Below are 45,152 nucleotides of genomic sequence, written 5' to 3'. Positions count from 1 at the left end.
CACGACGTGCACACATCCCGCAAGACGCAGCCAGCGAAACAGCGAGCGAAGAAGTCGACTACCCCACGGCCCCGCCGCACAGGTTAAAGATCAAGATAGGGGATGTTGGGGAAGTCGGAGCCGAGCAGGATGCGGTCGCCGAGCCCGGCCAGCCGGGGCAGGGCCCGGCGGGGGAACGGCATGAACGCTTCGGTGAAGTCGGTGAACGCCATCGTCGTGTCCAGCCGCACCTCCCCGTAGCGCTCGGCGAGGCCGAGGAACTCCAGGGGCGACGCCGAAACCGATGACGGCGTGCGAGGTGCGCTCGGTGTCGCAACCGCACTCCCCTCCGGACCCGGCACGTGCCGGTTGCCGGACCCGGAGCCGAACCGCCGGGGCGTCACCGAGCCCTTCCCGGCTCATCCGGGACCTTCTCGGCGAACCGGACGTTGTGGCGAGTGGTTGTAGTTGAAGTTTGCGAACGTGGAAGCGCCCGCGGAGTTCTGACAGCGGGCGTTTCGTCGTTTCGGGGTTTTCTTCGACGGCTGGCGACCAACAGCCCGGGACCGCATGATCGCGCGCATTCCGAACTACTCGCCGTCTCGAAGGAGACATCACATGGCTCAAGGAACCGTGAAGTGGTTCAACGCGGAGAAGGGTTTCGGCTCCATCGCCCCTGATGAGGACGGTGCCGACATCTTCGTCCACCACGCGGCGATCGACACCGACGGCACCACCAGATCGCCGCCTCCAAGCGCGTCAACAACCTGCTCGGCCGCGTGCACGCCGACCTGCTGATCGGCCTCAGCTACGGCTGGTGGATCGCCAAGCACAACCGGCACCACTCCCACCCCAACCACGTCGACCGCGATCCCGACATCGCCGACGGCGCGATCGCCTTCACCCGGGACCACGCCCGCGTCCGTCGCGGACCGTACGCATGGCTGGCCCGGCACCAGGCCTGGCTGTTCTTCCCGATGCTGCTCCTGGAAGGACTCGCCCTGCACGTCGCCGGCATACGGGCCCTGCTCGACCGCACCGGCGCCACGACCTCGCGGGCGACCAAACTGGCCGAGGCGGGACTGTTGACGGCGCATCTCGGCGGCTACCTCGCCGCTCTGTTCCTGGTCCTGTCCCCCGTCCAGGCCGTGTGCTTCCTTCTCGTGCACCAGGGGCTGTTCGGGCTCTACATGGGGTGCTCGTTCGCCCCGAACCACAAGGGCATGCCCATCTTCGCCAACGATGACAAGATCGATTTTCTGCGCCGGCAGGTACTGACCTCACGCAACATCCGTGGCCAACGGTTCATCGACTTCGCACTCGGCGGGCTCAACTACCAGATCGAACACCACCTGTTCCCCTCCATGCCGCGGCCCAGCCTGCGCCATTCCCAGGAACTCGTGCGCGCGTACTGTGCCCGGCACGGCATCGCGTACTACGAGACCGGGCTCTTCAACTCCTACGCCGAGGTACTGCGGCACCTCCACGCGGTCGGCGGCCCGCTGCGCCCAGAGCTGGAGTACTGATCACTTCGTCGTCCGTGCCCTTCATCTCTGGGCCGACTGCGGCTTCTCGCGCGGTTCCCGCCACACCGGATGGATCAGGTCACGTCGGCTGGAGTGGTGTATTGACGGCCACTCCTTTCGTCCCAGCTGCGTCCTGACACCGCCTCCGGGCGGCCAGGGAACACCGGGCTGTCAGCGATCACGCCGCCGCGGAGGTGGTTTCGAACCCACTCACGTCGGGTCAGACCTTGAACTCCCGGATCACCGTGTTCCGGAACACCGCCTGCCCGTCGATCGTGAACAGCGCCAGTCCCGTGTCGGACGGGTCGGGGAAGGCCTCGGTCGAGTGCACGTAGCGGCCGTCGCCTACGAACATCTCGACGGACGTGCGGTCGACGAGGATCCGCAGGCGGACCGTCCGGGCGGACAGGTCGAAGGGCGTCCGGCTCTCCTGCCGGCGGCCGGACGTGTCGGGGCTGACGGTGTAACCGCGGTTGACGAAGGCGTAGTCGCTGTAGATCCCCGCGTCGATGTGCCGCCCACCGTCCGACGACCGCCGCAGCTGAAGCCCAGCGCCGACCAGTTGGTCCCAGGTGATGTCACAGGTCAGCTCGTACGCGGTACCCGTGTAGTCGAGCAGTCGCGTGCCGTCGACCGTGATGTCGCCGAGGTTCACCGTGCGTGCCACATGGTCGTCCAGGGCCGCCGCCGGCTGGGACGCCAGGTAGTACGTACCGGACGAAGCGATCTTCAGCCGCACCTCGCGGACGATCGAGTCGGTGCCGTTGAAGCCGTCGCACCGGATCGTGGGCGTGGTGTTCGCGTAGTCCCAGTTGTTCATCCATCCGATCGCGTACCGTGCGGCCGGGTCCAGGGCCCCGTTCGCGTCACGTTTCTCGAAGGTGACCGCCGCGTACCAGTCCCAGCCGTGGTCCAGCCACTGGGGATCGGCCCCGTCCGCGGTGAAGGTCGTGCCGTCGAAGGAACCCGTCCAGTAGGCGAACGTGTTCGGCAGCCCGGAGCCCGTGCCGTTGGCACTGACGCCCAGTACCCACTTCCAGGTCCCGTCCTCCGCCTTGATGCGGAACAGGTCGGGGCACTCCAGGACGCCGATGCCGCCCTTGATGAAGCCGCCGACGTACGTCCACGCCTTGAGGTCGGCGGAGTGGTAGAAGCCGACTTTGTCGTTCTCGGCGAGCGCCATCACCCACCGCCCGCGCTCCTCGTCGCGGATCACCTTGGGGTCGCGGAAGTCCCGTACGCCGGGGTTGGGGAGGACCGGGGCGGTGCCGTGGTTCGTGAAGGTGCGGCCGCCGTCCGTCGAGTAGTACAGGTACTGGGCCTGGGTGACGTCGTCGGGCGCCATGGTGGCGAGGACGATCACCGCGCCCGCGCCGAAGCCCGCCGTGTCGTCCGTGTCGACCACCGCCGAGCCGGACCAGACATCCCCGTTGGGGGTCGTGTCCTTCGGCACGGCGATGCCCCGGTCGGTGAAGGAGACGAGGTCGGTGCTGGTGGCCAGGCGCCAGGTGGTGCCGGCCGCCGTGCCGCCCGTCGAGTAGTCGGGGTTGTAGAGGTAGTAGTAGTGGTACTCGCCGTCGATCCAGATCGGGCGCTGCGGGTCGTTCATCCACTGGTCGGGGACCGTGAAGTGGTACTCGGCGCGGTAGCTGCCCGTGCACGCGGCCGCCGCCTCGCGGGGCACCGCCACCGCCGGTCTCACGAGGTCCGGCAGCAGAACACCGGCGGCGCCGACGGCCGAGGCCGTCAGCAGCGACCGCCTGGACAGGGTCTCCCCCGGGCCGAGCGAACTCCTCTTCATGCCACGCATCGTGCGGCTCCCTTCCCCGACGTCGTTGTCGGGACACGGCTCATGTGGCCGGAACCGTACACCTAACTCGTTAAAGGTCAAGCCTTCGCGCGTCGTCCGTTCACGTAACTTCGCACCCGCCCACATCCCTTGACAGAGCCGCAACGGGTTCTCATCATCGTGAAATCACCCTTCGGCTAACACGAGTTAGGCTCGCCGATGACCGACTCGCTCCTCTCCCGACGGGCCCTGATGCGCTACGGCGCGTACGGCGCCGGAGCCGCCGCTCTCGCCGGTGTCGCGGCCGGCTGGGACCGCCTCACCGGCGCCGACATCCCCGGCCGGGACGACGGCTCGCTCGTCATCGCCACCCTGGGCTCCGCCTTCAACCCCGAGGCGCAGCGCGCCCTGCGCGACGGATTCCGCGAGGTCCACCCCGACATCAGGATCCGCATCAACCCCGTACAGGCCTACGACTGGTCGGACTTCTTCTCCAAGATCCTCACCCAGATCGCCGCGGGCACGGCACCCGACCTCGTGTACGTCGCCACCGAGGGCGTGCAGCTCTTCGCCCAGCGGCTCGGCGTACCGCTGGACAGGTGGGCGAAGCGGGACGCGGCCGAACTGCGCGAGTACTTCGCCGACGTCCACCCCTCGCTGGTCGAGTCGATGATGTACGAGGGGAGCCTCTACCAGCTGCCGGTCGAGTTCAACGCGGCCGACATGTACCTCAACAACCGGGTCCTCGAACGCGCGGGTGCCGACCTCCCCGACGACGACTGGACCCACGACGACTTCACCACGCTGCTGCGAGCGATGAAACGCAGCAACGGCGACCGGTTCACCCCGTACTTCTGGACCAACCGGCTGTGGGGCGGAGTGGTCCCCTGGCTCTTCGCCAACGACACCAACCTCCTCACCGAGTCCAAGGCCCCCGGCGGCGACTGGCTCTGGAACTCCTTCTATCCCGAGGCACAGCGGCGCGGCCGGGGCGGCGGCTACCGGTGGACGACACCCCTGGCCGACTCCGACCGCGTCGCGGAGGTCTACGACTACCTCTCCTCCCTCATTCAGGAGGACCTGTGCACCCGGCCGGAGGGCGGCGACGGCCGCAACCTCGTCGGCGTCTTCTCCACCGGCCGCGTCGGTGTCACGCCCGCGGGCGGCTTCTGGGCGGGCGGCCTGCATCAGGCGGGCATGAAACCGGCCGACTACGACGTGCGGTACTTCCCGCGCCGGCGTACCCGGCGTCACCAGTTCGGCGCCGCCGGGTACGCGATGCTGCGCACGTCGAAGATGCGGGACGAGGCCTGGGAGTTCATCAAGTACACCGCCCGCAAGGACGTGATGACCCAGCTCTTCGCGGCCAACCAGACCACTCCGGCCCGCCGCTCCATGGTCGACGAGGCCCGCTACCGGGAGACCGGCCCGGCCCACTGGCAGGTCTTCTACGACACCCTCGACAAGATCCCCACCACCGGCCCGATCCCGGCCCCGCCGCAGGTCAACGAGGTCGAGCAGCTGCTGATCAAGCACACGGGAACCGCCCTTGCGAGCCCCGGCGCGGTGCGCCCCGCGCTGCGCCGGCTGCAGGGGGACCTGGAGAAGGCCATGGAGCGTGAAGTGTGACGAACACCGAGATCAGGCCCGTAGGGCCGGAGTCCGCCCGCACCCGCAAGAGCCGCGGGAACCGCAGGACCGGTCAGACCCGTAAGGCATCCGAGTCCACGGCCGCCACCACCATCCGCACCCGGGGCACCCGCCTCCTCGCCGTACTGTTCCTCGCGCCCACCGTCGTCGGCATCGTCGTCTTCACGGTCGTACCGATCGTCGGCTCGGTCGTCCTCAGCCTCTTCCAGTGGGACGTGATCGAGGACCCGCGCTGGGCCGGAGCGGCCAACTACCGAGAAATCCTTACCGATTCGACGGTCCTCGTCTCCTTCCGCAACACGCTCGTCTTCATGGTGCTCGCGGTCGCACTCCAGTTGCTGATCGCGCTCGTGCTGGCGATCACGGTGAACGGCCGGATGCCCAAGTGGCTGCGGTCCGTGTTCCGTTCGGCGTTCTTCTTCCCGCTGGTGCTGTCCGCCGCGTCCATCTCGGTGGTGATGAAGTACCTGTTCAACCAGGACTTCGGCCCCGTGAACTGGCTCCTCGGCACCGTCGGTATCCCCTCGGTCCCGTGGCTGACCTCGGAGAACGGGGCGATGGCGGCCGTGGTCCTGGCGTACGTCTGGCAGCAGTTCGGCTTCTCGTTCCTGCTGTTCGTCGGCGGCCTGAACAACATCCCGAAGGAGGTGCACGAGGCGGCTTCGCTGGACGGCGCGAGCGGGGTACGCAAACACCTCGCCATCACCCTGCCGCTGCTGTCGCCCACGCTGCTGGTGGCGTCCGTGGTCGGCATCATCAACGCCCTCCAGGTCTTCGAGCAGCCGTACGTTCTCACGGCCGGTGGTCCTGGCGACTCCACACGCACGGTCGTGATGGTCATCTACGAGACGGCCTTCGAGCAGCTCCGCTTCGGCGAGGCGTCCGCCGTGGGCGTCCTGCTCTTCGTCCTGATCATGGCTGTCACCGCTCTCCAGTTCCGGCTCAGCCGGCGTTACGTCCACTACCAGTGAGCCGGGTGAGTCAGATGAGTACGAGTTCCCTCTCGGGTTCGGTATCGGATTCGGTATCGGGTTCGATGCCGGGTCCCCGCACGAGCCCCACCGCGTCACGCGTACGGCACGGCCTGGCGCCCTGGGGCCGGATCGCAGGCCTGGCGCTGTGCGCCCTGTTGACGCTCGGCCCGGTCATCTGGACGGTGTCGACGTCCCTGCGCACGCCGGCGGAGTCCTTCGACCTGCCGCCGAAGATCATCCCCACGGACCCCACCGTCGACGCCTACCGCGGGGTCTTCGACCAGATCGACGTCTGGCTGTACGCACTGAACTCCACCCTGGTGACCGCGCTGATCGCGGCCGGCCAGATGATCACCGCGGGCCTGGCGGGCTATGCCTTCGCCCGCCTCGAATTCCGCTTCAAGAAGCCGCTGTTCGCGCTGGTCCTGGCCACGATGATGGTGCCGTTGCAGGTCACGATGGTCCCGGTCTTCCTGGAACTGAAGACGATGGGTCTGACCGACACCCTGCTCGGCCTCATCGTCCCGGCCTTCCCGACGGCCTTCGGCACCTTCCTGATGCGCCAGTACTTCCTGGGCATGCCGAAGGACCTGGGCGAGGCGGCGATGATCGACGGCGCGGGTCCGTGGCGCGTCTTCCGGTCGGTGTACGCCCCCTTGGCGGCGCCCGGTCTCGCCATCGTCGGCGTGCTGGCCTTCAACTACCACTGGAACGAGTTCTTCCGGCCGCTGATCCTCGAAACCTCCACCGAGAACCTCACGCTGCCCCTGGGCCTGGTCTCCCTCCAGGGCAACCTCGGCACCGGCTCGATCTCCGTCGTCCTCGCCGGAGTCGTCCTCTCCATGCTCCCCGCCGTCGTCGTGTTCGTCGTCGGCCAGCGCCCTCTGCGCGAGGGCATCACATCCGCAGGAGTCAATCGTTGAGTTCCGTGAGCCGGTCGACCGACGACAACAGCCCGCGTTTCAGGGTCCGCCCGTCGGCCAACTGGATGAACGACCCGAATGGCCCGTTCCGCTGGGGCGATCGATACCACCTCTTCTACCAGCACAACCCCGACGCCCCCGTGCACACGAACGTTCACTGGGGCCACGCCTCCAGCCCCGACCTCGCCCACTGGGACGACCACGGGATCGCCCTGCGCCCCACGCCCGACGGCCCGGACGAGGCGGGCTGCTGGTCCGGCTGCGTGGTGGACGACGGTGGTGTACCGACAGCGGTGTACTCCGGGATCGACCACGACCACCAGGGCCTGAGCGCGATCTGTCTCGCCGTGACCGAGGACGACGGCCTCAAGAAGTGGAAGCAACTCCCGGTGCCGGTGGTCGCCGGCCCACCACCCGGCCTGGACGTGACGATGTTCCGGGACCCTTTCGTCTTCCGCTTCGCCGGACGCCGCTGGGCGCTGGTGGGCGCCGGCCACGCCGACGGCACCCCGTCCGTCCTGGTGTACGACTGTGAGGACCTGTACGACTGGCGGTTCGCCGGGGTCCTGCTGGACGGCCGGGACCCGGCGGCGGCCCGCGCCTTCGGTACGCGGGCGATCGGCTGGGAGTGCCCGCAGTTGTGGGCGACCCCCGGGGGCGACTGGGTGCTGGCGGTGGCCCTGTGGGACGGCGACCCGCTGAGCACCGCGTACGTCACGGGCCGTCTGGTGGAGCAGGCGGACGGTGGACCGAGGTTCGCGGCCGGTACGGGCGGCGGCCCCCTCGACCTCGGCCGTGACTTCTACGCCCCCTCCGTCCTCCAGGACACGGAGTCCGGCCGCGCCCTGCTCTGGGGCTGGTCCTGGGAGTCCCGCCCTCGCGAGGAGGTGGACCGCGCGGGCTGGTCCGGCGTCCTCACGGCACCCCGGGTGATGGACACCCACGAGGACGGCACGCTACGGGTCGTACCGGCTCCGGAGCTCGAACTACTGCGAGCGGCCGTCCCGTTCACGGCCGCACCAGGACCGCACCGGCCACTCCCCCTCGCGTACGACCTGCTGGTGACTGCCCGTTCAGCGGCGACCGTGAGTCTGCTGCGGGCCACGTCCGGGGCCGAACTGACCGTGCGACTCGATCCGGCGTCCGGCACGGTGACCCTGGACCGCACGGCCTGGCCACGCTCCCGCCCGGACGGCACGGCCCCCCTGGTCCTGCCGACCCCGCCGGGCGAGACCCTCACCGTACGGATCCTCGTGGACGGCTCCCTGCTGGAACTGTTCGCGGGTGACCGGGCGACGGCCACGGAACGGGTGTACCGACGCGGCGACGACGTCGCGGAGCTGGCTGTGTCGGGGACGGCCGTCGAGGTCACGGGCTGGGAGCTGGTCCCACCGAGCCCCGCATGACGACCCGGCACTCCAGCCGCCGGGTCGTGACGGGCGGCGCGGTCCCGCTGTCGATGGCGTCCAGGAGCAGGCGGGCGGCCGTCTCTCCCATCGCGCGGTGGGGCAGAGCGACCGTGGTGAGGGGCGGGCTGAGGAAAGCCGCCATGTGTTCCTGGTCGTCATAGCCGACGACGGACAGCTCGGCGGGCACGTCGAGGCCCAGGCGCGCGGCGGCGTGGAGGACGCCCGCGGCGACCCGGTCGTTGTAACAGACGATCCCCGTGGGCCGCCGGTCGGAGGGAACACCGTCCAGCAGCCGCAGCGCTCCCTCGTACCCGGCGGAGATCTCCCCTCCCGTCCGCAGGAGCCAGTCCTTCTCGGCGGTCAGCCCCACCGCCCGCAGCGCGTCACGGAAGCCGCGCAGCCGTTCCGCGGTCGCGATGTCGTCCAGGCCACCCACCAGGGCGACACGGCGGTGGCCCGCGTCGAGGAGGACGCGCGCGGCGCTGCGGCCACCGGCCCGCTCGGCGGGGATGACGGCGGGGAGGGAGCCGTCCTCGGGGAGGCAGTTGGCGAGCACGGCGAACGTGCGGTGCAGCCCTTCCGGGACTCGGGCGCGGCGCAGCGACAGCGCGGCGTAGATGATCCCGTCGACCCTCCGGTCGAGCAGTTCGGCGACGGCCGCGTCCTCGGTGACCGGGTCCTGCCCGGAGTCGACGGTGAGCACCAGATGCTCACTGTTCCACGCCGTGTCCATGGCCCCGCGCAGCAGCCGCCCGGCGAACGGCGAGGTGGCGATCTCGTCCGTGACCAGACCGATCACGGCGGTACGACGCCGGCGCAGGCCACGGGCGACCGCGTTCGGCCGGTAGCCGAGCTGTACGGCTGCCTTGCGGATCTTCTCCTGCGTCTCGGCGGAGAGGTTGCCCTGGGCACGCCCGTTGAAGACGAAGGACACGGCCGTGTGCGACACCCCGGCAAGCCGGGCGACATCCCGCGAGGTCGCCCGCTCAGCCCCGCCACCTCGCGTCTTCTCGACCCCGCCCATGCCTCGTCCCCGCCGACTTTGCCTGATCAGGCAAAGCCTACCCGCGGGAGATGTTGCGGAGCCCGCCGCAGACCGAATGGGACACCCATCTGCGCAGGTCGGAGCGATTCGAACTAAGGCCGACGGAAACGGACTTGGACTCACGAGCAGCGGATTCAGCCCCGTGGCTCGAAGTCCTGAATCCGCACGCCCGCTGAGACGTTTCCGCAGGTAACGGACCTGCATGGTGGGGCGGGTGGGAGTCCGTACACCACTTCTCAGGACGCAACCGCCAGGTCTCCCCAGGAGACGGCCTGCGGGTCCTTGAGGTGATCAGTCATCGTGCCCCGTCCTCTCCATCGATTCGCTTCAGATGCTCCGCGTACGCCTGCTCTGCCGACGACGCGCTGCCCCCATTCCTTGCCGAGGAGCCGTTCAGGCGCTCGGCCACATGCTCCGCGAGAAGGGCGACCCGAGTTCCGTCAGCTACCGAAGGGCGAACCCTGGTGGCCTGTGAGGTCGTCGCGCAAGCACAGGAAGCGGGCGGGTGGCGGTACTGACCCTGGATGACTGCTCATCGGCAGGGAACTCCGCAACCAGGTCGGGCCGTACGGGGGCGTCAGGACTCCCGCCCGGAACAGGCGAAGACCGAGCTGTTGGCGCGGCTGGAGGAGAGGGACGCGGAGCTGGAGGCTGCCCGGGCGGCCAACCGCGAGCCGACCCGGGCCCGAACCAGAAGGAAGCCGCGCACCGCTAGGGGCTGGCCGGCCCGGTCGTCCAGCTTCCAGTCGACGTAGCCCTTGGCTGCGGAAGGCGCGCTCCGGCGGAGCGCCTCCCGCTTCGACCACCACCCCGAGGAGACCGATGCGACCGCGGTCGATCTTGCGCAGCCCGAGCGACAGCAAATACTTGGCTAGCCACATGTTTGCTGTTACGTTGATTATGTGTCCAGCCACCTAAATGGGTGGCGACATGAGAGGAGCCATCATGAAAGCCATCCTGTTCGACCGTTTCGGCGACACTGAAGTGCTGCACGAGGCGGACATCGATGTCCCGCAGCCCGGCCCCGGGCAGATTCGCGTCCGCGTCAAGGCGGCCGGGCTGAACGCGCTGGACGGCAAGATCCGCTCTGGGGCACTGGAGGCCGCGTTCCCCACGCCGCTCCCCTCCGTCCCCGGTCACGAGCTCGCCGGCGTGGTGGACGCCCTCGGCGAGGGCGTGCAGGACGTGCAGGTCGGCGATGAGGTGCTGGGCTGGTCGGACACCGGCTCGTACGCCCAGTACGCGCTGGCCACCACCGTGGCCGCCAAGCCCGCCGGCCTCGACTGGCAGCACGCGGTCGCGCTGCCGGTGGCCGCCGAGACGGCCGAGCGGGTCCTGGACCTGCTCGGCGTCACCGCCGGGGAGACCGTGCTGATGCACGGCGCGGCCGGAGCGGTCGGCACCCTGGCGGTCCAGCTCGCCACGGCCCGCGGAGCACGCGTCATCGCCACCGCCGGCCCCGCCAACCAGGACTACCTCACCTCGCTCGGCGCCACCGCGACCCTCTACGGCGAGGGCCTGGTCGAACGGGTCCGGACGCTCGCCCCCGACGGCGTGGACGCGGTGTTCGACCTGGCCGGCAAGGGAGCCCTCGAGGACTCCATCACCCTGCGCGGCGGCACCGAGCGCATCGTCACCATCGCCGACTTCCGCGCGCACCAGCTCGGCATCACCTTCTCCAGCGGTGGCCAGGAACGCTCGGCCGCCCGCCTGGCCGCGCTGGCGCAGGACGCCGCGACCGGCAAGCTCGTCACCACCGTCACCGCCTACCCGCTCGATCAGGCCGCCACGGCCCAGCAGATCAGCGACGCCGGGCATGTCCGGGGCAAGCTCGTCCTCACCCTCGACTGATCACGCCCGCCATTCCCTCTTGTTCCGATCACCACCTGGCCATCACCGCACCGAAGGACCACTCATGCTGAACGCCCTCTGGACGCCGACCACCGTCGGCGACATCTCCCTCCCGCACCGCCTGGTCATGGCCCCCATGACCCGTGACCGCTCCACGCCTGAAGGCATACCGACCGAGCTCAACGCCGAGTACTACGCCCAGCGGGCCTCGCACGCGCTCATCATCACCGAGGGGACCCAGCCCTCCACCGATGGCCAGGGCTACCTCCTCACCCCCGGCATCCACAATGACGATCAGATCGCCGGGTGGCGCAAGGTCACCGACGCCGTGCACGCGGCCGGCGGCCGGATCGTCATCCAGCTGATGCACACCGGACGCATCTCCCACCCTGACAACACCCCTCACGGCCGTCAGCCGGTCGCCCCATCGGCGATCCAGCCGCAGGGCGCGATGTTCACCGCGTCCGGGCCCCAGGAGATGCCGGCGCCCCGTGCGCTGTCGACGCAGGAGGTCGTGGCGACCGTCGACGACTTCCGCCGCGCCGCAGCGGCCGCCGTCGCGGCAGGCGCCGACGGCGTGGAGATCCACGGCGCCAACGGCTACCTCGTGCACCAGTTCCTCGCCGACAACACCAACCAGCGCACCGACCGCTACGGCGGCTCCATCGACAACCGCATCCGCTTCGCCGTCGAGGTCGCCGCTGCCGTGGCCGACGAGATCGGCGCCGACCGCACCGGCCTGCGCATCTCCCCCGGCAACCCCTACAACGACATCGCCGAGTCCGACACCGCCGAGCTGTATCCGGCGCTCCTGCGCGCCCTCAGCCCGCTCGGCCTCGCCTACCTCCACATCCTCCACGCGGGCGACGAGGAGCTGCTGGGCACCCTGCGCGCGCTGTGGCCGACCACGCTGATCCTCAACCGGGCCGGCACCGACCTGCCCACCCGCGCCAAGGACGTCGACAACGGCACGGCCGACCTTGTCTCCGTCGGTGCCCTCGCGCTCGCCAACCCGGACCTGGTCGAGCGGCTACGCTCTGACGCGCCGCTGAACACCCCCGACCCGGCGACCTTCTACGGCGGCGGAGTGGCCGGCTACACCGACTACCCCACCCACACCGTCTGAGGAACCGATGCCCGCCCCCACACACCGCACCCCCTCCACGGCCGGCGAGGGGCCGATGAGCTACGCGATCTTCCAGCTCGCCCGCGCTCACCGCGCCCGCGCCGCCGCCATGCTCCGCGAGATGGACCTGCATCCCGGACAGGAACTGCTGCTGATGCAACTTCTCGACCGGGACGGCCAGACCCAGTCCGAACTGCTCGAAAGCGTCGGCCTGGACCACTCCACCGTCTCCAAGTCCCTGCGCCGCATGCAGGACGCCGGCCTGCTCGTGCGCGAGCCGGCCGAACACGACCGGCGCGTCATGGTCGTCCACCTCACCGACAGGGGCCGTGCCTTGCGCGAGCCCATCGCTGCCATGTGGCGGGCCCTGGAGGAGACCTCCGCGCGGGACCTGTCGGCGCAGCAGGCAGAGTCCTTCGTCCGTATCGCCTACGCCATCACCGACGCGATCAACAGCCGTGACGTTGCGGCGGGAGAGTCCGAGTAACTCCCCTCGGCCTGCACCCCGGTTCCGGCCTGGGGGGCGAATCGTTTCCGGCGCTCCCGCGAAGGCGACAGTGCCGCAGCGCACTCGACCCATGAAGGCCCATGCTGAACGGAGCCAGGCTCCCCGACTGTCGGAAGAAGACCCGGCGAGCCGAGCCGGCGGATGTGGCGGAACCCGCCCGTTCACTCCCGTACCTCGGGGAGAACCGGGGTGAACGGGCCTCAGTGTGAGGGGCAAGCGCGAGCTGTCCCGGTGGAGGCAGGACGGAACTCATTCGGGGCCAGGGCGACACCCGCGGGGCCTGCGAGCCCTTCCCCGTCGCCGTCCGGCCCGCATGAAGGTTGGCCGCATCACCCGCGTCCGGGCCGCCTTCGACCCCCGCGAGCTCCTGCAGGCCGCCGGTGACCCGCGCCGCGGATCCGCCCACCACAGGCCAACCCCCCTGAGCGACCCGGGCCGACGGCGCCCGCCTCCCGCGACCACCATTACCCCGCCCACCAGTCCGCGCCCTGGTCCGGCCGACCACCGACGCGAGCAGGCTCGAAAACCGGGGTGTCGAGATCGCCCGCGGCGACATGCTCGACCTCGACTCGCTCGTCGCCGCCATGAACGGCGCCGATGCCGTCATCACCACCGCTGCCGGCTACACCCGCGGCGGCAAGAACGCGCACGACATCCCGAGGTATGGGTCCCGCGTATGCGGGGATAACTCAGTCGGGCTGTACCGGGTGGCGGCACCCGTTAGTCGGCCCCGGGCACGCAGGGTGATCAGACTCGTGCGTCTCGCTGCTGAACTTCCTTGAGGACTCCGGCCACTGTCGCGAAGTCATTATCCACGTGGAGAACAGTGTGCCCATGGTGCACAGCAGTCGCGCACACCAACAGGTCGATCGCTCCAGCCGCCCGATGCTGGCCCCGCTGGGTCAGCTTGTACTGGGCGGTGTCGACCCAACGCCAGGCGTTCTTCGGAACCGGAGAGAGCAGGCAGAGCGCGTCCAGTTCTTCTGCCAGCTCGTCTCGGTGAGACGGGCTGGTTGCCGAGTAGAGGAATTCGGTCCGCGTCGGCTCGCAGAGGTGGAACACCCCGGCGGCGATGTGTCCCTCCCAGGGGCGCAGCGCACCCGGGGTGCGGAACAGGTGCCACAGAGCCGAGGTGTCCACCAGGTACGTGATCACTCGAAGGCCTCGCGTCGCGCACGCTTCTCGGCGTCATGCGCCGCTGCGGCCTGCTCGAACTCGCCACGCGCACCTCGCGCGGTCAGCTTCTCCGCGGCCTCCAGCCTCTTGATCCGTGCCACGTAGTCCCGAAGAGCCGCGTTCACCGTCTCCTTCTTCGTCGTGGCACCCATGAGCCGCATAGCCTCGGCCAGGGCCTCGTCGTCGAGATCAATCTGCGTGACGGACACCGGACACCTCCAACATCCACGATGTATGCAATCACGATACATCGCCGACATTGAATACAGCCACCGATCACAGACAGGCCATTCAAGGGGGTGTGCAGGTTGTGGAGGCATTTCCATCCGAACCGTTTCCCGGTCCAGGGCGGTCAGCAGGGGCGCCTCACCTCATGCGAATCACTCCATGGACCCCATGTCCGACTTGACCGGAATCGGCGTCCCGAATCTGTCCTGCCGATCATGAAGCGCGCCTTAAAACGCGCCGTCAGCATCCCTCGACTCACTTGCCAGCCAGAAAAGTTGCTGGTCAGAAGGTTTCTGCCCGCGTAGCGAGTGGTGGGGCGGGTGGGACTCGAACCCACGGCCGACGGATCATGAGTCCATTGAGGATCATGGCGATCCTTGCCGATCAGTGCCGATTCACACCGTTCTTGCAGGCCAGGCGTGCTGATCTATGTCAGCCCTGTGCAGTGCTTGTCGGTCTGTTCCTGTCCTTGTGGCCCCTCAATGGCCCCTAGGGGTCGATGAGTTGGACACTTGCCCCAGCAGCAGCCGCGTCCGCCCTGTTCAGCCGAGGGGCTGGAACCCTTCGCGCAGCGGAGTCCCTTACCGACGCGATGATGCTCCATTCCAGGCCACCGGGGTGGAGCATCATCCCTGACGTCACGAGGCGATCCCGCCCACCGGACTGTCCATCGACCTGGGTAGCGGCGCGTCGATCGGGTCAGCCCAGTACGTAGCTCTCATCACCGAAGTCAGCGACGATCTTCAACTTGCCGCCGAGCGCCTTGACGTAAGCAGCGAGGGTGCTGCAGGAATCGTCCCCGACATTTGGCCGGGCAGTGCTGGAGTCCGACGCGAGGGCCCTCGCGGAGAGCTTGTCAGCGCAGGAGCCGAGGCACAGGCTGAACCGGGACCGGCTACGTCGGGTGCCGACGCAGCGACGTATCGGGGTCCTGGCAGCGTGAACTGGTGATCCGGGGTTCAGGATCCGGTGCGATAGCGGGTGAGCATGAGGGCGACGGCTTCGTCCACGATCGTGGTGTCGGTGGGGTCGGGCGGGACGAAGTCGGTCCGTACGAGTTGAGGCCACAGGAGCTGGCCGCAGATCATGCCGAGGAACTGTTCGGCCACTGCGGATGCCGGCTGGGTCTGTCCGTCGGCCGAACGGAAGTCGAGCGTGCCGGCCTGCGCTTCGGCGTCCAGGTAGTCGCGGAGCCGGTCGAAGAAGGGTCCGCGGTCGATGGCGAAGCCGGTGCCGACGATGTCGGCGAGTTCCGGCATCTGGGGAAGTTCGGTGATGATGAGGCGGCACAGCGCCGCCGTGCCGGGCCGCGAGACCAGGCAGGCGTAGTCGCGGCCGATGTGGTCCAGACCGTACCGGGGATCACCGGGCGGGGGCGGTTCGGCGTACTGCACATCCAGCTGCCACTGCTCGGAGGTAACGGCCGCGAACAGCGCGGCCTTGGAGGGGTACCGCTTGAAGAGGGTGCCGGTGGAGACGCGGGCCTCCCTGGCGATCTGGGCCAGGGAAGTCTTGTCGTATCCCCGGGCGAGGAAGAGGTCGCGGGCGGCGCGGATGATGCGCGCGCGGTTCTCCGCTTTGATCTGCGCGTGATACCCGGCCTGACACGTATCGCCACCGGTTTCCGCTCGGTCACGGTCCGCCACCGACATACCCACGCCCCTCGCCCGTCTCCCAGCCGCATCCTCGCTGTCAGAGAACGGTCTGGCCACCGTCCAGGATAAGGTCCTGGCCCACAGCGAAGGCGGAGACATCGGAGGCCAGGTACACGACGGCTTCCGCGACCTCCTCGGGCAGACCCATGCGCCCCAGGGGAATGCCGGAGCTGATCGCCTCCAGAACCGCCGACTGCTGCGCGGGATCCTCGATCCCGAGCTTCGAATACAGCGGAGTGTCCACCGGGCCGGGACTGACCGCGTTGAACCGGATGCCGTGCGACCTGAGAAGGTCCGCGTTCCACGACCGCATCAGGGAGCCGACAGCCGCCTTCGTCGCGGCGTAGGCGTTCGACTGCCCGTAGCCGCCGTGCGCGCTGTTGGACGCGTTGAGGATGACCGAGGACGGGTTGGCCAGCACGGGCACCAGGGCCTGCGTGAGAAAGAAGACGCTCTTGACGTTGATGTCGAAGAGCCGGTCGAAACTGTCCTCCGTGTGGTCCTCGAACGGCCTCCAGTCCGAGACGCCGGCGTTCAGGAACGCCACGTCCAGCTCCCCGAAATGCTCACGCACCCGCTCCGCCAGGCCGCGCTGCGCATCGAGATCGCGCGCATCGGCCTGCACCACCGGCACCTTGTCCCCGAGGATCCGCCGCGCCTTGTCGATGCTGGCCGGGGTGACCCCCGTGACCAGCACATCGGCCCCCTCCGCGATAAAACGCTGCGCGGTCTCCAGACCGATCCCACTCGTGCCGCCGGTGATGAGGGCGCGCTTGCCCGCAAGACGATTCATGTCGATTGTTCCTTGCCGAGTCGAAGGTAAGTCGATGGACTCACCACCTGAAGGTAGCTCCCGCACCATCATTTAGGCAAGTCGGTCCACTTACCATCGATGGTCTGGAGTGGTTCGGCCACGCCGGAGAGGGTGGCCGGCACCGGCTCGAAGGCCATTTCGCTGCCGTCCCCGAGGAGCCGGGCGAGGGTGGTCTTCCCGACCGCCGGGGGCCCCGCAGGATGGTGGAGCTGAGGCGCTGCTGGCGACCGTGCGGGCCTGGCAGCAGCGTCTACGGCCAGGAGGTGGTCCTGCCCGACGATGCCTTCCAGCTTTGTGGGTCGCAGGCGGGCGTGTGCGGACGGCGAGCCCTTTCACGGGACGCTGACGAGCGAGGGCTCAGTCGTTCGCGGGGAAGCTCGCGGCGCTCATCGGGCACCGGGGCGGCCGCGTCGCGGCAGCCGCTCGGCGACCAGGTCGTAGGAATCCTCGACCGCGCCGGTGACCAGCCGCTCGGTGATGCCGGGTCCAGGACCGAGCGAGATCCAGTGGCGTTTGTCGAGAAAGCGGCCCGGTGTGATCGAGGCGTAGCGGCGTACGTGTGCGCGGGCGTGTTCGGGTTCGCACTTGACCGTGATGATTTGATCGTCCGGGTCGTCGGTGACGATCAGGAACACCTTGCCCGCGACCTTGTACACGTCGAGTCCCGGGGTGAAGGGGTAGCCGTGGCTGACGTCAGGGAGGGCCAGTGCCGCCTGGCGGGCGGTGTCCTGGAGCCGGTCACCGGCCGCGCTCACCGGGCCGCCCTCGTGCTGGTGCCGTAGGTGTGCGGGTCTACAGGCCGCTCGGCCCTGGGCAGATGGGCGACGACGAGCCGGTAGGAGTCCGTGACGAGCTCCTCGACCAGCTTCTTGTCGACGCCTTCTCCGCTCTCCAGGGTGATCCAGTGCTTCTTGTTCATGTGGTAGCCGGGGGTGATGTGGCTGTACTGCTCCCGCAGGGCGTGGGCCTCGCCGGGGTCCGCCTTGAGGATCACGACGGGACGCCCCGGGACTTCGGTCATCAGCATGAACACCTTGCCGCGTACCTTGTAGACCTCCCAGTCGGGGCCGAAGGGATGCTCCAGCTGGGCTCCGGGGTGTTCCTCCGCGCAGTCGGCGGCGGTCTTGTGCAGGGCCGATCCGTTCATGGGTGGTGAGCCTTCTCAGGTGGTGACGGACTGTGGCATCGAAGGAGGCGGAGGGCGCGCCGCGCGGGCGCGGTGGCACGTCCCATCCTTCCGCCGAAGCCGACTGGAAGGGCGGTAGGCTGCGGACACGTGATGGTCGACAAGCGACACTCGGGGCCGAGCAGGCAGGCCGGACCAGCTGCGGTTCCGCTGTACGGTTTCCAGCCCCCGGTCGGTACTCCGTACGGCCTTGAGGTGAGTACCGTCGAGGATTTCTTCGCCCAGCACGACGACTGGCCGTGGAGCCCGCCCCGTCCGGGCCGCGCCACCTTCCACTACCTGATCCTGGTCACCGAGGGTGAGTTGCGGCACGACGTCGACCACGTCACGCGGACCGTCGCCCCCGGCCAGTGGCTGTGGGTGCGTCCCGGGCACGCGCAGTGCTGGCATCCGCCCGGCGCGGCCCGCGGCCCGTTCATCCTGTTCGAACCGGACGTGCTGCGGCCCGACCTCGCCCGTCTCCTGGCCCCGCTCACCGCGCACGAGGCCCCTGCCGTGCTCAGCCCGCACCCCGACGACACTGCCTGGCTCCAGCAGACGGCACTCCAGCTCCTGGACGAACACCGCGCACTGGGGCGCCGCCCCCTCGACATCCACCACGCCCTGCGGCGCAGCCTGCTCGAATCGCTGCTGCTGCGCCTGGCCAACTCCCCGGGCATCGCCCCCATCGGCACGGCCACGGCCGGCACCGGCCGTGGCGACAGGTACGGACGCTTCCTGGACGCCTTGGAGCTGCACTTCCGCGAACTGCACCAAGCCGCGGATTACGCCGAGTTGCTCGGCTGTTCGGTCCGCACCCTGAGCCGTGCCGCCCGGGACGCCACCGGCAAAGGGGTACGTGAACTCGTCGACGAGCGGCGCCTCCTGGAAGCCCGGCGCCTGCTCGAAGGTGCCCGGTGGGATGCCCGGACTGTGGCCGTCCACCTCGGCTTCACCGACCCCGCGAACTTCGGCCGCTTCTTCCGCGACCGCACCGGTCTCACCCCGGCCGCCTTCGCGGCCGGCGAGGCCACGACCGTCCCCCCTCCTCTCCTTGGTTGACGATCTCGGTGGTTTCCGGCTGGGTCTCAGTCGACGGCCTCGATGGTGACGTCGACCGTGCCGTCGTACTTCTTGAAGGCATCGGCCCCCGAGTCGATTTCGCCCAGGATGATGATGCCGGGGTCGGGGATGGACTGGCCGTCGTGGTCATAGAAGATGGCGATGTCGGGACCGGGTGACCAGTAGGCGATGTTGCCGATCTCGTAGCTGGACCGCGGCTCGCCTCCTGCGATGAGAGACCGGGGCAGGTGACCGTACTTCTCGCGCTTGAGCAGGTCGTTCATCTGCAGCGTCAGCGGAAGCAGTGCGGCAAAGTCGCGTGCCGTCGCGTTGTCGTCGAGGGTTGCGTTGAGGACGGTTTCTCCGGCGGTCAGTCGGATTCTCATATGGGTTCTGCCCTCTGGGGTGTTGTTGGAGTGATCGTCGGCGGCCGACACGTACGCCATGTTCATCGGGGCTGGAGCTGGTCGGCCATTTGCCCGGCACGGCCACGGCCGTCCCCTATCAGTTCCTCTGCCAGTTCCTCTTACGGATGCTGTGGCCGACCGTTGTCGACCGTCGCGCATCGGGGGTGGTTGGTTGTCGTCTCTCGGTTGCCCAGGTCTCAGCCCTCCAGGACGACGACGTGCTTGCCCGGCGTGGTGCCGGACTCGACGTCGGCCTGGGCGTCACGGACCTGTTCCAGGCCGTGGTAGACCTTCGCGACCGGGACTTTGAGGCGTCCTTCGGCGATGGCCTGGAGCTGGCGGGCGAAGACGTCGGCCGGGAGGTCGGCGGCCTGACCGCCGTAGGACGTCAGCCGCACCCCGCCCGGGATCATGAACGGGGTGAAATCGGGGATCGTCCACTGGCCCGCCAGGGCTCCGGTGAAGCAGACCGTGCCGTGCCGGCGGACGGTGCGGAAGGTGTCGGCGAGGACCGAGCAGCCCACCAACTCCAGTGCGGCGTCGACACCGTCCGGCATCAGTTCGCGCACCTGGTCGGCGATGGTGCCGCTGTCGACGAGGGGATGGTCGACGCCCGCGGCCAACAGTCCCCCGGCCCTCTCCGGGCTGCGGGTGGTGGACAGCACGGTGGCTCCGAGGTCCTTCGCGATCGTGGCCGTGCTCAGCCCGACCGTGGAGGTGCCGCCGCGGATCAGCAGCGTCTGCCCGGCCTTGAGGTCCAGGCCGATGGTCAGCGATCCGTAGGCGGTCTGGAACATCTCTGGCAGCGCACCGACGACCTCCCACGGCAGGCCGGTCTCAAACGGGATGACCTGCGCCGCGGGGACGGTCACGTACTGGGCGTACGCGCCGTCGTACGAGCGGCCCATGCCGCCCATCATCGTGGCCACCTGCTGTCCCGGCCGCAGCCCGCTGTCCTCGTCGGCCTCACTGACCACGCCGACGCCCTCGATGCCGGGCACACGCGGGTAGGTGACCACCGCGTCCGACTCGCCCTTGCGGGTGGTGACCTCGGACTCGTTGACGCCGAACGCCTTCACCCTGATCCGCACCCAGCCGGGCTTGCGTACGGGCACCGGCACATCCTTGATCTCCAGTGCGTCGAGGCCGCCGGGCCGGGTGACGACGACGGCCCGCATCGTCGCCGGTGCGGCGTCGCCGACTGCTGTCGGTTGGCTCATGTCGAGCTCCTAACTCTGTTCACCCCCTGGTGCGCTGTTCCGGATCGCCCGGTGACCGTCAGGGGCGGGCGATGTTCTCGAACAGGTCGAGGACCGCCTGGTAGTGGGCGCTGGGCTCGTAGGGAGGGTTGCCGACACTTCCCGAGGTGGGCCGGTCCGTGACGGCGGGCCACAGGCGGGTCTGCCCGCCGGTGACGAAGTCGAGGACGATGTCGCGGATACGCGTGTCACGGTCGGCCTGTTCAGGGCTGCGGCCCGGCTGTTCCTGGCCGACCAGGGCGTACATCTCGGTGCCGTGCACGGCGGGCGCACCCTCGGCGGGCCCGATCATGAGGAGATGGGCGTTGCCGCCCGCGGCGGCGTGGGCCAGAGCACCGCGGGCGGCGGGGAGCGTGAAAATGTAGTCCGTCAGGGACGCGGCGCGGACCTCGGCAGGGGTGCGGCCGCCCTTGTCGTAGGTGTCGACGATCCTCTTGGCGCGGGAGCGGGGAATGCGCCACCCCGCGAATTCGTCGGTGACGCGGTCGACGGCATGCGGGTCGAACCGGTCGAGGTCGTTCGCCACCCACCAGCCCATCTCGTCACTGGCCGTGCTCAGGAGGACGTCGATGTCCCGGTGCGAGCCCGAGGCCAGGACTTCCAGGGGGTGGGCGTGCAGCACCCCGCCGGGCTGTTCGGCGTCCAGGACGACGCCGAGGCTCTGGTTGTCCATCCCGCCACGGACTCCGAGATCCGTCGGACAGACCTTGCGCAGGGCGGCCACCAGGGAGGCCGCGTCGAGATCGATCAGCTTGTCGGGGTTGCCCGCGACACCGAGTTCCGTGACGAACCGCTCCGCGAGTTCCTCGGCCCACCAGGCCGGGACGAGACGCGAGGGCGCGCCGGAGAACCCGGCCAGCCGCCGGTACAGACCATCCGCGGAGGAGGCCCCGAGCAGCCCGAGGGTGGAGTAGGCGCCGGCGCTGTGGCCGAAGACGGTGACGTCGTCGGGGTCGCCACCGAAGTGGGCGATGTTCTGCTTGATCCAGGTGAGGGAGGCGATGACGTCCTGCAGGCCCAGGTTGCTGGCCTCGGCGAGCCGCCCGCCGTACTGCGAGAGCGAGAGGGCGCCCAGCGCGCCGAGCCGGTAGTTGACCGACACGCTCACCACGCGTCCCGTCGCGGCGAGACCGGCGGCGTTCGAAGTGGTCTGCGTGTTCGCGCCGAACTCGAATCCGCCGCCATGGATGTACACGGCCACCGGCAGCGTCTTCCCGGCCGGCTGCTCGGGGGCCCACACGTTCAGGTTCAGGCAGTCCTCGCCCGTCCCGCTGTCCGCTTCGAGCCAGTCACCGCTGTCGGGCTGGACGGAGACGACGCCCTTGCGGTCATAGGGGCGGTCCGGATCGAAATCCGCGACCACGGGGCGGCGGTACCGCTCGGCGGTGGCGTACGGGATTCCCCACCAGGACCGCACCCCTGGTGCAGTCGGAGCCTTGGGCGCGGTCACAGTCATGGCGTGAGATTCCTTCCGGTGCGGTCGGGGTTCTTCGCGCGGTGCGTCGGCTGCTGGTTGCTTGCAGTGACGCTCCCCAATCATTTCCTCTGACCCCGCAAATCACCTGACGGACAGCGGTCACCTGATGGTCACCAGGCGACACCTGTCTGCTCCTCTTCTTCTCCTGGCCCGTCGCCGGGCAGGCGAGGGCGACCTGAGGCCCTGCCGTCAGCGGGTTCCCTGGCTCGACACGCTGACTTGCCCAGGAAAGCCGGTGCAGCTCGGGGCCCGAGCATGCCCGCTGATCACGCTGCCGCATCGGGCGGTGATCTTCCTGGCCTCGCCCAGGAACGCGAGCCGGCTGCAGAAGGCGACGGGTGTGGTGTGACGTGGCGGGGGAGGGCTTCGTTGATCTTCTGAGGTTCGTTCTCGGGGGGCCTGTACCTGCCCTGGAAAACAGTGCGGGGGCGAGGGAGGGAAACAGCGGCAGGCCGTCTGTGGCCGCCGCTGCGGGGCCCACTCCCACTGCGCTCCCGTCGCCTTCACCATTCCCCACCCCTGGACGTCATCGCAGATCGAACAACGCGAGGGCGACAGTGTCTCCACAGCGCGATGGCAGCCCCTGCCGCACAACCGGCAAATGGGACACCGAATCGCCCCGTAGACACCGTCGACTGGACACGACCGCGCCGTCCCGGCCCCTGTACGGACCCTGGGTTTTATCCTCGGCCTCAAGACAGCCGCCCGTATCCCGAGCGGCACCCTCGATCATCTACTCCGCCGCAGGTCAGAGGGGTTGGAGCTACCACGACCACCGCCGGACCCCAAACCCACGAGCAGCGGATTCAGTCCGTTCAGGCAAAGTTGATGCTCCGACACCCGAAAATGAACGTTTCCGCAGGTCAGATACCTGCACAAGTGGGGCGGGTGGGACTCGAACCCACGGCCGACGGATCATGAGTCCTTTGAGGATCTTGGCGGCCCTTGCCGATCCTTGCCGATCCATGACGTTTTCGCTGGTCAGAAGGGGTGAACATGGTCGGAGCTTCTCAGCTCTTGTCAGTCTGTTCCTGTCCTTGTGTCCCGAACGCGTCCCGAATGCGTCCTGGAGGGACAAGGGCACGGGGCTCCTGAGTGGGTTGTTCCAGCTCGGAGAGGAGCCTCGAACCCGTCCGCAGCGGATTCACCTTCGAATGCGCAGAGGCTCCACCCCGGGTGCCGGGGCAGCGCCTCGATGGCCGTTACCGCAGGCCAGACGTCTACGCAGAGCCTAGTCGAGTTCAAGTGCGGTCAGCCGCTGCAGGAGCAATCCAAGCCAGTTGTCGGCTGCCAGAGAGGTCAAGACGTGCTGGTCGGCGCGCCCTGCTCGTCACCGAACAGTTCCCTGGCCCCCGGGCTTTCTCCCAGCCCTGCCGCGCCGGTTCGGGCTCGCTTACAGGAGGTACTGCCACTTGGTCATGCGTTCCTTCAAGTCGATGGTCGGTCCGTCGAGTGTGAAGGTTCCGTCTCCGCGGTGGTGGAAGAGTTGTGGTTGGGTCTGTGAGCGGTCGGTCCAGGCCCTGACGGGCTCCCGCAGGAAGAGGTTGTAGGGGGCGACGAGACTGCTGTCGGCGACCTTGCATTCGATGTTGGCGAAGCATCCGGCCACGAGTGGTGCCTGGACTTCTGCTCCGGCTACGGCGGTCAAGTCGAACTCGGCGAACTTGTCCACGTCGGCGCCCGAGCAGTTGCCGATGTCGACGACGGTGGCGGCCATGTCCGCGGTCGGGATCGAGATGACGCCCTCGCCGGTTTCGACGAGGGCCTGGTGGTTGTGGTCCCAGGGGCCCATGGTGCATGCGACCAGCGGCCGGGGGTGGCGCACCATCATGTTGAACCCGTTGGTCATGACGTTGGGGGTGCCGCGGTGCTGGGTGGTGACCAGGATGACAGGGCCGGGTTCGATGAGGTGGTGGACCTGGTCCAGTGGGTGGGGCTGAAGGTCCTTGACGGCGATCGTGTCTGCTCCTGGCCCCGTGCGATCCGCGCGTCGGCGTGCCGGCCGGCGCGTGCTGTCTGTCGCATCGAGTGTCGGCAGACGGACGCACGGCTATGAAGGCCGCGTTGTTCCTGGGTGCGGCAGGACCAGCCTCCAACGGGGCTCACATGCTCATGCTCACTACGACTGCTCGTTGACGGCGAGGTCGGCCGCGGGACCGGCCGCCGGGGTCTGCTTCGGCTGGGTGGCCATAACCTTCAGTGTCTCGAAGGCGGCAGCTGTCGGGCTGGCCGGTTCGGCTTGATAGACCACCAGTTGCTGGTGCGGGGCTCCGTTGACGGTGAACGCCGCGAATTTGATGTGCAGGTCTCCGACTTCGGGGTGTTTGAGGTGCTTGCCTTCCTGGGATTTGCTCTTGACCTCGTGCATCTGCCAGATCCCGGCGAACTCCTCGCTCTGGGCGGACAGTTCCGCCACGACTTCGGCGATGCGGGCCGATTCGGGGTCGTGGCCGTAGGCGGCCCTGATCTCGGCGACGCAGGAGTGCGCGGCTCGCTCCCATTCCTGATAGAACTCGCGCCCGGCGGGGTCGACGAACACCATACGGGCGAGGTTGTCGAACCTCCCGAACCCGCCGTGGAGGGCCCTGGCGAGGGAGTTGGCCGCCATGATGTCGAGGGCCGGGCCCACGACGAAGGCCGGAGTGTGGTCCCATCCGTCCATCAGCTGCAACAACTGCTGGCTGACGTCCGTCTCTCCCCAGTCGCGCGGGCGTTGCGAGGCGGTGAGGCAGAGGCAGTTGAGATGGTCGGCGGCCTCCGCGTCCAGTTTCAGCGCCTGCGCCACGGCGTCGAGGACCTGCGGCGAGGGACTGTTCTCGCGTCCTTGTTCCAGCCTGATGTAGTAGTCGGAGCTGACTCCGGCGAGCAGTGCGACTTCCTCTCTGCGCAGTCCCGGCACCCGGCGCCGCCCGTGTTCGGGAAGACCGACGTCGTGTGGCTTCAGGGCTTCTCGGCGGGCTCTGAGGAAATCACCCAAAGGTGTCCCATTGCTCATGCGGCAAGACTAGATGTTTTTCAGCCGACGGGAGCTTCGGGCTTCACACAATGACGCCAGGTCGAAAGTCCTTCACGCGGGGTAGCTGCGTGTCTTGTTTGGTGTGATTTTCCGGCCTCGTGGCGGGCAGGGCCGGTCGGCCGGGGACGACAGAGAGGGCCCTGGCGACTCGGACGTCACCCTCGCGATGCGCCCGTGCGGACTCCCGCGTCCGCCGCGTGTCTTCCACACCGGGGGCCCGTGATCCTGGGTGTAGCGCACCCACCGTCGGCCGACCTTTGCCTGGCGTTCTCCGCCTAGCCTTGGCGGCATGGACAACAACACACACCCTGGCCCGGTTGGAGGGCTGGGTCAGTTCCTCCGCTCCCGCAGAGAGCGCCTGAGTCCTGCCGCGGCAGGACTGTCCGGCGCGGGCCGGCGAAGGGTGCCCGGCCTGCGGCGGGACGAGGTCGCGACACTCGCAGGTGTCAGCCTGAGCTACTACAGCCGACTGGAGCAGGGCCGTGAACTCGGCCCCTCGCACAGGGTGCTGGAGGCCATCGCCCGCGCACTGCATCTCGGGGACGAGGACAAGAGGGAACTGTTCCATCTGGCCCAGCCGACAGCCCGCCGCACGAAGTCTCCCTCCCGGGTCGAGCGGGTCCGCCCGCACCTGCGGCAACTGATCGAGAGCTGGACCCGGACTCCGGCCTTCATCATCGGCCACGCCCAGGATTTGCTGGCCACCAACGCCTTGGCCGACGCTCTCTACCGCGACTTCGCGCAGCACGACAACGTACTGCGCATGCTCTTCCTGGACCCCGCGGCGAAGACCTTCTACCGGAGCCCGGAGCGGGCCCGTGATCGTGCGGTCGCCGACCTTCAGCAGACCGCCGCGAGCGCGCCGGAGGATCCTCGCATCCTGGAGCTGGTCGGTGAACTGTCGGTGCGCAGCGGCGAGTTCCGCTCGCTGTGGGCACGCGAGTACACCCGGGTCCCGCCCTATGAGGTCAAGCAGATTCACCACTCCGTCGTGGGAGACCTGGAGTTGAGGCACGAGGCCCTCAACATCCGCAGCGTCCCGGGACAGCAGCTCATCATCCTGCAGGCCGAGCCGGGCTCAGCCTCCGCCGACGGTCTGGCCCTGCTGGGCTCCCTCAGCGCACCCGAGGTACCTCACCAGCAGAATCCCGGACGCGGCGCCTGAACCAGGAGGCCGTCGGAACACCGTCTCCCGCTCGGGACACGCGTGTACGCCGGCGGGACTGGCACGCGCCCCACCCGGACTGCTGCCGCTCATTCCTCACTCCTACCCCGGAATTCCTGACGGGAGATCGCCGGAAATCCGTACCTAGCCGGGTTCCGGCGGACGAGAGCCAACAGTCACACGTTTTCCGCGTCTTCGGGTGCGGCTTTTCGACCGCTTCCCGGTCTTTCCGTTTGCGCATAATTCCCAGGGGGCCAACGGTATGCCTCTTGCGCGCTATGAGCCGCTGTTTCTGCGTGCGTCTGATCAGATGGGGCGGGCGGCTGCGGTCCCGGAGGGCGCAGTCCGCGGCTGAGCCGCTTGCTGCCGCGACTGGGCGTCGTGGCCCCACTGGTGGCCGCTGCGCGGCCTTTGGTGCTTCACCGGAGGTGCGCCTCGTCTTCCTAGGTGTGGGACTCCCAGGAAAAGCGCAGCCTTCATAGCTCCGTAGCGGACGGGCACACTCGAATACGTCAACATGAAATCCCCAAATAGGGGAAGCGACGAAAGAGGTTTTCCCCATGGCTACGTGGTTTGTCACCGGCGCCTCCCGTGGAATCGGTGCGGAAATCGCCCGCGCCGCTCTGGCAGGGGGTAACAATGTCGTGGTCGCCGTACGGAACCCGGAACGCGTCCCGGACGATCTGAAGAACTCGGACAAGGTCTTCGCGGTCGCCCTGGACGTCACGGACAACGACAGCATCCCGCAGGCGGTCGAGGCCGCCGTGGACCGGTTCGGCGGCATCGACGTGCTGGTGAACAACGCGGGCCGCGGCCTGCTCGGCGCGCTGGAGGAGATCACCGACACGGAAGCCCGGTCGCTGTTCGACCTCAACGTGTTCGGCCTGATCAACGTCACCCGCGCCGTGCTGCCCGTCATGCGCAAGCAGGGCTCGGGCCGGCTGGTGCACATCGGTTCCCGCTCCGGTTTCGAGGGCGAGCCCGGTGTCAGCCTGTACTGCGCGTCGAAGTTCGCCGTCGCCGGCATCAGCGAGGCGCTCTCCGCCGAGATGGCGCCGTTCGGGATCCAGTCGATGGTCGTCGAGCCGGGCGTCTTCCGCACCGACTTCCTCGACGCCAGCTCCCTGTCGGTCGCCGCGGACCGCATCGCCGACTACGACGACACCCCCGCGCACGTGACGCTGGACTGGATCGACAAGGCCAACCACGCCCAGCTCGGTGACCCCGTCAAGGGCGCCGCGCTCATCGTCGAGGTCGCCTCCACCGAAAAGCTGCCCACCCACCTCTACCTAGGGCGCGACACCCTGGAGCGGCTGGACGTCAAGTACCAGCAGGTGCAGGACGACCTCGCCCCGTGGCGCGAGAAGTCCGCCGCCACCGCCCACGACGACGCCGCCTGACACCCTTCCGGGCGCCCTCGCATTCGGGCGCCCGCAGCCCTCTCAAGCAGCCCGGCCGGTCGGAAACAGCTGGCCGGCCGGGCACCGCACCAACTCTCTCCACCTCCGAGCCTTCCGATCGAAGAGATTGAGGTTTTGTGATGTCCGCTGCTCTGCTCACCGGCACGCCCCTGACCGGCCGTGTCGCCGTTGTCTCCGGCGCCTCCAGCGGCATGGGTGCCGTCACCGCCCAGCGCCTCGCCGAACTCGGTGCCACCGTGGTCGTCCTGGCCCGCCGCAAGGACAAGCTGGACGGTGTCGTCAAGGCCATCGAGGCCGCCGGCGGCACCGCGCTCGCCCTGGCCATCGACGTCACCGACCGCGCCGCCGTCCAGAGTGCCGCCGACCAGGTCGCCGCCCGCTTCGGCAAGGCCGACCTTGTGTTCAACAACGCCGGTGTCCAGCTCATCTCCGGCATCGAGGAACTCAAGGTCGACGACTGGCAGCGCCAGATCGACCTCAACATCAGCGGCCTGATGAACGTCATCGCCGCGTTCCTCCCCCACCTGACGGACTCCGCCGCCCAGGGCAGGCCCGCCGACCTGATCAACACCTCGTCCATCGCGGCCACCCGCATCCTGACGAAGTTCTCCATCTACTCCGGCACCAAGGCGTACATCAGCCACCTCACCCGGCTGCTCCGCGTCGAACTCGGCCCGAAGATGGTCCGCGTGGCCACCATCGAACCCGGCATGGTCGACACCGAACTCCCCGACCACGTCACCGACCCCGACGCCTCCAAGCTGATGGCCGATCTCATCCACGACATCGACTGTCTGCAGTCCGCGGACATCGCGGAAACCGTTGCCTTCATGGCCGCCGTCCCGCGCCACGTCAACCTCACCGAGATCACCATCATGCCCACCGCCCAGGCCATCTGAAGTCCGTCCCGTCATGGCGGGGGAGGAACAGCGTGACGCTGTTCCTCCCCCGCCATGACGCGTGGGCGGAGACGGGCGACCGCACAACGGTCGGGACGCACACCGGGGCACCGCTCAGAGGGCTCAGCATCGGGCCACGGCCTTGCGTGCACGCACCGGCACAGGCACCGGTTCAGCCCTGGCTACCGGCCTTTGGGCACTCCGGGTAGAACGTGGGGCAAGCCGGGGCTGGGCATGTTGCTCGGGAGCGTCGTCGGTCTGGTCCGCGTAGATGCGGTACTTGCTGGTGTCGGCGGTGCTGTCGGTAAGTCCTGTGTCTCTGTCGCCGAGGTCGAGTTGGCGGGTGCGCTGTCCCCGGCCGGAGGCCGTGAAGGGGCCCGAGATCAGCTCGTCCACGGTCGGCTCGATCGCGTCGTCTCCCTGCTTCTCTTTCTTTGCTGCCGGAGCGGCCGACCAGCTTCCGCACCCTGACGGGGATGCCGTAGCCTGCCTCCTCGCCGAACGCGACGGGGAGTTGTGATGAACACGACGGCGTCGCGTTGCCGGACGGGGTGTCCCTCGACGGTCGCGGCGGGCACCGTCAGTACCGCGGCCAGGGAAATGGCTCCTCGCATGCCCGCCCACGCCAGCGGCAGGCGCTGAGGGGCGGTGATACGGCGCTCCCGCTGCTCGGGACGCGGCAGCCGGCGCCTGACCGGGATCAGGAGCAGCGCGATGGCGGCTCGGGGGACAGCGCGAACGAGGCGAAGGACGGTGTCAGTCCCACAAGGAAGCCCGCGCCGAGCAGCAACAGCGGTTCACTCAGACAGAGTTCCCGGCGATGCCGGACGGGCCTGCGATGGCGACCGCCGTGTAGACGGCGACGAAGGCCGACATCAGGACCACGGTCGACAGATACAGGGCGACCAGGCGCGGCCGACGCAGCAGCCGCGGCATCGCCGCAAACGCCTGCCGCAACCCACCCCCGGTGCCCTGGCGCAGAGTGGGCCGCAGCACGCGGCACACTGGGATCAGGCTCAGGGCCATCAGGGCGGCACTGATCCGGAAGACCGCGCGCCACCCGAGCCCGGCCGCGACGGCCTGGGCGCCGATCTGCAGCAGCACGGCCGCCGCGAACATGCCGCTGGTGACGCAGGTCAGGGCGGTGCCGCGGCGCTGCGGCGCGATGTGGTGCACGGCGTAGGAGAGCGCGGACGGAGCGAAGGTCGCGGTAGCCAGTCCCTGCACGCCGCGCAGGGCGATGGCCGTGGGCAGGTCGGGGGCGACGCTGACCGCCAGAGTAGCCACGGTGACAGCCACGAGCCCGGCGGTGATCACGGCACGCGATCCGTAGCGGTCCGAGAGGGGACCGGCGAGGAGGAATCCACCGGCGTAGGCGAAGCCGAACGCCGTCGCGGTCCAGGTGACCTGCTCCGGTGTGGTGCCCAGTGCGGTGGCCATGGGGTGCAGCAGGGCCAGCACGGTGTACATCTGGCCGACCATCAGGACGCCGAGTGCGGTCAGCAGGGCGATGGTCGGGGCGGCGGGCGCCCAGGTCGGTGGTTGGTCCGGTGTGCTGGTCCCGGCTGTGTGCCGGGGGGAATGGGTGGGAGCGGGGTGGGACATGGGAACTCCAGGAGAGGGGCGTCTGGTTGCCGCCCCGTGTGTCTGCGCGCGGCCCGATCGGCTGATGAGCGTCGCAGGGATGCGGTGGGTGCCCCCGGCCGTGGAGGGACGGCCGGGGGCACCCAGGCCGTGGAGGGACGGCCGGGGGACGTTGAGGGGAGGGGCGCTCAGGCGGCGGGAGTGTTGAGCACGTACTCGCGTGAGGCGTGCACCTCGCCGCGCAGGGCCGTCAGGTCGACGTCGAGGACCTGTCCGTCCCACTTACGGGGCTCGCCGTTGATGAGGACGGCACTGATGTTGCGGGCGTCGGAGCCGAGCACGATCGTGCCGATGGGGTCGTTGAGGGGCATGTTGTTGAGATCTTCGGCCTGGATGACCAGCAGGTCGGCCTTCTTGCCCGGGGTGAGTGAGCCGGTGACGGCGGCCAGGCCGTTGGTGCGAGCGCCCTGGAGGGTGGCGAAGTCGAGGACGTCGCGGGTGGTGATGCGGGAGGGCTGCTGGTCGGTGCCGTAGGCGGCGTTGACCGCGCGCATCCGCTGGATGGCATGCAGGGCCCGCATCTGGGTGAACATGTCGCTGGCCAGGGCGACTTCGACGTCGATGCTCAGTCCGGGGCGGATGCCGACGGCGAGGGCCTCGTCGACGGCGGGGATCGCGGTCTCCAGGCCGATCTGCGCGTCGGAGGTGGGGGCGAGGGCCACGGTGGTGCCGGTCTCTCCCATCGCCTTCCATGCCTGGGAGGTCAGTCCGGTGGAGTGGATGAGGGTGACGTCGGGGCTGAGGATGCCGTCCTTGGCCCAGCGCAGGACCGCCTCGGAGCCGGACGCGCCGAAGACGGCGTCCACGCTCACTCCGATGCCCAACTCCTCGGCCGTGCGGGCGAGTTCGGGGCCGCAGGCGAGTGCCGGTCCGGCGATCTCGTCGGTGGCCAGGGTCGCCAGGCGCAGTGTGAGCAACTGGTCGTCGCTGCTGAAGTACCGGTCCTTGAGGCGGGTCAGATCGCCGGGCCACTGCCGGTCCCATTCGCCGAAGTGCGGGCCCATGGAGGCGTGCACGCCGCGGATGCCGGTGTGGACGAGGGCCTCGATGGCGGCGTCGGAGTGCTCGCGGGTGCGGGAGTTGTGGGAGAAGTCGAGCATGGTCGTGATGCCGCCGTCGATCGCGGTCAGCGCGGCCAGTCTGGTGCCTGTGTACATGTCCTCGGGCCGGTAGACGGTGGCGTAGCCGGCCAGGGTGGCCATGACGTAACCGCCGAGGTCGTCGACGTCCGGCATGATCCGGCGCAACTGGGCCTCCCAGGCGTGCCGGTGGGTGTCGACGAAGCCGGGGGTGAGGATCGTGCCGGTGGCGTCGACGACCACGGCATCGCCCGCGTCGAGGTGGCGGCCGACGGCCGTGATGGTGTCGCCCTCGACGAGGAGGTCGCCGCCGTCGATGACGCCGAGGTCGGGGTCCATGGTGACGATGGTCGCGCCGGTGAACAGGATGCGCCGCCGGTCGGCGGGCCGGCGCCGGAGCTCTTCGAGCACGGCGGCACTGGTGGTGTCGTTGACGTTCATGAGAGGTCTTCTTTCGGTACGGCGGAGAGGGCCGGGAGGTTGGGCCGTTTACTGGAGAGGGCTGGGAGGTTGGGCCGTTTACTGGCAAGGGCTGGGAAGTTGGGTCGCCGGGGGACGGCCGAGGTGCTCGAACACCAGCCTCGGCCGTGCCCGCTGCGGCAACCAGGCCGCGGTTTCCCCAGGTGCCGCGCACCCAGGATCGGAACCAGGGAGGCGTTGACCGGGGCAGGATCAGCCGAGCTTCATGACGTAGCCCGCGTGGTGCAGTTCGTCGCCCTGGAACTCTCCGTAGGCCCAGAAGCCGAGGTCGTCCAGGTAGTCGATGCGGTCGCCGTCGATCCAGTACCGGCCCTGGTAGGCGTGCGGGCGCCCGCCCCGGGTCTCGTCGTAGCGGCCGTCGGCGGTGAGCTCCTGGTGCAGGAAACCGTTTCTGTCGATCCACACGCCGACACGCGGGCTGCCGGTCAGATCCTCGGCAGCCGGAATGCCCGCCTCGGGCGCGGCGGCCCGGCCGGGGACGTCGGTGCCGGACCACAGGACCGGCCGGCCGGCCGCGACGAGCGCCCGGACCTGCTCCGGCCGGGTCATGAGCATGGCCACCGCGTTCGGCACGTCGGCAGCGAGTTCGTCGGGCACCGCCAGGAAGTCGGGGGTGTTGCCCGGAGTCAGCGTCGCGACGTACTCCGAGCGGTGGCCACGGCCGCCGACCAGCGCGACGGTGTCGACGACGGCGGGGGCGATGGTCAGTCCGGTGCAGTCGACGACGATGGCGTTGTCGTCGCCCGCGGCTGTGATGATGCCCGGGCCGACGCCCACGAGCAGGGAGCCGACGAACAGGAGGTCGGCGCCGGTCATGGTCCCGATCAGCGGGTCCATCGTCAGAATGCGGGCGTTGGTGAACAGGATGGGCCGCCCCTCGTCGTTCGAGAGGATCTCGTTCAGGGCCTCGGGGTTCCAACGCACAGTGCCGGTGTCGGTGATGGTCATTGCGTGCTCCTAGGTGGAGTCGCCTCATCGGTGTCCCCGCTGCGCGAAATGAGCGCGCCGGTTCAGGTCCGAGGCGAGAGTTCGGCAGCTACAGCGGCTGCCTGACCACCAGGTTCGTCGCGCGGCGGATTCGGAACCAGGTCGCCGTTATCCCAGGTGTCCGGCACCCACGATCCGTCCCGGCGCCTACGACCGCGGAGGCCATGGGGAAGGCCCAGGACGGCACGCTTCGCTGCCGCACGGCATGAAGAGACCCGTCGCTCGCGAAGCTGGGTACGCGGCACCCAGGAAGCCCTCACCTGGGGAGACGGCGGCCTGGTTGCCACCGGCCGCCGGGGCGATCGTAGAGCCATGACCAGCAACGACACGCCCCGCGACCCGCACCCGTACGTCGGGATGTGGGTGACCGCCGACGGACACATCCGTCAGGAACTGCTGCCCGACGGCCGCTACGACGAAGCCCGCGGCAGCCGCCAGAGCGCCTACACCGGCAGCTACACCGTCACCGGCAACCACATCGACTACGTCGACGACACCGGCTTCACCGCCACCGGCGACGTCCGCGACGGCGTCCTCTTCCACGAGCACCTGGTGCTTTACCGCAAGGGCGACGAGCGCACCCGGCAGTGAGCCTGACCATGGCCAAGGTCCACCTGCCGGTGACCGCCTCCGCCGGGACGGAGCGACCCCTTCCGTTTCCCCGCGTCCTGCCAGCGTCCCGAATTAGGCTTCCCAGCCACTCACAGAGGCCACCTGCGGCGACTTCCCGGGCCGCGAGCCGAGACATCTGTGCAGGTCAGACCAGTTCGGACGCTCTTTGGCGGCAACACTGTCGAACTCGCGAGCAGCGGATTCAGTCCGTTCAGGCGAAGTTGACACTCCAATACCCAAAAATGAACGTTTCCGCAGGTCAGGAGCCTGCACTGGTGGGGCGGGTGGGACTCGAACCCACGGCCGACGGATTATGAGTCCTTTGAGGATCTTGGCGGCCCTTGTCGATCAACGCCCATACTTGACGTTTTCGCAGGTCATAGATGGTTCGGGGTGTCACTCCTTCTCAGTGCTTGTCGGCCTCTTCCGATCCTTGTGTCCAACCGGCGTCCCGAACGAGTCCCGGAAGGACAAGCCGGGGTGGGTACTGAGACGATCGCCCCAGCTCAGGAGTGGGCCATGAACTCGCTCGCAGCGGAATCGCCTTCCAACGCGCAGAGGCTCTGCCCCGGGTGGCGGGGCAGAGCCTCGATGGCCGTTTGCACAGGCCAGACGTATAGCTGAGCTTAGTCGAGTTCAAGGATCGAAAAGCCACCTGATCACGGACCGGAACGGACTCCCACTGTCGCTGGGCATCTCGGCTGCCAACATGCACGACAGCCAGGGCCTTCAGCCGCTCGTGCGTGGCATCCCGCCCATTCGTGCTCCCCACGGACCCCGTCGCCGCCGCCCGGCGAAGCTGCACGCCGACAAGGGCTACGACTATGACCACCTGCGCCGATGGCTCCGCAAGCGCGGCATCCGCCACCGCATATCCGGCAAAGGGATCGAGTCCTCACAGCGGCTCGGCCGCCACCGATGGGTTGTTGAAAGGACCGTTTCCTGGCTCGCCGGCTGCCGCCGACTCCACCGCCGCTACGAACGCAAGGCAGAACATTTCCTTGCCTTCGCCGGCACAGCCGCAGCCCTCATCTGTCACCGCCGACTCGTCCGTGTGGACGGGCATAACCAGTCGTCTGATTGACCAGCAGCGCGGCCGTGAACAGCGCCTTGGCGTCCGCAAGGGCGGCGGGGAAGGTCTCGACGTTGTACTCGTGGCCGAGATCCGCTTGCTCCTCCGTGGGGGCATGCTCGCGGAGCAGCTACTCCCAGGCGGGTCGCGGCAGGGCCCGGAAGGTGAGCGTGAGGGTCCCGGCCGCCAAGGCACGACGGGCCCCGTCCAGCGCGGCCTGGGCCGCCAGCACATCCGGCTGAGCAAGTGCCCAGCTCTCGCGCTCGTCGGCTGGCACCTCCATCTCGGAGGCCCTGCCAACGGCGCTGGTGCGGGCCTTGGCCATGCTCAGCGCCGCATCGGTCACGCGCTGCTTCAGGTCCTGGTCGTCGAGGAAGGACACGGCGCGCTCGGGAAGTTGACGGGCCCGCAGACGGGCCATCTTGGCCGCCCAGTGAGGATCACGGGCAACGGCCTCGGCCGGCGGCTCAACGAAGGTCGTGGTCATGCGACTCCCCCTCCGATCAGGCCACGGCCGGGACGGCCACGTCCTGGACGGGCTTGCCGGTCACGTTGAAGCTGACCTTGAACTTCGCCGGCTCGGAGGCGGTCGTGTACGTGCTCGACCGGGAGCCGACGCGGACCGGGAAGATGTCCATGGACTTCGACCCCGGGATGTCGCCCTTGCGGAGGATGACCACGTATCCCTCGACGCCCTTGGCGAGGAGCGTCTCCAGAGCGTTGTCGACCTTGTCCTCGTAGAAGGTGAGGCTGGAGTTGTCGGCCTTGTCCTCCCCGGGGATGTTGCCGGTGAACTCGGTCGCCAAGTCCGGTGTGTCGATGGGGGTGTTCTCGACGGCGAAGCCCTCGATGTCGCTGATTGCCGGGGACAGGTCCGTGCCGTTGGTGCCACCGAGCTCCGGACGCGTTGGTATCAGGTCCTTGGCGGCGATGGCCTTGAGGAAGTAGAACTTCGTGGTGCCGCGACGGGTGAACCGCTGCTGTGAGCCTGATTCTCGCTCTCCGGGAACCGGTGTTCCGGAGTGTGCTCACGCCGGGCCGGTCCCCAAGAAGGGGGAATCGGCCCGTGCCGGGTGGCCGGGCGTCCGCGAGAGGCCTCCGCGGTGAGGTGGCTGGGACGTCAGGACCCGACAGTGGTCACAGTGCGGACGTACCACTGCACGTAACTGTATGCGCCGCCGCTGACAGACATCCCCGGCACCGTGCCTTGGCGCTGTTCGATTGGCCGCCGGAGCCTTGGAACTACGCCTTTAGTTGGGGACGGAAGGTGCGGCGGTAGGTGTCGGGCGGGACGCCGACGCTGCGGTGGAAGTGGCGGCGCAGGGTGGTGGCGGTGCCCATGCCGGTGGCCGCGGCGATGGTGTCCACGGTGGCGTCGGTGGTCTCCAGCAGTTCCTGGGCGTGGCGAATGCGCTGGGTGTGGAGCCATTGCAGTGGCGTGGTGCCGGTGAGGTGCTTGAAGTGGCGGCCGAGGTGGCGTGAGCTCATGCGGGCCTGGCGGGCCAGGTCCTCCACGGTCAGCGGCTGGTCCAGCCGCTCGAGCGCCCAGGGGAAGAGCTCGCCCAGGGGGTGGTTGCCTGGGGCGGGGAGGGGGGTGGCGATGAACTGGGCCTGGCCGCCGTCGCGGTGGGGTGGGATGACCAGGCGTCGTGCGATCTTGTTGGCGTTGGCCGAGCCGTGGTCGAGGCGGACCAGGTGCAGGCACAGGTCCATGGCGGCGGCCTTGCCCGCGGAGGTGAAGACGTCGCCGTTGTCGACGTAGAGGACGTCCGGATCGACGGTGGCCGCCGGGTGGCGCCGGGCCAGTTCCCGCGTGTGGGCCCAGTGTGTGGTGGCGCGCCTGCCGTCGAGCAGTCCTGCCGCGCCCAGGACAAAGGCGCCCGTGCACAGTGAAGCCACGCGGGCACCGGCCGCGTGGGCCGCACGCACCGCCTCAACCAGCTCGGCGGGCGGGTCGCGGTCGGTGTCGGCCCAGCCAGGGACGATCACTGTGTCCGCGTGCGCGAGGTGGTCGAGTCCGCGGTCGGGTTCCAGGCGGAAGCGGCCGACGTGCACCGGACCGCTTCCGCAGAGGGAGAAGTCGTACCAGGGGTCCACGATGTGGGTTAGGTCGGCTCCGAAGACCTCGACGGCCACGGACAGTTCGTAGTGGAGCATGCCGTCGGTGACGGCCAGCGCAACAGCAGGCATGTCCGAAACTGTACGGGGCATGTCGTTTCCGACGCTCGCGCGGGGTGCTGCCGGAGGGACAGGATGTGGGTGTCAGGCCGCAGCGGATGGACCTCGCAGCGGGCGTTCGAGTGCACGGGAGTAGCCTCATGGGGTCAGGTCAGCTGGTGACGGTGTTCGGCGCATACGGTCACACCGGGCGGTTCGTGGTCGCGGAGCTGACCGCGCGTGGGTTCGTCCCGGTGCTGTCCGGGCGCAATGCGCAGACCTTGGAGGAGCTGGCCCAGGAGCACGGGCTGGAGGCCCGGGTGGCGTCGGTCGACGACCCGGCCTCGCTGGACTGGGCCCTGGCGGGAGCGGCGGCGGTCATCAACTGCGCCGGCCCCTTCGCCTCGACCACCGGCCCCGTGATCGAGGCAGCGCTCCGCGCGAAGATCCCCTACCTGGACGTGGCCGCCGAGCTTGAGGCCAACCTCGACACCTTCGCCCACTACCGCGAGCGGGCCCGGGACGCGGGAGCGGTGATCGTCCCAGCCATGGCCTTCTTCGGCGGCCTCGGCGACCTACTGGCCACCGCGGCGATGGGCGACTGGACCGAGGCCGACGAGGCACACATCGCCTATGCGCTCAGCAACTGGCACCCCACCGCCGGTACCCGGCTCTCGGGCGCGGTCTCCCGCGAGCGACGTGGCAACCACCGCCTGCGCTACAGCGGCGGACAGTGGGAGCACCGCACCGACGCCGCGCCCACCCTGGAGTGGACCTTCCCAGAACCGATGGGACCCCGACCGGTGATCGGGGAGTTCACGATGGCGGACGTCGTCACCGTCCCCCAGCACCTCTCCATCCCCGACGTGACCACCTACATGACCGCCGAGGCGGCCCGAGACGTCGCCGCCCCCCAGACGCCGGCCCCGACCGCCACCGACGAGAGCGGGCGCTCGAACCAGACCTTCCTCGTCGACGTCGTCGTCCGCTCCGGCGGAGCGGAACGCCGGGCCACGGCCAGCGGCCAGGACATCTACGCCGTCACCGCGCCCCTCGTCTCCGAGGCCCTCGAGCGCGTCCTGACCGGCCGCACCAAGACCGTGGGCGTCGTCTCCGCCGGCGAGATCTTTGACGCCCCCGACTTCCTGCACGCGCTCGACCTGCACATCACACTCGACCTGCACCCGCAGAAGCAGAACGCCTGACCCGAGCCATCCGCCCGGCCGTCGGGCTCGCGCCCTCAGCGAGCCGTGACGACATGGGCGTCGGCGTCCTCGTTCGATTACCTCACCTTCACGGGTGCTGCCCGAAGTCCTGAACAAACGCTGCCCAAACTCGTGAACAAAGCCACCACGGCGACAGCGTGGATGGGAGATTGGCCACTCCGCTGCCTCCTCGACCGTGCGGATGGTGCGGTTGGCCTTGTCGGGGTCCTGGTGCGTAGTCCAGCCGCAGTCCGACCCGTCGAAGACCTCGACCATGGTGACTCCCGCCAGGCGTGTCCGGTTGAGAGTGCCGGCGTTGTAGGCGATGGCCGACTTGGCGAGCGTCGCGGCCTCAGCCCAGGCGCGGACCGGAACGCGAGCACCGTCGCGGTAGATGACATGGGTCAGCTGGTGACTGGCCGCAAGCTTGCTAGCCAGATTTCTCGCAGCCTGTTTGGTCGTCACGTTGCCCGCCGCGAGCAGTGGGACTTCGCGGCGTGCTGCCTCACGTACTGCTCGGTAGAACTGGTTCGCCATCCTCTCGGCCTCTTGAGAACGGCGTAGGAAGTCGGCGTACGAGTCGGCCGCCAAGGACTGGAGGGCGTCTCGGTGGAACACGGTCCAGGTGAACGACTCGCCCAGGGCTTCAGGGTCGCCAGGCCCCTCAGACGCTCGCCCCGACCGGCAAACTGGCTGGTCAGAAGGTTTCTCCTCGCGTAGCGAGTGGTGGGGCGGGTGGGACTCGAACCCACGGCCGACGGATTATGAGTCCTTTGAGGATCTTGGCGACCCTTGTCGATCCATGCTCATCTTGGCCGTTTTCCCAGCTCAGACGAGGTTTGGCGCCTCAGTCCTTCCCAGCCCTTGTCAGTCTTTTCCGATCCCTGTGTCCAACCTGCGTCCAGTGCGTCCTGGACGGACGCGTACACCCGGTTCAAGGATCCTCTCCCCAGCTGATGAGAGGGTCTCGAAATCTTCTAGTGCGGGTTGTTCGGAGGCTGCTCCAGCACCACCTGTCCGGATGGGCGTTGGGGCAGCAGCGGCAGATGCTGGATCCATGAGCGGCCCGGGCCGGGGTGGAGTGTGGAAGTTCACACCCCGGCCCGGGTCTCATCGGATGTGCTTCGCAGGCTTGGTGGCGGCGTTGAGCAGGTACTCCAGGGGGCCGCGGCGGAAGAAGCGGGACCAGATCGCGGCGAACAGGATGGCTCCGAGGACGTACATGATCAGGGGCAGCCAGGACTGCTGGGTGCCGGTTCCGGCGGGCGTGGACAACCCGCTCTGTGCGAGGAAGTGGCCGACGTAGGCGGTCAGGGACATGGTGCCCACGGCGATGACCGGCTTGGCCAGGCGGCGCAGTCGCGGCAGGCGGTCCATCGCCACCGTCGCGCCCACGATCACGAGGATCGCGATTCCGACGCTGCCGATGATGTCGAACGTGGTGCCGCTGTGCGGCCCGGCCTTCAGGAGAAACGACGCGGACATGTCGGGGAACGACCCTGCATCAGCGGGCATCGACCCGCTGCCGGTGGGCATCGAACCGGAGCCGCCGGACGACGGCCCGTCTTCCGCGAGGCTCCGCAACGCGCCCTTGCCGGCGAGCAGCAGGGACATGCCGTAGGCGGCCGCGGTGAGGGTGGCGCCGAGCGCGGCCAGGCGCTTCAGGATGGTGCCGCAGGAGAGGTCGAGGCGGCCCAGCGCCATGCCCGCGAGGACGAACGACATCCAGGTGAGCGCCGGGTAGAAGCCGGTGAGCAGCAGATCGAGGACGCCGACCTCGCTGAGGTGACGGAGCGGGTCGTAGGTGTTGATGCTCTGCTGGACCGACGGGGTCAGCAGCGAGGTGAGGACGAACGCCAGCTGCGGTGTGACGAGGGCGAACGCGGCCGCGATGATCGCGAGGGTCCTGGCGCTCAGTCGCACCAGGGGCAGGGCGAGGAGGAAGTAGACGCCGTAGAAGCCGAGGATGATCACGCCCCCGTACTCCATCGCCATCACGGTGCCCAGCGCCAGCAGGATCACGGCGCGGATCGCAATGCGGGCCCTCGCCTGCCGGCCCGCCTGGCCGGTCTTGGGCTCGCGGCGGCCGGCGAGCAGCATCAGGGAGAACCCGGCGAGGGTGGCGAACAGGACCGACGAGTGACCGTCCGATATGTATCGGATCCAGCTGCCGACGCCAGTCGTGGCGGAAAGCGGGGGGCCGATGTGCACGACGTACATGCCGAACACCGCCAGCGCGCGAGCCAGGTCCACCCCGACGAGGCGTCCCATCGAGGGACCGGGCGAGGCCGGGGACTCGGGGGAGGTCTGGGGCGGCGGAGGCGAGTTCTCCTGCGGAGCTGATGTCTCCTGCGGCGGCTGTGTCTGTGTCATACGGAGAACCTCGCGTGGACGTCCGGGGGCGGACCATCCGGCAGTCTTCGGGCTCTCCCCCGCCGATCGGCGGGTACCGCCCTGCCGACAGGCGGAGTCTCGTCCTGACCGGTCGGTCCGGTGCGACCGGACGGGCGGTGTTGTCCGGCCACTTGGCGGGGGTGGACCCGACGGTTGCCGGATGGGCCCGTGGCGGCCGGGCTTGAAGGCTGGAGGCATGACAGACCGCGCCGACACAAGGAGCGCGAGGACTGCCCCGGCACTTCGGCCCGCGTACCGGGTTGTGACGCCGCGACACCGCAGAAGAAAGGAACTTCGTGAACACCGCATCCGTTCCGACGACGGATGAGCCGTCCCTGTCCGCCCGGGAGACGATCAAGGCACTGGGCGCGTATGTGCGGCCGCACCGGTGGGCGGTCGCCCTCGGTCTGTTGTGCGCCCTGGTCGGGGCCGCCGGGGGGCTGCTGCAGCCGCTGGCCACGAAGGCGCTGGTGGACCGGCTGGCCTCCGGTGAGACCATCGCCGGGATCCTGATCGCGCTCACCGTGCTGGTGGTGCTGGGCACGGCGGTTGAGGCGTTCGGCGCGTACGTGCTGGAGCGGACGGCGGAGTCGGTGGTCCTGGCCGCGCGGCGCACCCTTGTGGGGCGGCTGGTGCGGTTGCGGATCTCGGAGTGGGAGCGGATCCCGCCGGGTGATCTGATGTCCCGGGTCACTTCGGACACCACGCTGCTGCGGGCGGTCAGCACCCAGGCGGTCGTCTCCGCGGCCACCGGCGCGGTGGCCTTCGTCGCGGCGGTCGTGGTGATGGCGTTCCTGGACGTCGTGCTGCTGGGTGTGACGCTCGGTGTGATCGTGTTGGTCGGTGGGGCCGCCGCGCTGGTGATGCCACAGATCGCGCGGGCCACCGAGGGGTCGCAGAAGGCGGTCGGGGAGATCTCCGTCGGATTGGAGCGGTCTCTCGGGGCGTTTCGCACGGTGAAGGCGTCCGGTGCCGAGGAGCGGGAGACCGCACCCCGACTCGGGCGGCGCGCATGGACGACGCCGTGTGGGTCCTGTTCACCGCCCTTGCCTCGGCCCTGGCTCATGGATACGCCCACCAGATCGCTCACCGCGATGCTCAGGGCCATCCCGGCATACGGGGAGTGGTGCGCGCAGTCCTCGCCGAATGGCCGCTGGTAGTGGCGGCGTTGCCCACCACACTGCTGCTGTGGGGGGCGGGCCTTGGCTGGTGGCACTCCACAGGCATCGAGTACGTCGCCTTCGGAATCAACACCGTCCTGCTCCTGGGCTGGGGCCTGCTCGCCTCCCGGGCCGCAGGCCGTACGTGGGGACGAGCCGTCAGGATCGGCGGTACTGACGCGCTCTTGGGGGTGGCCGTCGCCTTGGTCAGCACCCTGCTGAAGTGAGGCGGCGATCAGGGCTGTCGTGCGCTGCCGGTTGAGGCTCACGTGTGAGCCGCAAGCCGCAAGCCGACAGAACAGCATGTCAGTCCGCGCTCAGGGGAACCCTCAGCCGCACCCGGTAGCCGCCCTGAGCAGTCGGGCCCGCGTCCAGGGCGCCGTGCAGGATCTCGGCCCGTTCCCGCAGGCCGACCAAGCCCTGCTGCGAACCGGGCAAGGAGAGGGAGGGGCGCGTGGGAGGGGTGTTGGTGACGGTCACTCCAATACCGTCCCCGTCCTGCCACAGCTCGACGCGAGCGTTGGCGCCGGGGGCGTGCTTGCGGACGTTGGTCAGCGCCTCCTGAACCGTGCGGTAAAGGGCGCGTTGGGCGGGTGTGCCCACGGTGGGTGGCAGCTCACCCGTCAGCTCCGTGTGAGTGCCGCTGGATTCGACCAGTTTGCGCAGGTCGGCCAAGGTGGGCTGCGGCGTCAGCTCGGTGGATTTGCCGCCGGAGGCGCGCAGCAGCGTGACCATGGTGCGCAGCTCGTCGAGGGTGGTGACGCTCAGCGAACGGATCGTGCGGGCGGCCTCCTTGGCGTCCGCGTCCCGCGCGGCGACCTGCAACGCCCCGGCCCGTACGGCGATCAGGCTGACCTGGTGGGAGACCACGTCGTGCATCTCGCGGGCCAGCTGGGCGCGTTCACGGGCGAGCACGGCCTGGGCGTGCAGGGTCCGCTCGTGCTCCCTGGCCTCCTCGACCTCGGCCAGCCGCCGCGCCAGGTCCCGTCGTGCCTGGAGAAGCTGGCCGAAGAGGACCGGGGCGACGCTGGTTGCCAGGCCGTACACGAAGAAGACCAGCGTCATGGTCCGGTCCGCCTCGGCCAGGGGCCACGGAGTACTGCTCGCGACGGCGGCCAGGACGACGCACACCGCGAGGAGACGGCGGTTGCGGGAGCGTTCGGCCAGCGTGAACAGCGCCGCGAGCACAGCGACGGCGACATCCTGCATCAGCGCGATGGGCAGGGTGAGCAGGAAGACGCCGAGCGGGAACCTGCGCCGGAACGCCAACGCGGCGCAGCCGACCGCGGCCAGCGTGACCTCGGGACGCGTGTGCTCCCACATGTCCACCACCAGCACATCCACGGCCGCCACCGCCACCAGGACGATGTCGACGACCGGCGCGGGAACCCGCTGCCACACGGCACGTGCACGGCTCATCGGCCGGCCTCCGACCGCGGGCGCTCGTCGAGCAGCCCGGCCCGCTGCGCCAGCAGCGCGGCCTGCACCCGGCTCGTCACCCGCAGCTTCGTGAGGATCGCGCTGACGTGGTCCTTCACCGTGCCCGCCCCCAGGTGGATACGCGCCCCGATATCGGCGTTCGACAGCCCCTCCGCCACCAGGACGAGGACGTCGCGCTCCCGCGCGGTGAGCAGCCGGACCCGCGCGGCCTCCTCGTCGACGGCCGCCTCGGTGCCGGGGTGGCTGTGCACCAGCGTCCGCGACGCCTTGGGCGACAGCACCACACCGCCCGCGACCAGGGTCCGCACCAGGTGGGCAAGCTGCTCCGGCTCCGTGTCCTTGAGCAGGAAGCCGGCCGCGCCGGAGTTCAGCGCGGTCAGGATGTACTCGTCGGCGTCGAACGTGGTCAGCATCGCCACCACCGGCGGATCCGGCATCGTCCGCAGCTCGCGCAGGACGGTGAGCCCGTCGACGTCCGGCATCCGGATGTCCAGCAGCACCACGTCCGGCCGCTCCCGCCGGACGGCCTCCACCGCGTGGCCGCCGCTCGCGGTCGCGACGACCTCGATGTCCTCGGACGCGCCCAGAATGAGTTCGAAGCCCGAGCGGACCAGTGCCTCGTCGTCGACCACCACTACCCGGATCACGCGCTCCGCCTCACCTTCGTTCATGCCGTCCGGCCCATGTCGACTCGACCCTAAAGCCACGTAGAGCTCTTGCGGCCCGGCGAGCGGCAGCTCCAGCCACACGGCGGGGTAGCACCCACCACTCGGCAGGGACACGGCAGCCTTCTGCCGGATAGTCCATGATCGGCCCGGGTCTCCAGCCTGAGGGTCATGACCCATCACCCGGACTCCCCGCCGCTTACGGCCGACGCGCCGTCCCCCGAACGCGAGCGCAGCGAGCCCTCGACCGGCGCGCCCGGCGTGGGCCGGCTGATAGGGCTGGACCTGGCCCGCGGCCTGGCCGTCTTCGGCATGTACGCGGTCCACGTAGGCCCCGCCCCCAGCCAGGGCGGGGTCATCGGCTTCCTGATGGAACTGGCGCAAGGCCGCTCATCCGCCCTGTTCGCCGTCCTGGCCGGCTTCGCGGTCGCCCTCATCACCGGCCGCCGTACACCGAAGACCGGCCTGGCCGGCCGGCAGGCCGTCGCCAAGGTGATCATCAGGGCCGTGATCCTGCTGGCCCTTGGCACCGCCCTGACCCTGACGGGCACCCCGGTCGTGCCGATCCTCGCTTTCTACGGACTGTTCTTCCTGCTCGTGCTGCCGCTGTACCGGCTGGGCGCCAAGCCACTGGCGTTGATCGCCGCAGGATGGGCCCTGGTAGGTCCGCAGCTGCTGTACGCGCTGAAGCCGGTGGTCGGCGGCCGCGTGTTCCTCTCCTACGGCCAGGCCGACGGCCCCGTCTCACTGTTCTTCACCGGCGGTTATCCGGCCCTGACCTGGGTCCCGTTCGTGATCGCCGGTATGGCTGTCGCCCGCTGCGACCTGGCTGCCAAGGCTGTCCGGATGCGCCTCGCCCTCACCGGCGTCGCCCTCGCCGTCACCGGCTACGGCGGCTCCTGGCTCGCGGTGCGTCTCGTACCCGGTGCCGCCGAAGCCGTCCGGAAAGCCGAAGAGGGGCCGGGCATGTCGTCCGTGTCGTCCGTGTCGTCCGTGTCGCCCGACAGCATCGGCATCTTCGGCGACACCCCCGCCGGGATGCTGGCCTCAGCCCCGCACAGCGAGGCGACCCTGTCCATCATGGCCGCCACGGGTGTGGCGATCCTGGTGATCACCGCGTGCCTGACCGCCATGGACGCCTTTCCCCGGCTGCGCCGCCTGGCCAAGCCCGTCATAGCGGTCGGCTCGATGTCACTGACGGCGTACGTCTACCACATCGTCGCCATCTGGCTCCTGGACACCGAGACATCGGCCGTCCCGCCGCTGCACATCCTGCTCGGCCTCATCGCGTCCGTCACCGTCCTCGCCACCCTCTGGTCCCGCTTCGTAAAGCGAGGGCCGCTCGAATGGCTGATGGGCAGGGCGACCGGACTGGCCCGACACATCCGATAAGACACATCGGGGTATGTCGCTTCCCGCGGATGCCGTTCCGACGCGAGTTCGGACGTCACCCCGCCGCCCGCCTGTGTGATCAATATCGATGAGAAGTGACGCCGCTCGGCCTTCAGGCGGAGCGGAAGAACTGCCGGCTCGTGGTGAGCCTGCCGACCCGCGGCATCGCGGCGACCAGCTCGACCACCACAGGCGTGCCTGTACGACCGAGACCGGGCCCCCGCCGATCGGAGGGGACCGGTCGGCCGACCGGCGGGGGACCTCCTGAAGCCCGGCGGATGGTCGACCGCCCCCGCCTCGGCAAGGTTGTCCCGGTGACCGAGATCGAAAGCGCCAAGAAG

At 69.1% G+C, this 45,152-nt stretch carries 40 protein-coding genes and 4 pseudogenes (1 of these 44 cut by a window edge); 21 read left to right on the top strand and 23 right to left on the bottom strand.

Translation table 11 applies throughout. From position 1 onward, the window contains the following. Positions 1–95: 95 nt before the first annotated feature. Positions 96–263: pseudogene (locus ACFYWX_RS09635) on the bottom strand (amidohydrolase); the annotation flags it as partial. A gap of 334 nt (positions 264–597) precedes the next feature. Here ACFYWX_RS09635 and ACFYWX_RS09630 point away from each other — a divergent pair. After that, a pseudogene (locus ACFYWX_RS09630) lies at positions 598–711 on the top strand (cold-shock protein); the annotation flags it as partial. 47 nt (positions 712–758) lie between these two features. After that, positions 759–1,505, top strand: coding sequence for a fatty acid desaturase family protein (locus tag ACFYWX_RS09625; RefSeq protein WP_389423405.1), 747 nt, complete (start codon positions 759–761; stop codon positions 1,503–1,505). 220 nt (positions 1,506–1,725) lie between these two features. Here the strand turns inward: ACFYWX_RS09625 and ACFYWX_RS09620 are convergent, their stop codons facing one another. Further along, positions 1,726–3,306: a glycoside hydrolase family 32 protein gene (locus tag ACFYWX_RS09620; protein ID WP_389423404.1), complete on the bottom strand. Its 1,581-nt coding sequence runs from the start codon at positions 3,304–3,306 to the stop codon at positions 1,726–1,728. Between the two features lie 207 nt (positions 3,307–3,513). Here ACFYWX_RS09620 and ACFYWX_RS09615 point away from each other — a divergent pair, with 207 nt between their 5' ends. The 4 genes from ACFYWX_RS09615 to ACFYWX_RS09600 all read left to right on the top strand — a co-directional run bounded on the left by ACFYWX_RS09615 (position 3,514) and on the right by ACFYWX_RS09600 (position 8,247). Then, positions 3,514–4,923 (top strand): ABC transporter substrate-binding protein, encoded by a 1,410-nt coding sequence (locus ACFYWX_RS09615; protein WP_389423403.1) that lies wholly within the window; start codon positions 3,514–3,516, stop codon positions 4,921–4,923. Continuing rightward, entirely contained in the window at positions 4,920–5,915 is a 996-nt protein-coding gene (locus ACFYWX_RS09610) for a carbohydrate ABC transporter permease (protein WP_389423402.1), read from the top strand. The genes ACFYWX_RS09615 and ACFYWX_RS09610 overlap by 4 nt, the downstream gene beginning before the upstream one ends. Before the next feature lie 65 nt (positions 5,916–5,980). Further along, the gene (locus ACFYWX_RS09605) at positions 5,981–6,841 is read left to right on the top strand and encodes a carbohydrate ABC transporter permease (protein ID WP_389423401.1); all 861 of its coding nucleotides are present in this window, start codon (positions 5,981–5,983) and stop codon (positions 6,839–6,841) included. Between the two features lie 5 nt (positions 6,842–6,846). After that, on the top strand, positions 6,847–8,247 hold the full coding sequence (locus tag ACFYWX_RS09600; RefSeq protein ID WP_389423424.1) for a glycoside hydrolase family 32 protein: 1,401 nt from the start codon (positions 6,847–6,849) through the stop codon (positions 8,245–8,247). Here ACFYWX_RS09600 and ACFYWX_RS09595 read toward each other — a convergent pair. Further along, a complete protein-coding gene (locus ACFYWX_RS09595; protein ID WP_389423400.1) occupies positions 8,210–9,274 on the bottom strand; it encodes a LacI family DNA-binding transcriptional regulator in 1,065 nt (354 codons plus the stop codon). The two genes, ACFYWX_RS09600 and ACFYWX_RS09595, sit on opposite strands and share 38 nt — an antisense overlap. 966 nt (positions 9,275–10,240) lie before the next feature. Here ACFYWX_RS09595 and ACFYWX_RS09590 point away from each other — a divergent pair. The 4 genes from ACFYWX_RS09590 (at position 10,241) to ACFYWX_RS09575 (ending at position 13,562) form a co-directional block, all read left to right on the top strand. After that, the gene (locus ACFYWX_RS09590) at positions 10,241–11,146 is read left to right on the top strand and encodes an NADP-dependent oxidoreductase (RefSeq protein WP_389423399.1); all 906 of its coding nucleotides are present in this window, start codon (positions 10,241–10,243) and stop codon (positions 11,144–11,146) included. A 64-nt stretch (positions 11,147–11,210) separates the two neighbouring features. Then, positions 11,211–12,272: an alkene reductase gene (locus tag ACFYWX_RS09585; RefSeq protein WP_389423398.1), complete on the top strand. Its 1,062-nt coding sequence runs from the start codon at positions 11,211–11,213 to the stop codon at positions 12,270–12,272. 7 nt (positions 12,273–12,279) lie between these two features. Then, positions 12,280–12,759 carry a MarR family winged helix-turn-helix transcriptional regulator gene (locus ACFYWX_RS09580; protein WP_389423397.1) on the top strand — a complete coding sequence of 160 codons (480 nt, stop codon included), beginning with the start codon at positions 12,280–12,282 and terminating at the stop codon, positions 12,757–12,759. 509 nt (positions 12,760–13,268) lie between these two features. Next, complete coding sequence (locus ACFYWX_RS09575; RefSeq protein WP_389423423.1) at positions 13,269–13,562, top strand: NAD(P)H-binding protein; 294 nt, start codon at positions 13,269–13,271, stop codon at positions 13,560–13,562. Here the strand turns inward: ACFYWX_RS09575 and ACFYWX_RS09570 are convergent. The 6 genes from ACFYWX_RS09570 to ACFYWX_RS09545 all read right to left on the bottom strand — a co-directional run bounded on the left by ACFYWX_RS09570 (position 13,528) and on the right by ACFYWX_RS09545 (position 17,800). Continuing rightward, positions 13,528–13,935, bottom strand: a complete 408-nt coding sequence (locus ACFYWX_RS09570; RefSeq protein ID WP_089101546.1) for a PIN domain nuclease — start codon at positions 13,933–13,935, stop codon at positions 13,528–13,530. The genes ACFYWX_RS09575 and ACFYWX_RS09570 overlap by 35 nt on opposite strands. Then, positions 13,932–14,165: a type II toxin-antitoxin system VapB family antitoxin gene (locus ACFYWX_RS09565; RefSeq protein WP_389423396.1), complete on the bottom strand. Its 234-nt coding sequence runs from the start codon at positions 14,163–14,165 to the stop codon at positions 13,932–13,934. Before ACFYWX_RS09565 ends, ACFYWX_RS09570 begins: the two co-directional genes overlap by 4 nt. Before the next feature lie 978 nt (positions 14,166–15,143). Further along, the gene (locus ACFYWX_RS09560; RefSeq protein WP_358342372.1) at positions 15,144–15,836 is read right to left on the bottom strand and encodes a TetR/AcrR family transcriptional regulator; all 693 of its coding nucleotides are present in this window, start codon (positions 15,834–15,836) and stop codon (positions 15,144–15,146) included. 40 nt (positions 15,837–15,876) lie between these two features. Next, on the bottom strand, positions 15,877–16,632 hold the full coding sequence (locus ACFYWX_RS09555; protein ID WP_389423395.1) for an SDR family oxidoreductase: 756 nt from the start codon (positions 16,630–16,632) through the stop codon (positions 15,877–15,879). A gap of 407 nt (positions 16,633–17,039) precedes the next feature. Continuing rightward, positions 17,040–17,408 carry an MmcQ/YjbR family DNA-binding protein gene (locus ACFYWX_RS09550; RefSeq protein WP_389423394.1) on the bottom strand — a complete coding sequence of 123 codons (369 nt, stop codon included), beginning with the start codon at positions 17,406–17,408 and terminating at the stop codon, positions 17,040–17,042. Continuing rightward, the gene (locus ACFYWX_RS09545; protein WP_389423393.1) at positions 17,405–17,800 is read right to left on the bottom strand and encodes an MmcQ/YjbR family DNA-binding protein; all 396 of its coding nucleotides are present in this window, start codon (positions 17,798–17,800) and stop codon (positions 17,405–17,407) included. Before ACFYWX_RS09545 ends, ACFYWX_RS09550 begins: the two co-directional genes overlap by 4 nt. Before the next feature lie 234 nt (positions 17,801–18,034). Here ACFYWX_RS09545 and ACFYWX_RS09540 point away from each other — a divergent pair, with 234 nt between their 5' ends. Next, positions 18,035–18,880, top strand: coding sequence for a helix-turn-helix domain-containing protein (locus tag ACFYWX_RS09540; RefSeq protein ID WP_389423392.1), 846 nt, complete (start codon positions 18,035–18,037; stop codon positions 18,878–18,880). Between the two features lie 26 nt (positions 18,881–18,906). Here the strand turns inward: ACFYWX_RS09540 and ACFYWX_RS09535 are convergent, their stop codons facing one another. The 5 genes from ACFYWX_RS09535 to ACFYWX_RS09515 form a co-directional block, all read right to left on the bottom strand. Beyond that, the gene (locus ACFYWX_RS09535; RefSeq protein ID WP_389423391.1) at positions 18,907–19,317 is read right to left on the bottom strand and encodes a cyclophilin-like fold protein; all 411 of its coding nucleotides are present in this window, start codon (positions 19,315–19,317) and stop codon (positions 18,907–18,909) included. Positions 19,318–19,484: 167 nt separating this feature from the next. After that, positions 19,485–20,507 carry an alcohol dehydrogenase catalytic domain-containing protein gene (locus tag ACFYWX_RS09530; protein ID WP_389423390.1) on the bottom strand — a complete coding sequence of 341 codons (1,023 nt, stop codon included), beginning with the start codon at positions 20,505–20,507 and terminating at the stop codon, positions 19,485–19,487. Between the two features lie 58 nt (positions 20,508–20,565). Further along, positions 20,566–22,002, bottom strand: a complete 1,437-nt coding sequence (locus tag ACFYWX_RS09525; RefSeq protein ID WP_389423389.1) for a carboxylesterase family protein — start codon at positions 22,000–22,002, stop codon at positions 20,566–20,568. Positions 22,003–23,416: 1,414 nt separating this feature from the next. Next, positions 23,417–23,911 carry a flavin reductase family protein gene (locus ACFYWX_RS09520; RefSeq protein WP_389423422.1) on the bottom strand — a complete coding sequence of 165 codons (495 nt, stop codon included), beginning with the start codon at positions 23,909–23,911 and terminating at the stop codon, positions 23,417–23,419. A gap of 231 nt (positions 23,912–24,142) precedes the next feature. Next, positions 24,143–25,018, bottom strand: a complete 876-nt coding sequence (locus ACFYWX_RS09515) for a helix-turn-helix transcriptional regulator (RefSeq protein WP_389423388.1) — start codon at positions 25,016–25,018, stop codon at positions 24,143–24,145. Between the two features lie 310 nt (positions 25,019–25,328). On the opposite strand from ACFYWX_RS09515, the gene ACFYWX_RS09510 reads away from it, so the two are divergent. From ACFYWX_RS09510 to ACFYWX_RS09500, 3 genes are all read left to right on the top strand, one after another. Beyond that, on the top strand, positions 25,329–26,204 hold the full coding sequence (locus ACFYWX_RS09510) for a helix-turn-helix transcriptional regulator (protein WP_389423387.1): 876 nt from the start codon (positions 25,329–25,331) through the stop codon (positions 26,202–26,204). Between the two features lie 560 nt (positions 26,205–26,764). Continuing rightward, entirely contained in the window at positions 26,765–27,604 is an 840-nt protein-coding gene (locus tag ACFYWX_RS09505; protein WP_389423386.1) for an SDR family NAD(P)-dependent oxidoreductase, read from the top strand. A 137-nt stretch (positions 27,605–27,741) separates the two neighbouring features. Continuing rightward, positions 27,742–28,524 carry an SDR family oxidoreductase gene (locus ACFYWX_RS09500; protein WP_389423385.1) on the top strand — a complete coding sequence of 261 codons (783 nt, stop codon included), beginning with the start codon at positions 27,742–27,744 and terminating at the stop codon, positions 28,522–28,524. 801 nt (positions 28,525–29,325) lie between these two features. Here the strand turns inward: ACFYWX_RS09500 and ACFYWX_RS09495 are convergent. The 3 genes from ACFYWX_RS09495 to ACFYWX_RS09485 all read right to left on the bottom strand — a co-directional run bounded on the left by ACFYWX_RS09495 (position 29,326) and on the right by ACFYWX_RS09485 (position 32,675). Next, the gene (locus ACFYWX_RS09495) at positions 29,326–30,129 is read right to left on the bottom strand and encodes an MFS transporter (protein WP_389423384.1); all 804 of its coding nucleotides are present in this window, start codon (positions 30,127–30,129) and stop codon (positions 29,326–29,328) included. A gap of 167 nt (positions 30,130–30,296) precedes the next feature. Then, positions 30,297–31,688 carry an amidohydrolase family protein gene (locus ACFYWX_RS09490; protein ID WP_389423383.1) on the bottom strand — a complete coding sequence of 464 codons (1,392 nt, stop codon included), beginning with the start codon at positions 31,686–31,688 and terminating at the stop codon, positions 30,297–30,299. Positions 31,689–31,919: 231 nt separating this feature from the next. Next, positions 31,920–32,675, bottom strand: a complete 756-nt coding sequence (locus ACFYWX_RS09485) for an Atu4866 domain-containing protein (RefSeq protein WP_389423382.1) — start codon at positions 32,673–32,675, stop codon at positions 31,920–31,922. Positions 32,676–33,026: 351 nt separating this feature from the next. Between ACFYWX_RS09485 and ACFYWX_RS09480 the strand changes: the two genes are divergently transcribed. Continuing rightward, on the top strand, positions 33,027–33,305 hold the full coding sequence (locus tag ACFYWX_RS09480; protein WP_389423381.1) for an Atu4866 domain-containing protein: 279 nt from the start codon (positions 33,027–33,029) through the stop codon (positions 33,303–33,305). Positions 33,306–33,942: 637 nt separating this feature from the next. Next, positions 33,943–34,410: an IS5 family transposase gene (locus ACFYWX_RS09475; protein ID WP_389423421.1), complete on the top strand. Its 468-nt coding sequence runs from the start codon at positions 33,943–33,945 to the stop codon at positions 34,408–34,410. 118 nt (positions 34,411–34,528) lie between these two features. Here the strand turns inward: ACFYWX_RS09475 and ACFYWX_RS09470 are convergent, their stop codons facing one another. The 3 genes from ACFYWX_RS09470 to ACFYWX_RS09460 all read right to left on the bottom strand — a co-directional run bounded on the left by ACFYWX_RS09470 (position 34,529) and on the right by ACFYWX_RS09460 (position 36,588). After that, a complete protein-coding gene (locus tag ACFYWX_RS09470) occupies positions 34,529–34,885 on the bottom strand; it encodes a hypothetical protein (RefSeq protein WP_389423380.1) in 357 nt (118 codons plus the stop codon). A 16-nt stretch (positions 34,886–34,901) separates the two neighbouring features. Next, positions 34,902–35,204, bottom strand: a complete 303-nt coding sequence (locus ACFYWX_RS09465) for a hypothetical protein (RefSeq protein ID WP_389423379.1) — start codon at positions 35,202–35,204, stop codon at positions 34,902–34,904. 436 nt (positions 35,205–35,640) lie between these two features. Continuing rightward, positions 35,641–36,588 carry a helix-turn-helix domain-containing protein gene (locus ACFYWX_RS09460; protein WP_389423378.1) on the bottom strand — a complete coding sequence of 316 codons (948 nt, stop codon included), beginning with the start codon at positions 36,586–36,588 and terminating at the stop codon, positions 35,641–35,643. A gap of 128 nt (positions 36,589–36,716) precedes the next feature. Here ACFYWX_RS09460 and ACFYWX_RS09455 point away from each other — a divergent pair, with 128 nt between their 5' ends. Continuing rightward, the gene (locus ACFYWX_RS09455) at positions 36,717–37,760 is read left to right on the top strand and encodes a saccharopine dehydrogenase family protein (protein WP_389423377.1); all 1,044 of its coding nucleotides are present in this window, start codon (positions 36,717–36,719) and stop codon (positions 37,758–37,760) included. A gap of 1,110 nt (positions 37,761–38,870) precedes the next feature. Here the strand turns inward: ACFYWX_RS09455 and ACFYWX_RS09450 are convergent. Beyond that, positions 38,871–40,133 carry a DUF418 domain-containing protein gene (locus tag ACFYWX_RS09450; RefSeq protein WP_389423376.1) on the bottom strand — a complete coding sequence of 421 codons (1,263 nt, stop codon included), beginning with the start codon at positions 40,131–40,133 and terminating at the stop codon, positions 38,871–38,873. Positions 40,134–40,450: 317 nt separating this feature from the next. Here ACFYWX_RS09450 and ACFYWX_RS09445 point away from each other — a divergent pair. Both ACFYWX_RS09445 and ACFYWX_RS09440 read left to right on the top strand, forming a co-directional pair. After that, positions 40,451–41,170: pseudogene (locus ACFYWX_RS09445) on the top strand (ABC transporter transmembrane domain-containing protein); the annotation flags it as partial. 110 nt (positions 41,171–41,280) lie between these two features. Next, positions 41,281–41,541 (top strand): hypothetical protein, encoded by a 261-nt coding sequence (locus ACFYWX_RS09440; RefSeq protein WP_389423375.1) that lies wholly within the window; start codon positions 41,281–41,283, stop codon positions 41,539–41,541. Between the two features lie 79 nt (positions 41,542–41,620). Here ACFYWX_RS09440 and ACFYWX_RS09435 read toward each other — a convergent pair whose 3' ends face one another. Beyond that, positions 41,621–42,733, bottom strand: a complete 1,113-nt coding sequence (locus tag ACFYWX_RS09435; RefSeq protein WP_389423374.1) for a sensor histidine kinase — start codon at positions 42,731–42,733, stop codon at positions 41,621–41,623. Next, the gene (locus ACFYWX_RS09430; RefSeq protein WP_381466178.1) at positions 42,730–43,425 is read right to left on the bottom strand and encodes a response regulator; all 696 of its coding nucleotides are present in this window, start codon (positions 43,423–43,425) and stop codon (positions 42,730–42,732) included. Before ACFYWX_RS09430 ends, ACFYWX_RS09435 begins: the two co-directional genes overlap by 4 nt. Before the next feature lie 165 nt (positions 43,426–43,590). On the opposite strand from ACFYWX_RS09430, the gene ACFYWX_RS09425 reads away from it, so the two are divergent. Together ACFYWX_RS09425 and ACFYWX_RS09420 are read left to right on the top strand one after the other, a co-directional pair. Further along, positions 43,591–44,811, top strand: a complete 1,221-nt coding sequence (locus tag ACFYWX_RS09425) for a DUF418 domain-containing protein (protein WP_389423373.1) — start codon at positions 43,591–43,593, stop codon at positions 44,809–44,811. 314 nt (positions 44,812–45,125) lie between these two features. Then, positions 45,126–45,152: pseudogene (locus ACFYWX_RS09420) on the top strand (DUF418 domain-containing protein) (it continues 1,268 nt past the right edge of the window).

The sequence above is a fragment of the Streptomyces sp. NPDC002888 genome (assembly GCF_042888465.1).
Taxonomy (GTDB): Bacteria; Actinomycetota; Actinomycetes; order Streptomycetales; family Streptomycetaceae; genus Streptomyces.
This window is presented reverse-complemented; position numbering and strand designations above follow the sequence as displayed.

Bases quoted from the DNA above. Each gene is read 5' to 3' on its own strand.
- ACFYWX_RS09620 (WP_389423404.1), bottom strand. From the start codon at position 3,306: ATGAAGAGGAGTTCGCTCGGCCCGGGGGAGACCCTGTCCAGGCGGTCG.
- ACFYWX_RS09615 (WP_389423403.1), top strand. From the start codon at position 3,514: ATGACCGACTCGCTCCTCTCCCGACGGGCCCTGATGCGCTACGGCGCG.
- ACFYWX_RS09605 (WP_389423401.1), top strand. From the start codon at position 5,981: ATGCCGGGTCCCCGCACGAGCCCCACCGCGTCACGCGTACGGCACGGC.
- ACFYWX_RS09595 (WP_389423400.1), bottom strand. From the start codon at position 9,274: ATGGGCGGGGTCGAGAAGACGCGAGGTGGCGGGGCTGAGCGGGCGACC.
- ACFYWX_RS09590 (WP_389423399.1), top strand. From the start codon at position 10,241: ATGAAAGCCATCCTGTTCGACCGTTTCGGCGACACTGAAGTGCTGCAC.
- ACFYWX_RS09585 (WP_389423398.1), top strand. From the start codon at position 11,211: ATGCTGAACGCCCTCTGGACGCCGACCACCGTCGGCGACATCTCCCTC.
- ACFYWX_RS09580 (WP_389423397.1), top strand. From the start codon at position 12,280: ATGCCCGCCCCCACACACCGCACCCCCTCCACGGCCGGCGAGGGGCCG.
- ACFYWX_RS09560 (WP_358342372.1), bottom strand. From the start codon at position 15,836: ATGTCGGTGGCGGACCGTGACCGAGCGGAAACCGGTGGCGATACGTGT.
- ACFYWX_RS09555 (WP_389423395.1), bottom strand. From the start codon at position 16,632: ATGAATCGTCTTGCGGGCAAGCGCGCCCTCATCACCGGCGGCACGAGT.
- ACFYWX_RS09545 (WP_389423393.1), bottom strand. From the start codon at position 17,800: ATGAACGGATCGGCCCTGCACAAGACCGCCGCCGACTGCGCGGAGGAA.
- ACFYWX_RS09530 (WP_389423390.1), bottom strand. From the start codon at position 20,507: ATGAGCCAACCGACAGCAGTCGGCGACGCCGCACCGGCGACGATGCGG.
- ACFYWX_RS09525 (WP_389423389.1), bottom strand. From the start codon at position 22,002: ATGACTGTGACCGCGCCCAAGGCTCCGACTGCACCAGGGGTGCGGTCC.
- ACFYWX_RS09515 (WP_389423388.1), bottom strand. From the start codon at position 25,018: ATGAGCAATGGGACACCTTTGGGTGATTTCCTCAGAGCCCGCCGAGAA.
- ACFYWX_RS09510 (WP_389423387.1), top strand. From the start codon at position 25,329: ATGGACAACAACACACACCCTGGCCCGGTTGGAGGGCTGGGTCAGTTC.
- ACFYWX_RS09505 (WP_389423386.1), top strand. From the start codon at position 26,765: ATGGCTACGTGGTTTGTCACCGGCGCCTCCCGTGGAATCGGTGCGGAA.
- ACFYWX_RS09495 (WP_389423384.1), bottom strand. From the start codon at position 30,129: ATGTCCCACCCCGCTCCCACCCATTCCCCCCGGCACACAGCCGGGACC.
- ACFYWX_RS09490 (WP_389423383.1), bottom strand. From the start codon at position 31,688: ATGAACGTCAACGACACCACCAGTGCCGCCGTGCTCGAAGAGCTCCGG.
- ACFYWX_RS09485 (WP_389423382.1), bottom strand. From the start codon at position 32,675: ATGACCATCACCGACACCGGCACTGTGCGTTGGAACCCCGAGGCCCTG.
- ACFYWX_RS09480 (WP_389423381.1), top strand. From the start codon at position 33,027: ATGACCAGCAACGACACGCCCCGCGACCCGCACCCGTACGTCGGGATG.
- ACFYWX_RS09470 (WP_389423380.1), bottom strand. From the start codon at position 34,885: ATGACCACGACCTTCGTTGAGCCGCCGGCCGAGGCCGTTGCCCGTGAT.
- ACFYWX_RS09460 (WP_389423378.1), bottom strand. From the start codon at position 36,588: ATGCCTGCTGTTGCGCTGGCCGTCACCGACGGCATGCTCCACTACGAA.
- ACFYWX_RS09455 (WP_389423377.1), top strand. From the start codon at position 36,717: ATGGGGTCAGGTCAGCTGGTGACGGTGTTCGGCGCATACGGTCACACC.
- ACFYWX_RS09450 (WP_389423376.1), bottom strand. From the start codon at position 40,133: ATGACACAGACACAGCCGCCGCAGGAGACATCAGCTCCGCAGGAGAAC.
- ACFYWX_RS09435 (WP_389423374.1), bottom strand. From the start codon at position 42,733: ATGAGCCGTGCACGTGCCGTGTGGCAGCGGGTTCCCGCGCCGGTCGTC.
- ACFYWX_RS09430 (WP_381466178.1), bottom strand. From the start codon at position 43,425: ATGAACGAAGGTGAGGCGGAGCGCGTGATCCGGGTAGTGGTGGTCGAC.
- ACFYWX_RS09425 (WP_389423373.1), top strand. From the start codon at position 43,591: ATGACCCATCACCCGGACTCCCCGCCGCTTACGGCCGACGCGCCGTCC.